Origin of the sequence: Hyphomicrobium sp. (assembly GCF_041674905.1) — a bacterium.
GTDB lineage: Bacteria > Pseudomonadota > Alphaproteobacteria > Rhizobiales > Hyphomicrobiaceae > Hyphomicrobium_B.
In genome coordinates this window covers 1-49,699 of sequence record NZ_JBAYUV010000027.1, presented here as the reverse complement: position 1 = coordinate 49,699, position 49,699 = coordinate 1, and the positions used below count along the sequence as shown (strand labels likewise).

Here is a 49,699-nt window from a genome sequence, read left to right as displayed (position 1 = left end):
GAAATATCGAAATCCGATGTGCTGACGCGAACGGCCACGAACTTCAGCCTCCGGTGACAGGCGGAAAGAACGCGATCTCGCGCGCTCCGGCGATCGGCGCTGCGGGCTTCGCGTGGGCGTGGTCGAGCGCGACGCGAATAGCCTCCGGTTTCGCGAAGGCAAGATCGAACGGGTGTCCGCGCGTCGGCTGCCAGCTCAAGAGATCGGCGACCGTCACGATCTCGGGCGGCAGCGTCAGACGCTCCTCGTTGAGGCCGGTTTTCTCGCGCAACCAAGCGAAATAGCGCAAAACAATGGTCTGATCGTGCACGGCAGCCATGGCGTCCTATCCGCCTATCGCGTGGCGAATACCGGCTTTGAGATAATCATAGCCGGTCACCAATGTCAGCAGCGCCGCGATCCAGAGAAGCGTAACGCCGGCGGTTGTCGTTCCCGGAATGAGATCTTCCGCCGCCGGTCCGGCAAGCAGCAACGCCAAGGCAATGAACTGAACGGCGGTTTTCCATTTTGCGAGTTGCGTTACGTGGATCTTCACGTTCAGCTCGGCGAGAAATTCGCGCAGGCCGGAGACGAGGATTTCGCGCGACAGGATGATGAGCGCCGCCCAGATCGACCAGCCGCCGATCGTATCGGTATAGACGAGCATCAGCAGCGTCGCGCCGACGAGCAGTTTATCGGCTATCGGATCGAGCATGCGCCCGAGCGTCGATTGCTGCTCCCACATGCGCGCCAGATAGCCGTCGAGCCAGTCCGTCACGCAGGCGGCGACGAAGATCGAGAATGCCACCCATCGCGATGCGTCGCTCATTCCAAAGAACAAGACGCCCGCGAGAACCGGTACCGCCGCGATGCGGCCGTACGTCAGAATGTTGGGCAGGCTCGTAGGCAGCGAGCGTTGCGCGATATGATCCATGGTTTGGGGTAGCCGCAGGGGCAAGGTTGCGTCAATGGGGTACTCTCGAAGTGCAGCAAAGTCGCAGTCACGAAGCCTCCGATACGGCCGGATGCGCTGCAAAGCCTTGCGAGCCACCGATGTGCGCGCGCCGCAAGGCCTCATAAATGGCGACTCTGAGGTCCGACTGGACCCTGAGCGAATGGGTGATGTCGGGCAGCAGGACGCGCAGCGAGAAGTCCGTAGTCGTCGGCGAATAGCCCTCGAACACGGCGACCGGAGCGGGTTCCCGCATCACATTCGGATGCCGGTTCGCGCATTCGGACAGAACCGCCAGGACAAGGCGCGGATCGGTGTCGGGTCCGGAGCTAAATTTCATGACGATGCGCCCCAAGGCATTGCGATGTGTCCAGTTCAGAACCCGGCCCGTGACGAGTTCCGAATTGGGTACGATGAGGCTGGCGCGGTCGGACGTCTCGATTTCCGTCGAACGCACCGAGATGCGCTTGACCACGCCTTGCTCGCCGCCGACGACGACCAGATCCCCGACCTTGATCGGGCGCTCGATGAGCAGGATCAGGCCGGATACGAAATTGTTGACGATCGATTGCAGACCGAAGCCGATGCCGACCGACAGCGCGCCCGCGACGATCGCGAGATTGGTGATGTCGAAGCCCGCGTAGGAAATCGCGGCAATGGCGCCGAGCCCCGTTCCCGCGTAACCGACGGCCGTGTCGATGGAGTTCGCGATGCCGGGGTCCATGCGCGGCGCGACGAGGACGTTCTCGCGCAGACGCCGCTGGACGAGGCGCGTGATGAACACGAACGCCACGAAGATCGCGATGCCGATGAGGATGCGGACGAGCGAGATGCGGAACTGTCCGATCTCGAATCCGAACAGCAGGCGTTTCGACCAGTCGCGGATATCCGGCCCCGAAAAGCCCCATTGCAGCATCAGCACCGGAATGGTCGCGAGAATGACGCCGAGCGTCAGCAGGCTTTCGGTCAGCCATCCGAGCTGCTTGCGGCGCGTTTCGTCGAAGCCCATCCGCTCCTCGAGGAGAACGCTGATGTGGCCGCGCGATGTGGTATTGCCGCGCGTGAAGGCGCGTATCGCAAGGTAGAGCAGCGTCGCGATCATGCCCACGACGCCCGTCATGACGAGCTGTTGCGCCAGGAAGCGTCCGAGCGCGACGTAGCCGACGAGGCAGCATCCGATGATCGCGAAGGCGGCGATCCAAAGCGGCAGCTTGAGCCACAGCGGCCGGTGCCGTCCAACGGGCTTCAGTCCCCCTGCTTCGCTCGCTTCGAACGGCGTGAGCAGCAGCCCGACGAGCACGAATGCAAATGCGAGGCTGGTGACGAGCGATTGCACGACGCTCAGCGCCAGCGGGAAATAGAAGACCTGCGCGAAGGATGAGAGAAACAGATCGACGCAATAGATCAGAGCCAGAAATCTGATCAGCCTTGAAATGCGCCGTGCGCTGCGGCTCGACAGCAGCACGAGGCGGCGCTCGGGCTGACCCGGCGCAAACACCGCCGAGATCAGCGCCGAAACGCCGACGAAAATCAGTGCGCTATTGAAGAGAGCTGCTCCGACAGGCGCGGCCGTCGGCTCGTACAGAAGTCCGAAATAGTTGAGGCCACCGAACAGCAGGAACGTTGCCGCCACGCCCGGAATGGCGCGGACCGGCGCGATCCAGGATGCGGACGCGGCACGCTCGAAAAACGTCGGAGGCGTCGCGTTCTCGTTGGGCCGGTAACGCGTGATCGCAAGCGCCAGGCCTTTGAGGAACACGTAGAGCCCGATGACCGCGGCGATCAGTATCGCCACGTTGGTTTTTTGTTTATCGACCGAGGACATCCAGTCGTTGACGTTATATCTGAGCCGCCATTCGACGTTCGGCGCAACGCGCGCGAGATCGGTCCAGAACTGCGGAAACAGCGGACTGGTGATGCGCTCCGTCAGGTTTTTCACGAAAAACGACAGCCGGAGATTGGTGATCTTGTCGATCGCCTGACGCGCCCGCCACCACGTGACACGCAGCGTCTTGGTAGCTTCATCCAGCTCCGTCGATTGCTGCGCGAGACGCGTGCGTTCGGCCGCGACGGTGGCGGATTCGGCAGGCGCGTCCTTGGCCGGTGGCGGACCGAGCTTGCTCAGCTGGCGATCGATATCGTCTTGTCTCGGCCGGATCGAGTCGGCGGTTTTCGTCGCCTGCGCGATGACGCTGTCGATCTGGTCGCGCAGTTCCGAGAGCGTATCGTTGGCGGCGCTGATGCCTGACAGCCGCTTCTCGGCGCTGTCCATCGAATCGACCATGACCGTGATGGCATCGTTGACCTCGGGAGAGAGCACAGGCGCTGGTTTTGGCGGCGGCGGAGCAGGTGGGGCTTCAGCGGCCGCAGGCTCGCCGGAAGCCGGCTGGCCAGTCGCCGCGTCCGGGCTGGCTGCAGGCGCCGCATCGGCTGGAGCCGCGGCTGGCTGAGGAGCCGCCGCAGGTTGCGCCTTTGCGGGTTGAGGTGCAGGCGCGGGCGGCGTCGTAGCGGGTGCCGCTGGCGCGGCTTGGTTCGGGGCCGGCGCAGGGGCTGCGGCTGCGGCTGCGGGCTGCGCTTGAGCGGTGGCCGGGGTCGTCGTCGGACTCCAGGTTGGCGTGCCCGGTTTTGCTTCAGCGAAAGGGGCCGCCAGGGCAAGCGCGACGACAGCCGCAAAGACATGTCTCAGCATCGGCGAAATGCGAACTCCCTGACGGTCCGGATTGAGGGTAAGCGCTTGGCGCTCAAGTGCCGCGAAATTAGGGCAACACCCGTGTGGCTGGCCAGTGGCTTTTGCCCGCACGCAGCCGCGCTAGACGGATCGATCGTGGAAAAAGTCGTAGATTTTCCGTGCCATATCGGCGGAAATTCCCTCGACCCCTTTCAAATCCTCGATCCCCGCGCGCGAAACGGCTTTGGCCGAGCCGAAATACGTGAGCAGCGCCCGTTTGCGTGTTGGCCCGATACCGTCGATCTCGTCGAGCGGATTGACGCCGAGGGCCTTCGCACGCTTGGCACGATGTGTCCCGATCGCGAAGCGGTGGGCTTCGTCGCGCAGCCGCTGCACGAAATAGAGGACCGGGTCGCGGGCTTCGAGCATGATCGACTGATCGCGGCCGGGAATGTGGAAATGCTCGCGCCCGGCGTCGCGATCCGGGCCTTTGGCGACGCCGATCAATTGAATGTCGTGCAGCCCGAAGCCTGCCAGGACCTCGCGCGCCACGGAAAGTTGACCCAGGCCGCCGTCGATCAGGACGAGGTCGGGTCGATCCGGAAACGCCCGTTCGTCTTCGGCATCTTCGCCCGGTGCGGCCATCGGAACGCTTTCCAGCACCGTATCGGCGACGAGTTCAGCGGCCTCGGTTTCGATCTCTTCCAGAACTTCGGCATCGGCGATGCGCTTGAAGCGACGGGTCAAAACTTCGCGCATCATTGCGTAGTCATCGCCCGGCGTCACATCAGGCGACTTGATATTGAACTTGCGATACTGGCCTTTGACGAACCCTTCCGGCCCCGCGACGATCATCGCGCCGACGGCGTTCGTGCCCGCGATATGGCTGTTGTCGAAGACTTCGATGCGGCGGGGAGGGGCCGCCAGACTGAACCGCTCCGCGACGCCTTCGAGCAGGCGCGCCTGCGTCGAGCTTTCGGCGAGCTTGCGCCCCAACGCCTCGCGCGCATTCGTCAGCGCATGTTCGACGAGGCTAGACTTCGTGCCGCGCGCGGGAACGCGAATTTCGACTTTGCGCTGGGCTTTGCTGGTCAAGGCTTCGGCGAGAAGCGCTCGGTTCGGAACGTCGTGCGAAATGAGGATCAGGCGCGGCACCGGCTTGTCGTCGTAGAACTGCGCGATGAAGCTATCGAGCACCTCGGGCGCATCGAGTGAGCGGTCGGCCTTTGGATAATAGGCGCGATTGCCCCAGTTCTGCCCGGTGCGGAAGAAGAAAACCTGGATGCACGTTTGCCCGCCGTCCTGGTAGGCGGCGAAAACGTCGGCTTCCTCGACGCCGTCCGGGTTGATCGATTGATCCGCCGTGACGTGCGCTAGCGCCCAGAGGCGGTTGCGGTATTTCGCGGCCGTTTCGAATTCGAGCGCGTCGGCCGCTTCCTGCATCAGGCGTTGATACATCGCCCGCACGCTCTGGCTCTCGCCTTTGAGGAAGCGTTCGGCTTCGACGACGAGCTCGTTATAATCCTCGAGCGCGATTTCGCCCGTGCACGGCGCCGAGCAGCGCTTGATCTGATAGAGCAGGCAAGGGCGCGTGCGGCTTTCATAAACGCTGTCGGAACAGGAGCGCAGCAGAAACGCGCGCTGCAGCATGTTGACGGTGCGATCGACTGCTCCTGCCGATGCGAAGGGTCCGAAGTATTCCCCCTTCCGGTTGCGCGCGCCGCGATGCTTCATCACCGCAGGGGCGGCATGATCGCGCGCGATGAGAATATACGGAAACGACTTGTCGTCGCGCATCAGCACGTTGAAGCGCGGCCGGAAACGCTTGATCAGGTTGGCTTCGAGAAGCAGCGCCTCGGCTTCGGTCGCAACCGTCACGAATTCCATCGACGCCGTCGCGAGGATCATGCGCGCGATGCGGTTCGTATGGCCGTTGAGCCGCGCATAGTTCGAGACACGCGATTTGAGCTGCCGTGCCTTGCCGACATAGATGACTTCGCCCGCCGTATCGAGCATGCGATAGACGCCGGGAGATTGCGGCAGAGTTTTCAGGTATCCCGCTATGACGTCGGCGCCGGTTTTGTGCGGCGCCTCAGGGGCGGCTTCCTGGCCCGCCGGTATCTGGTCTTCAGTCATCGCATACCTAGAATTCGGCGCACCTAAGGTCGATCTGCGGCAGAGGTCAAGAAAGCCCGGGCGTGGTGCGCCACAAAATCACCATGTCCGAGGGATGGTCTGACGCCCTCAGCACATCGGGAGAGAGCAGGATTTTGTGGGGGGTACCATGCGCTCTATTTTTGCCATTCTGGGCTTCGCGCTGATCCTGTCGCTACCCGGAGTTCTACTCGCAAAACCGGTCCGGGAGAAGGCTCAAGAGGCCTCATTCCGGAGCAACGAGGATGTGCTGCGGTGGATCAACGGTTACCGTCATAAACCCGAGCCGCAACGGGTGCCCGACTCAGTCAAGGCGATGTCGGCATTCGGCCTGACGAAAGATTCCGATCAATCCGGCATTTATATCGGCTTCGTTGCGGGCGTCATCGGATCGAACCCGGCAAGCGCGGAAGATCTCGTCTCGAAGATGTTTCCGCTGCCGCCCGAGGATCAGGTCGTCATCATCAAGGGCATCGCCTATTCGGGCCTTCCCGGCTGGCGGCCGCTGCTCAAGACGTTCATCGAACGCATGCCGGCGCGCAAGGACCTGATCGAAAAATTTCTTTACGGTGACAAACCCGTGTTGACGGCGCTCTCGATCAAGGAAGACGCCACCGTAATCGACCTGAACTGGGGATATTATTTTGCGACCGGTTGGGAAGCTCCGATCCGGCGCATCGTGTCGTCTCTCTCGTACTCGCTCGACAAGGACAAGGTCGACACGCTGACGATCGGAGCGATGGCCAAGTGGACGCTGGCGCAGAACGCCTCGCGCGACAACGATCTCCTGATGATGCTGAAGAAGATATCGAGCGACAGCGACCCCAAGATCAAGAAGCCGCTGGGCGAAGTCATCGACGCATCGGAAACGCTGGAGCTTTCGAAAATCCGCAAGGACGCGCTCGCGTCCATCGACGAATTGAAGGCGAAGGGCTCGGAGAAACTCCGCAACTACACCTGGTGGGGCCAAGCCGGACAGACGGTCCTGGCGCTGGGTTGCGTCGCGGCCGGAGCGCTTGGGCAAGTCGAGTTCGGCATCCCGTGCGTGCTCGGCGGCGCCGCTTCGACGGCCGCGCTCAACTACTTCAAGCCATCCGATTGATTTGATCCGTCATCCTCAGCCGAGTGAACGGTCTCGCAGGCTCCCCATTCGAGGATGACGATTGTTCGCTTGGTAAGCGCCTGATCAAACCGTTCAGCTGTCAGCCGCTATCCTTGGGATCGGCGACACGTTGCGGCGAAAATGGTCCGCCAAGCCCGGACGGCTGTGGCGCGAGATCCTGCCAGCCGCGCGCCGGTCGAGGAGGAGGCGGCAATGTCTCCTGTGCGGCGTGCGTCTCGCCGGAGCAATATTGCTCTTGATATTGCCCCGCGATGAAGTCGATCGACTTGCCGTACTGGTGATCGGCCGCCCACCGGCGCGCTAGATCGGCGAACGTCACAGCCCTGCCGAGGCGGTTCGATTTCGCGATGATGTCATTTTGATTTTCGCGCGTCCGCTTCGCGATCGGCTGCACCAGGCGTTCGCCCGAATAGGCGACGAGATGTTGAATTTGTGCGTGCACGCCGGTTGCGACGTCGGCGAAGCGCTCGCCTGGTACGCCGTTGCCGGTCGCGCCGATACCGGCAAAATTGTTCTGTGTCTCGCGGACGTCGCCGCGCCGTCCATCGCCGCGCCTGAATTTCAGGAAGTTGGTTTCGATCGCCATCTGGAAGAAGGCGAAGTCCCAACGCACATGCCAGCCTTCGCCGTAGAGCTTGTAGAATCTGGCGATGTTCTGAAAGCGTGCATCCACTCGGGAATTGCGTTGCGCCAGGAAAGCCATCAGGCGGTCCGGCGTCACGCATGCCGGAACCTGGTTCGTCGTGCCCGTGCGAATGGCTGGCGCCGCGCCGGCTGCATTTGCAGCGAGCGCAAGCGCGGCCGCCGAAGCAAACGTCGCCATCCGGCGTTTGCGAAGTGATGATGGGTATGCCATGCGAGGGCGGCCCTTCAATGCGAGCCGCACTCAACCATCCGGGCAGAGTTCGAAGGCCTTATCGAGCGCCGTCGACGGATTGGTGAATTCACCGACCGTCTCGCCGCCTTTGGCGTAGGCTGCGATATAAGCCGCCGCTTCGCGCTTCTCGGAACCTTCGTTGACGTCGAGGACGGTGTAGTTGTCCTGCCGGTCGGCGCGCGCCTTGATGATGATGGAGTGACCGCCGCCGTAGCTTGCCGTCCACACCTTGCACGTCGGCCGTGCGGAAGGAGAAAGCGTCGGCGTCGATTTCGACGTGATGCCCGGAAGCACGGACGACTTCGTACCGGAGCCAAGGGCGGCCGTCTGGATTTTCTTGCCCGTGCTCTTTTTGGTCGGCTCGACGGGCGCGGAATCGGCAGGGCCGCGCGTTCCGAGGTCCGTGGATGCGTTCGGCGCGACATCTGCGGGCGGCGCTGCGGCGTTGATGATTTTGATGGCCTGCGGCTTTTCCTGCTGCGCCGGCTCGCCAACCGCAACGGTTTGAGCTTCGGCGACCGGCGGCACGAGTTCTTCCGCCCCTAGGCCCGAGCGGACAAATGAGCCGGACTTGCGGGCTTCTTCGACGGCGCGGCGCGCGAGTTCAGCACCCGACGGCTTGCTCGCAGATGCACCGGCGGCGTCCGACGCGCTCGTGTCGGCCATCGCCACTTTCGGATCAGAGGCGGCGGGCGTCTGGTTCGGCGTGGCGCCGGGATGAGCGAGCGCCAGCAGCTCAGGATTGGGATCAGGAGCCCTGCATGGGCTGCCATAGAAGCTCTCGGCGATATTGGAGATGTCGCGCGCATAGCGGCGCGATGTCGGCGCCCACTGCTTCGAAACCTGTTCGTAATTGATCGGGCCTTTGAGCGTCTTCTGCCAATCCGTCAGCACACCCCATTCCTGGACTTTGCGGGTCCGTTCGGCGACTGGGCTATCGAGATGTTCACCGGCATAGAGAAGAAGATGCTGAAGGTGCGCCTTCACACCCGTCGCGACGTCCGGGAAACTTTCGCCGGGCACGTGCTTTCCGGTCGCGCCGAGACCGGCGAAATTGTTCTGGTTCGATTTGACGTCGCCCTTGAACGTCAGGTTGCCCGTTTCGAGCAGCATCTGGAAGAAGGCGATGTCCCAGCGGATTTTCAGCTCGTCGCCGATGCGCATATAATCTGCGGCGATCGTCGAGAAATGATCATCCACACCGCCGTTGCGGCTCGTGAGGAACGCCATCAAGCGGCCAGGCGTGGCGCACGCCGGAACCGTGTTTGTCTTGGTTGTTTTGACTTGCGGAAGATCTGCCGCCGAGGCCGGCAAAGGCGCTACAACCAAAGGCATGGCTGCAGCGAAGACGAACGCCAACGGCGTCCGAACGCGGCTTATCATGGATACACCCATAATGACGCGGCACCCCTCGAAGAGCGCCATACAAAACCAATTAAGGTTCGTAAGCGCTTAACGTTAAAAAAGAGTTGAGACCCCCCGTGAGTCATCGCGAGGATCGCCGAGCAATTGGGCGGTATTTAGGGCGTGCGGGGGTCAGATTGAGGCGGAAACGGCCAACGGTGCGATTCATAAATCGCGCTTAGCGTTTCACTTTGGAGCGGATCAGGTCAGATGCTGGCCGCCGTCGAGCGCGATCATCTGACCCGTCAGCGACGGCGTCGCGAGAATGAAACGGACGGCCGTCGCGATTTCCTGCGCCGACGGTCCGCGCTTCAATAGAGTCGATTGCTTCTCCTGCTCGAAGTCGGCGTCCGTCTGGTGAATGCTTCTAAGCACCGGGCCGGGCCCGATGGCGTTGACGCGAATGCGCGGGGCAAGCGCTTGCGCCAGCGTTCGCGTCGCCGTCCAGAGGCCGGCCTTCGAGATCGTGTAGGAGAAAAACTCAGCCGTCAGGTTCCACACGCGCTGGTCGAGGATGTTGATGATGTTGCCTTCCGCGTTCTCCGGCAGCTGCTTGGCCATCGCCTCGGACAGAAAGACGGGAGCCTTGAGATTGATGCAAAGGTGCAGATCCCAAGTCTTCTCATCGAGGTTGCCGATGCTGTCGGGAAGAAACTCGGACGCATTGTTGATCAAGGTCGTGAGCGGCCCAAGCTCGCGCCCGATGATTGCAACCAGGTTTTCGAGGGCCTGACGATCGGCTAGGTCCGCTTGGAATATGCCCGCCCGCCCGCCGCCGTCGCGGATCTGCCGCGCCAGGGCTTCGGCTTCGGCGCCTGAATTCCGGTAGTGAATGGCGACGGCCCAGCCGGCCTCGGCCAAGTCGAGGGCAATCGCGCGTCCGATGCGGCGGGCCGCGCCTGTAATCAATACGGTTCGGGCGGGGGCCGAGGTTTGGTTCATGGCTGCGGATTAGCAGAATCGGTTTGGAGAATCACGCCGAGTTGGCCCGGGAGGAAGCTGCGCAGGTGTTCGGGCGGTGAATAACGTTCGAATCAGTGCCCGGTTTTTCCTCGCTCCGCCACTGTGGCTGGCAAGCGGCAAGGCGAGGGATGCATATTTTCAAGGCAAATCCGGTTTATCGAGACCAGCTATTGCGGCATCGTTGCCACAATGTGACAGAGGCCCAGGGAAGTCTGTGTTTCCTGTGCCTAAACACTTGTGCCGACCCGCCGAAGACGTTTCTCTCACTCCAGCGCGGTGTGAATCGAGGGGTCCGCAAGTGCGGCGACTGCGAACCGCTGATTTAGGACGGGGGTTGTCTAAATGGCAAATTTGAAAAGTTTCTTGGGTGCGACCGGGGTGGCGGCGCTCGCGTCGTTGGCGATGTCGACGGCAGTACTCGCAGACGATAGCGAAGATCGGAAATTCGGGTATTCGATCACGCTGACGGGTGTCAGCGACTACCTGTTCCGCGGCGTCTCGCTCACGGATAATAAGCCGGCTTTCCAGCCGTTCATCGAATTCACGTACGGAATTGGCTACCTCAACTTCTGGGGTTCTAACGTCGATAACGGCGTTGGCGACCCATTCGAAATGGACATCAGCGCAGGCATTCGTCCCGTCACGGGACCGGTGAGCTGGGATATCGGCGTCCTCTATTATACCAACCCGGCCAACAAAAACGGTTGGAGCGCAACGGATTACGTCGAGTTCAAGGTTGGCGCATCGATTTCGCCGATCAAGAACCTCACATTGGGCGTCACGGGCTACATTACGCCTGACCAGGCAAACTACGTGCAGACAGAAACCATCGAAGGTTCGGCCAGCTACGAGTTGCCTCAGTTCGCGATCTTCACGCCCACGCTTAGCGGCGGCGTTGGGTATACGACTGCTGATGATGCACCGGGATTCTTCGGCGCTGGCAGCGACAGCTATACCTACTGGAACGTTGGTCTTAAGCTCTCCGTCGATAAGTATTTCATGGACTTCCGCTATTGGGATACGGATCTTGGCAATGTCACTAGCTCGAATGGGGGAGCTCACCTAGCCGATTCCCGCTTCCTCTTCTCGGCTGGCGTCAACCTGCCATAAGCTCTCTCTTCTAGACCTCCCGACTTAGTCGAACCGGGGCCTTCGTTGGCCCCGGTTTTTTTGCTGCATACGTTGGTCGTAGCTCTTGCGCAGTCGCGCAACTCACGACAGAAAAGTCGTTCGGGCTTTTTCGGCGGGCGACAACAATCGTGCTTCCGGCAGTCGTTATCCTGGTCGTTCTGACGATCGCAACTGCGGCAGCGGTCCTGGCTCCGCGGCTTTTACCGCGACGCGTCAGAATGGATGTTGCGCCCGACAGGCCGCGCGCGTTCGGAAGCGAGATGGCGTGGCTCGCGGTCGAGACCGACGACGCCGGGCGCCTGGCGAACGCTCTTGGCCTTGAAGACTTAAGCGTTGCGAACTGGAATTCGGGGATCGGGGCGATCTACGATCTCAAGCTTTCCGATTCCTTCGTCTTCATTTCGCCGCCTATCGAGGGCTGGACGTTCGTCGCCGGCGTATCTTTGCCGATGCCGCAGGGCGGCGGCTTCGTCGACAAGGCGGCGCCGCTTCTGGCACGCGTTGCGCGTGAATTCTCCAACGTCCAATATTTCGCGGCCTTTCCGATCATCGACTTTTACGCCTGGGCGCGCTTCGAGAACGGCCAGCCGAGGCGGGCTGCCGCTTTCGGCGAGGCGGGCGTACTCTGGGATGCCGGCCGGCCGACGGCAGCGGAGCGCGAGCTTGGTCTGTCGATGCTGGAACTCCGGGGTATCCTCAATCGTCAGGGCGATATCGGCGGCGCGCTGCAGCTTCATCCGACAGAGGCGCATGTGCTGGGCATTGCCGAACGATGGAGCCTCAACCCTATGGCGATCGAGGCATCCGGCGGCCAGAAACGCGAGAACGGCGTCGGCTGGATTGCGCGCGCGCCGCACGCATGGCGCGCGCAACGTGTACGTTCGGCGGCCTGAGATTTGGCGGCCTCGGAACAGATCAGACTGCGACCGCAGTTTTTATTGTGTGGCGACCTACCGGGCCTGCTGCCCGTAATCGTAATCCATGCGCGGACCCGGCAGCGGTGATTGCCGTGGCAAGTCCCGAGGCGCGGTGTCGGCGGAAGCGCCACCCGACGTGTTGCGTTGAGCTGCCGAATCCGGCCCGCCGGTCGATCGCGCGGGCGGAATAAAGACGCGGTCGCTCGAGCAGAGCTTCCTCGGATTTTCATTCTGGCCGCACGAGCGCGGTTGCCCGTCTTTCGAAAGGCAGAGACGAACTTCCCTCAGTCCCTTCGCCCCGCAGACGACGGCAATCATGTCGGGTTTGAAATTGGGGTTAGCCTGCGCGAAATCGCGCCGGATATCGGCAGGTGAGGCAACCTGCGTGTCGGACGGGTTGCGAAAACGCTGCGGAATGGTGATGCCGTCGAACAGGCGATGCGCCGTCGCGAAGTAGCTCGCCGGATCGAGCCCCGAGCACGTGCCGTGCGCCCGGTATTCGTGAATGATCAGCCCGCGGCTCGGCATGATATCGAGCATGCTCGAGATGACGTTGTCAGGCACGAAAGGCCGTCGCGGCAAACGGCACTCCGACGGATAGCCGTAATCGTATTGCGGCCAAAGCCCGTGCAGGATGAACGAATAGCGGCGGCCGTCGCGCCGATTGCACTGCGCGTCGTCGTTCTGGCCCTTTTCCGCGCAGTACGTCGGGCTCCACGAAAGTACGAGCGCGTAATAGTCGAATTGTCCGGGCACGTCGCGTTCGCCGCTGTTGCCGTAGCTGTTCCTGCCCCGGTTGTTCCTGTCTCGATAGCCGTCGCCGCTACCATAGCCGTTGCCGCTTTCATCCGGGCGAGTGTCGGCGGTCTCCGTGCGATGAGCTGAACCGCTTTGCGGGCCGGTCGCCACTGAGACGTTGTTCTGCCGCGCCATATGGATGGCGAACCCGGCTATCAGCAGAAGCACGAGAGCGGTCAGGAGCAGATGCGGTTTCAGCATGTCATGGTCTCAAGCGAGCACGGGACGGGATGGGTGGGCAAATGATCTCTTACGCGGCGGCCGGAGCCAGCGCCGCCAGGATGCGCGCCCAGCTTCGCGCGCCTTTTTCGAAGCTCCGTATATTGTATTTTTCATTCGGTGAATGAATACGGTCGTCGTCGAGTCCGAAGCCGATCAGCAGGCTGTCCATGCCGAGCGCGTCACGGAACGACGTGACGATCGGGATGGACGCGCCGCTGCCCATCAGCACGGCCGGCTTTCCCCATTCATCTTCAAGTGCTTTCGCGGCGGCCTGCATCGAAGGATCGGCGGTATCGAAACTGACCGCGCCGGAGCCGTGATGCCCGAGCCATGTCGCCGTGCAATCGGCGGGCAGCACACTGTCAACATAGCGGTGCAGCGCCGTCATCACCTTGTCCGGGTCCTGGCCCGCGACGAGGCGGCAGGTGATCTTCACCGATGCTTTCGCGGGAATGACCGTCTTCGAGCCGACGCCCTGGTATCCGCCCGTCACGCCGTTGAATTCGAGCGTTGGCCGCGACCAGAGCTGCTCGATGACCGAACGGCCCTTTTCTCCCGCCGGCGTTTTGAGACCGACCGAGCCGAGGAAAGCTTGGCCGGTCAAGCCCAGAGATTTCCATTGCGCGAGGTGTTCCGGCGCCGGCTCATTCACGCCGTCATAAAATCCCGGAACGGCGATGCGGCCCTCGTTGTCGTGCAGCGCGGCCATGACTTTCGCCAGCGCGCGGATCGGGTTTGTCACCGGGCCGCCGTAGATGCCGGAATGAAGATCGCGCGTCGGTCCGCTGATGACGAGTTCGTCTCCGACGAGGCCGCGAAGCATCGTCGTGATGGCAGGCGTATCCTTATCCCATTGTCCGGTATCGCAGACGAGCACAAGGTCGGCTTTCAACTCATCGCCGTGCTTGGCGAGAAACTCAGGCAGCGATGGCGAGCCGCATTCTTCCTCGCCCTCGATCAGCACCGACACCGCGATCGGAAGCTTTCCCGCAACCTTCATCCAGGCGCGCGCGGCCTCGAAAAAGGTCATCAACTGGCCTTTGTTGTCCTCGGCGCCGCGGGCGACGATCACCTCGCCGTTATGCGCTTCGCTCGTGACGCGCGGCTCGAAAGGCGGCGTCTGCCACAGGTCGAGAGGGTCGGGCGGCTGCACGTCGTAGTGGCCGTAGAAAAGCACGTGCGGGATGCCCGGTTCGCGGGTCGTACGATCGTGCGCGACGACCATCGGATGGCCGCTTGTTGACACAACCTTGGCTTCCGCGAAGCCGATGTCCTTGAGGGTCGCGGCGCACCACTCGGCGGCCTTGCGGCAACTTGCCTTGAACGCTGGATCGGTCGAAACGCTGTCGATGCGCAATAGCTCGAACAACCGGCCAAGCCCGGCAGCCTTTGATTGACCAAGTGTGTCGAGAACAGTTTCCAGCGCGGTCATCTTGGTAGACTTTCCAAAAGGCGAAAGAAGCAGCGACGGCTTCAGCTAGGAATATGGAACTCCATTTGCTATGGCACGTCTCCTGACGCGGATCATGGCAGCATGAAGACCGCACCGGAGGTCTGATGGCACAGCCGGACACGGACGGCAAAAAGAAATGGGTTTATGCCTTTGCGCCCGGCCGGGCCGAGGGTGGCGCGGATATGTCGGAACTCCTGGGCGGCAAGGGCGCCAATCTCGCCGAAATGGCGACGCTCGGCTTGCCCGTACCGCCAGGCTTCACGATCACGACGGAAGTCTGTGACGCTTTTTTCGCGGCGGGCAACAGGCTCCCCGAGGCGTTGAAGGCCGATGTCACGAAGGCGCTCGACAATGTCGGCACCACGGTCAACGCGCACTTTGGCAACGACAAGCGGCCGCTGCTGGTCTCCGTGCGTTCCGGTTCCCGCGCGTCGATGCCGGGCATGATGGACACGATCCTGAACCTCGGCCTCAACGATAAAACGGTCGAAGGCTTGGCCGCGTTGACAGGCGATTCACGGTTCGCCTTCGACAGCTACCGGCGCTTCATTCAGATGTATGGCGACGTCGTGCTCGGCGTCGATCACGGCGCGTTCGAGGACATTCTCGAGAACTTCAAGAACCTCAACGGATTTGCTGCCGATACCGATCTCGACGAAGAATCCTGGCGCGAGATCATTGCCGAGTACAAGGCCGCCATCGAGCGCGAGTATGGGAAGCCCTTTCCGCAGGATACCGGAGAACAGCTCTGGGGCGCCATCGCCGCCGTCTTCAATTCCTGGCACAATCCGCGGGCGGCAACCTATCGCAGGCTGCACGACATCCCCGACGACTGGGGCACCGCCGTCACGGTCCAGGCGATGGTGTTCGGCAACCTCGGAGATAACTCGGCAACGGGCGTCGCCTTCACGCGCAATCCGTCGACGGGTGAGCGCGAAATCTTCGGCGAATATCTACCGAATGCCCAAGGCGAAGATGTCGTCGCGGGCATTCGCACGCCGCAGCCGCTGACAAGGAAAGGCACGCGCGAAGCTCCCGGAACGGCGCTCGAGTCGGCGATGCCCGGGGCATTCAACGAGCTCACGCGGATTTTCGATCAGCTTGAGCGCCACTATCACGACATGCAGGACGTGGAATTCACGGTCCAACTCGGCACGCTGTGGATCTTGCAGACGCGATCCGGCAAGCGCACCACGGAAGCAGCGCTGAAAATTGCCGTCGATCTCTCGGCCGAAGGCTTGATCAGCCAGGACGAAGCCATTCTACGCATCGAGCCTTCGCAGCTCGATCAGCTTCTGCATCCGGCGATCGATCAGTCGGCCGAGCACGATCTGATCGCCAAGGGGCTGCCCGCCTCGCCCGGCGCGGCATCGGGAGAAATCGTCTTTCATTCCGAAATGGCCGAAGCGCTGAAAGCCAAGGGTCGCGACGTCATTCTCGTGCGTTCCGAGACGAGCCCCGAGGATGTGCAGGGCATGCACGCAGCCGTCGGCATCTTGACGGCGCGCGGCGGCATGACGAGCCACGCCGCCGTCGTCGCGCGCGGTATGGGCCGCCCGTGCGTCTCCGGCGCCGGTACGCTGCGCATCGATACCAATGCCGGTACGATGCGGGCCGGGGCGCGCATTTTCAAATCCGGCGACATCGTCTCGATCGACGGCAGCACGGGGCGCGTCTACGCGGGCAAGACGAAGATGCTGCCGCCGCAGCTTTCCGGCACGTTCGCGACCGTTATGAAATGGGCGGACGGCGCGCGCCGCATGAAGGTTCGCACGAATGCCGATACGCCGCGCGATGCGCGCCAGGCGCGCGAGTTCGGCGCCGAGGGCATCGGCCTGTGTCGGACCGAGCACATGTTTTTCGAAGAAGGACGCATCCTCGCCGTGCGCGAAATGATCTGCGCCGAAGACGAGGAAGGCCGCCAGCAGGCGCTCGATAAGCTGCTCCCTGTGCAGCGCGCCGACTTCGAGGAGCTGTTCGAGATCATGGCGGGGTTGCCGATCACGATCCGGCTACTCGATCCGCCGTTGCATGAATTTCTTCCGCATGAGGATCGCGAGGCGGCGCAGGTCGCGGCGGCGCTGGGCATGGACCTGATGCGCCTCAAGGCGCGCGTCGCCGAGCTTGAAGAATTCAATCCGATGCTCGGCTTTCGCGGCTGCCGTCTCGGCATCAAGTATCCCCAGATCACGCGCATGCAGGTTCGCGCCATCTTCGAGGCGGCGATCAACGCCCAGAAAAAGACGGGTCAGGCCGTGCGGCCGGAAGTGATGGTTCCGTTCGTAGCGTACCGCCGCGAGTTCGACGTCCTGCGCCACGTCATTACCGAGACCGCCGAGACGGTGCAGCGCGAGACGGGCGTTACAATTCCTTACGACGTCGGCACGATGATCGAGCTGCCGCGCGCCGCGCTAAGAGCCGCCGACATTGCGCGCGATCCGGCAGGCGCCGATTTCTTTTCGTTCGGCACGAACGATCTGACACAAACCGCACTCGGTCTCTCGCGCGATGACGCCGCGCCGATCCTCTCGAACTACCTTGAGCATGAAGTGATCTCGACGGACCCCTTCGTGACGATCGATCAGGGCGGCGTCGGCGAGCTGTTGAAAATCGGCGCCGAACGCGGGCGCGCCGTAAAACCCGATTTGAAGACCGGTATCTGCGGCGAGCATGGCGGCGATCCGAAGTCGATCGCATTTTTCGAGAGCGTCGGCCTCGATTACATATCGTGTTCGCCGTATCGCGTTCCCATTGCGCGTCTCGCCGCCGCCCAGGCTGCAATCCGGCGTCGAAACGCCGACAAATCGCAGGCTTCACCCGAGCAGGAATAGCGCGAACGAAAGCTCGCTGGATTATGGCCGTTCGATTACATGGGGCCGTTTTGGTGGCGATCGATGTCGTCGAGGCTTGGTTGGCGCGGGCGCGGACCTTTGTTTTTTGGCAGGAACAGCAGCCAGATCACGACCGGCGGCACGAAGAAGCTCCATGCCATCCAATAGGAATAGTCGCGGTTTTTAATGCCTGCGAGGATGGCGGCAAGAAAAGAGGCCGTGATGGCAACCAAACCCCAGCCCACGATCCACTGCATCGCCATCGATCCTCGCTTCGAACTCCGCCATCGCCGCCAGTCGCTGACATCACATCTGGCGCATTAGCCAGTTGGGCATCGACTATGGCGAATTCATGCTTCAATAGCCGTCTGCTTCGGCCGCGCGATGAAATCCAGTCCAAGATCGAGGACGGATACCGAATGCGTCAGCGCGCCAACCGAAATCAGGTCGACGCCGGTTTGCGCGACTTCCTTCACCGTTTCAAGATTAACGCCGCCTGAGGCTTCGGTGAGGCAGCAGCCACCGACGATGGCCACGGCTTTGGCGAGGTCTGCGGGCGTCATGTTATCGAGCAGGACGCAGTCGACGTTTTCCCGCATGACGACTTCGAGCTGCGCCAGCGTGTCGACCTCGACCTCGATCTTGGTCATGTGCCCGGCAGCCGACTTGGCCGCTCGGATGGCGCTCGCGACGCCGCCCGCCGCGACGATGTGGTTGTCCTTGATGAGCACGGCATCGAACAATCCGACGCGGTGATTGAAGCCGCCGCCGCAGCGCACCGCGTATTTCTCGAAGGCACGGAGGCCCGGCGTCGTCTTGCGCGTATCGACGATTTTCGCGTGCGTGCCTGCAACTCGATCGACGTACTGGCGCGTCAGCGTCGCGATGCCCGACAAGCGGCCGAGAAAATTCAGAGCCACACGCTCGGCCGTCAGCAGCGCGCGCGCGTTCCCGGAAATGCGTGCGATCACCGCGCCGGGCTTCACCGCTTCGCCGTCGCCAGTTTCGATCGTGAAATCGGTTTCCGGCCCGACCGCGCGGAAGGCCGCTTCGGCGAGCGCAAGACCTGCGACGATGCCCGGCTTGCGCGCGGCGATGACGGCGTTGGCCGTTGCGTTCGCGGAAACCGTCGCATTCGTCGTGATGTCGCCGGCAAGTCCGAGATCTTCGTCAAGCGCATCGCGAATGGCCGCGTCGACGAGGTTCTGCGGCAGTGCCGGCAGGTGGCGTGCGATCATGACCTGCACGCCATCGCGGATACGCTGCGCGTCGCGCGTGGAGTCGGTTCGAGTGCGCTTTCGAGCGCGCTCAAGTCATCGACCGTGATGAAGGTGCGCTGGGCGAATGCCGGATCGGCGGCGGGATAATCGGTGCGATAATGACCGCCGCGGCTTTCCTTGCGCGCCAGCGCCGCCGCCGCAATCAGCCGTGCGGTCAGGATCATATTTGAAAGAACGGTATTGTCGGCCGCTGACGCGTCGAGGTCCTTCAACGCGGCGAGCGCCGCCTTCAATCCTTGCGCGGACCGCTGCACGCCGAGGTATTTCGTCATGATCGCGCGCAGACGATCAATCGCTTCATGCCGTTGATCGGGCGCGGATGCGCGATTGCCCGACACGCGGCGCGGATGGACGAAATGCCCAACGCGATCGGGCGGCAGGTATGCGCGAATATCGGCGGCGGCACGCGCGCCGAACACGACGGCTTCGAGCAGCGAGTTCGACGCGAGGCGGTTGGCCCCGTGCAATCCGGTCGACGCGACTTCGCCGACGGCCCAGAGCCCGGCGAGGTTCGTGCGGCCACGGAGATCGGTCGCGATCCCGCCCATGTGATAGTGCTCCGCCGGCGCCACGGGAATGAGATCCTTGGCGGGATCGATTCCAGCGCGCTGACAATGACTCCAGACGGTCGGGAATTCCTTTTCGAAATGCGCGCCGATCGCCTCGTGGCAATCGAGGAACACGCCGCGCCCCGCACTGAGCTCGTTGAAGACGCCGCGCGCCACCACATCGCGGGGAGCGAGCTCGCCGCGCGGATCGATCGCCAGCATGAAGCGTTCGCCGAGCGAATTGACGAGCGTTGCGCCTTCGCCGCGCAGGGCTTCCGTCGCGAGCGGCGCGGGATCGATACCGGCGTCGATGGCGGTCGGATGAAACTGCACGAACTCCGGATCGGCAATGATCGCACCGGCGCGCGCCGCCATCGCGATGGCTTCGCCTTTTGCGTACGAGGGATTGGTGGTCAGCGCGAACAGGGCGCCGACGCCGCCGGTCGCGAGAACGATCGCGGAGGCCGGCACGAATACGTAGCTGCCCGAGCCGTGCGATCGCGATCTGATGAGGCGAATGCCTTCGATCCGGTCATTGTTCGCGATGAGGCCGTCGGCTTCATAGCCTTCGAGCACGCGGATCGACGGTGTGTTGCGTACGGCCGCGATAAGCGCCTGCATGATCGCGGCCCCGGCGCGGTCGCCTGAAACGCGCACGACGCGCTTTTCCGAATGCGCGGCTTCCTTCGAAAGAACGTAGTGGCCTTCGAGGTCGCGATCGAAAGGAACGCCGTAGCTCAGGAGATCGCGAATCCGGTCCGGGCCTTCATTGGCGACGACATGCGCGACTTCAGTATCGACGATGCCGCCGCCCGCTTCGATCGTGTCGGCGGCGTGTTTCGCCGTGCTGTCGCCTTCGCCGACCGCAGCCGCGATGCCGCCTTGCGCCCACATGCTCGACGCGCCTTCGCCGAGCGGCGCCGCCGCGATGACGGTGACGGGCAGCGGCGCGAGTTTGAGCGCGGTGAAAAGCCCGGCCAGTCCGGCCCCGATAATGACGACGTCGCCAGGAGCGGGCTCACCTGCGAAAGGGACGAAGGATCGTGCCTCGCGGTGTTTTTGTGCAGCCATTGCATCGCCTCCCCGTGAGCCGTCGCTCAACACGCTAGTTGGTCAGATTGACCATGCGCTCGACAGCGCGACGGGCTCGTTGAGCGACATCCGGATCGACGGTCACCTCGTAACGCAGGTTGACGAGACTGTCGTAGATGTTCTCGAGGCTGATCCGCTTCATGTGCGGGCAAAGATTGCACGGCCGGATGAACTCGACGTCCGGCACCTCGACGGCGACGTTGGACGCCATTGAGCATTCGGTGACGAGCATGACTTTCGGCGGCCGCTTGTCCTTCACCCATTGGATCATTCCCGACGTCGATCCGGTGAAGTCGGCGACGGCGATGACGTCCGGCGGGCATTCGGGGTGCGCGATGATCTTGAGGCCGGGTTCAGCCTCGCGCATCGTTTGCAGTTCTTCGCCCGTGAAGCGCTCGTGGACTTCGCACGCGCCCTTCCAGGTGATGACCTCGACCTTGGTCTGCGTCTGCACCCACTTCGCCAGATATTGGTCTGGTATGCACAGAACGCGGGGCGCGCCGAGGCTTTCCACAACTTTCACGGCGTTCGACGATGTGCAGGTGATGTCACATTCGGCTTTCACGGCTGCCGACGTGTTCACATAGGTGACGATCGGCACGCCCGGATAGGCTTCGCGCAGCATGCGAACGTCTTCCGGCGTGATGGACGACGCGAGCGAACATCCGGCGCGCATGTCCGGGATGAGCACGGTTTTGTCTGGCGACAGCAGCTTCGACGTTTCCGCCATGAAGTGCACGCCCGCCTGCACGATGATCTTCGCGTCGACGCGTGCGGCTTCCTTCGCCAGTTGCAGGGAGTCGCCGCGGAAATCCGCCACGCAGTGGAAGATCTCCGGCGTCATGTAGTTGTGCGCCAGGATAACGGCGTTGCGCTGCCGCTTCAGCTCGTTGATCGACTTGATCAGTGGCGCGTAATGCGGCCACTCCATCGGCGTCACGACGTGCTGGACGCGCGCGTAAAGCGGCGCCATCTCCGCCTCGAGAGACTTGGACCAGGAATAGGGGGGCACGGCCTTGGCGGCCGGGTGCGGACCAGTGGCAGGTTTTGCCAATCTCTCAAGGGTGGAAACCATTGACCCGTCTCCCGTCAGATAGTATATGCTCTTAGTGAGTATAAACTGCGTAAAAGCAACGTCGGCCAAGCTAGCCGCTTGTCAGACGCTAGAAATGCTCTCGCAGAGCATTCCTAATTGACATTAACATAGTGCAGATGGAAACAGATTTCCAGGGCGACGGTTCCGTCAACCCTGGATTTGTCATGACAGCGTCGTGCGCATTAGTTTCGCACTGGCGGCGCCGAAACTCTGACGCCGGGAGCCGGGCGCTCCAATAGAACTTCGCGGCGAAAGCGGAACAGCTTTGCCGGCCGGCCGCCCGTTCTGGTTTTCACGTCGCCCGTTGGTTCGACGAGGCCCGCGCCTTCGACAAGCCTGCGGAAGTTCTGCTTATGCAGGTGCGGACCGAGAATGGCTTCGACGGTCTTCTGCAGTTCGTACAGTGTGAACTCGTCCGGCATCAATTCGAAGACGACCGGGCGATATTTGATTTTCGATCGCGTCCGGCTGATCGCGGTTGCGAGGATGCGGCGGTGATCCGACTGCATCGGAAGCCCGAGCTTCGGACGGTCGGTCCATTCCCGTGCCGCGCTTCGTCCGTCGCGCAGCGCTTCATCCACAAGCCCGGCCTCGTAGAGCATCTCGAAGCGTTCGAGCACCTTTTCTTCGTCCCACGCCATGCCGTCGAGGCCGAAGCAAATGCGAACGCGGTCGGCTCGCGGAATGGGCGATAACCCTGCTTTGGGCGAACTTGGTTTCTCCGCCCAGGCCTTGATGCGGGGCTCGATTTCGTGCGCGATAACCTCGGGCCGGCCGCGACGCCAGTCTTCCCAGGGAAAGTACTGATACCAGCTCCGCCAGACGCCGTTCGTCAGGCCGTGATGGCCGACAGCCTGCGTCAGGGCGAGATAGCCGATGGAAACGACGTGAGGCGAGGCATCGTCCGGCTCGGCATGGCGTCCACGGTCAGCGAACGTGTAGAGCTGCTCGGCGTAGCCAAGATCGAGCCCGGTCTGGTTGTGGACCCAAGCTCTCAGTCCGCTTTCCAGAGTACGATGTTCAATTGGATCGAATGGACCGAACGGCAGGATGTCGGTCGCGCCAATGCGGTCCGGTTCGCCGCGCACCACAAGCGCGACGGGCTCATTGTCGGCGACGGCTACGATCGCCGCGTTAAGACCGATGCCGACCGACGGAGAAAGCTCCGTATCGGCATCTGGAGTCCGATGAGATGTCTCGGGCGTCGGTTTTCTCCGGCCAGAAAGTTCCATGTTCATCTTGTCTTCCCCGTGCTCCCCATGAGGCGAGCTAGTGGGCGATCGTGGCGATTTTCAGATATCCTGCACAAGTAAAAAACTGCGGTTTTGCCGCAAATTGGCCCGATTGTCAGAGGCTGCAAAGTGCTTTGAATTCGCCGAGAAATCGGGTTTGCGCATCAGTAGTAGAATGCGGCGTAAGCCCCCTAAGTTCCCTGTCGATGACATCGGGCAGATCAGGGCGGCCAAAAAAGCGTTCGGCTTCCTCGGGAGCGAAGCCCGCCAGCGTCGTCGCTTCGTAGTACGCGGCCATGGTATCGGCGCGCTTGATGACCGAAACGACGTAGGCGTCCATTCGGCCCAAGCCGAAACGATCGTGGATTGCGGCGAGGAGCTTCTGCTCGAAAGCCTTGTAGTCAAAACCGATGGCGGCTTTGAACGGGCTGATTAAATCCCCGATGACATATTCCGGCGCGTCGTGAAGCAGTGCGGCGCAAAGCTCGCGCGCTCCAAACCGAGGTTCGATGGTCCGGACGATATCGGTGACGACGAGGCTATGCTGGGCGACGGAAAAAGCGTGGTCGCCGACCGTCTGCCCATTCCAGCGTGCGACGCGCGCAAGCCCGTGCGCGATATCCTCGATTTCGATATCGTCCGCCTGCGGATCAAGGAGATCGAGGCGGCGGCCCGACAGCATCCGCTGCCATGCCCGCTTCGGAGACGTGTCTTCGGCGCTCATAAGCCTTCGATCTTGAGTTTCTTCTGGAGTTTCGCGCACGGCGCATGGCGAAAGCAGGTCACGATATGGTCGTTGACCATGCCCGTCGACTGCATAAACGCGTAGAGAGTCGTTGCGCCGACGAAGCGAAATCCCGCGGTTTTCAGGGCTTTACTCAAGCGTTTCGAGGTGTCCGTCTCGGTCGGCGCATCCTTGAAGTTCTGCAGGTTATTGATGACCGGCCGTCCGTCGATCAGCCCCCAGAGGAAGCGCGAGAAGGGCATTGCCTCGCTGAGCGCGAGGTAGGCCTTGGCGTTCGAGATCGTCGCTTCGATCTTGGCACGGTTGCGAATGATGCCTTCGTCGGCCATCAGGCGCGCGATGTCGCGCTCGCCGAAACGCGCGATGCGCGCCGCATCGAAACCATGAAACGCCTTGCGGAAGTTCTCGCGCTTTCGAAGGATCGTGATCCACGACAGGCCGGCTTGAAATCCTTCGAGCGTCAATTTTTCGAACAGCGCGCGATCGTCCGTCATCGGAACGCCCCACTCGTCGTCGTGGTAGAGCGCATAGTCCGTGCCCGTCGCTCCTGCCCAGGGGCAGCGTTCTCGCTCCGCTCGAGCAGTCATGACGGCAACGTCACGGACGGCCGCGCCGCCGCCGATGTCCGGTAACGGGAGAGCGCCTCGGGATCGAGGTCGATCGCCGTGCCGCCAGCTTTCAACTGCTGATTTTTATCTTGCGCGCCGACGGCGCGATCGAGACGAACCATCGCAAGGCCATGCAGCCCGTCGACGGTGCCGACCCGGCCGATGGCAATCTCGCCGAGACGGATGTCGGCGCCGGAGGTCAAAGGCGCGGCAGCGGAGATCTTCAGGACGCGCTTGCGCACGATCGTCTTGTTCTGCATCCGCGCGACGATTTCCTGGCCGACATAGCAGCCCTTCGTAAATGACACGCCATGGAACAGATCGAAATCCGCTTCATGCGGATAGGCGTCGCCGAACTCGAAATCCTTGCCGCCTTCCGGAACGCCGAGCCGGACGCGCAGCGCGTCGTAATCGAGATGCGCAAGCTCGACGACCTGCGCGTCGGGCGGCGGCGGCGATTGCACCAGCCACCGGATGCCCATCGCCGGATGACGCGGATCGTTGAAATGGATGCACGTTCGCGTCGCCGTCAGCGTGGTGGCGCCATCGCCCCAAACCGCGTACACCGCAAAACTTGGCGACACGTCGGTGATCGCGACGTCGGCGCGGAGCTTGTACATCGTCAGCCGCTTGACGAGATCGGCCGTCTTGGCGGTGGCGACGTCGAGCAGATATCCCGTCTCCGTGCGCACGATGAAGAAATCGAACAATATCTTGCCTTGCGGCGACAAGAGGCCCGCAAAGCGCGCTTCGCCGGCGTCCAAGCCTTCGATTTCGTTGGTGACGAGGCTCTGTAATAATTTTTCGCCGTCGGCGCCATCGATGCGAACGACGCCGCGATCGGTCAGTCGCGCGATATTTACGCTGGACATAAGCGTTCGCCTCGATTGCAAACGGGGTGAGAGTTACGTATGCGGGGTTCAAGCCGAAGGCAAGTGTGAGGAGCGCCGGCAAAAATGGCCGATACATTCGATGTCTTGATCCGTGGCGCGACCGTCGTCAACCATGACGGGGAGGGCGTCCGCGATATCGCGATTTTGGGCGGCCGGATTGCGGATATCGGCAACCTCGGCGCGGCCGGCGCGGCGGAAATCATCGACGCGGCGGGTCTGCACATCCTGCCGGGCGTCATCGACACCCAGGTGCATTTCCGCGAGCCGGGCCTCGAGCACAAAGAGGATCTCGAAACGGGGAGCCGCGCTGCGGTCGCCGGCGGCGTGACGGCAGTTTTCGAGATGCCGAACACGAAGCCGTTGACGACAAGCGCGGAAACGCTTGCCGACAAGGTCCGCCGAGCCCGCCATCGCATGTTCTGCGATTTTGCATTTTTCGTCGGCGGCACGCGCGACAACATCGCCGACATCCCAATCCTCGAAAAGCTCGAAGCCGCCGCCGGCATCAAGGTGTTCATGGGCTCGTCGACTGGCGACCTTCTCGTCGACGAAGAAGACGCGCTCGACCGGATCATCGCCAGGATTTCCCGGCGGGCTTCGTTTCATGCCGAGGACGAGGCGCGGCTCAAGGCGCGGATGCATCTGCGCCGCAAGGGCGATCCGTCTTCGCACCCGGAATGGCGCGATCCCGAAGCGGCGCTCATCGCCACGAAGCGGCTCGTCGGTCTCGCCGAGAAGCACGGCAAGCGCGTGCATGTCCTGCACGTCTCGACGGCGGAGGAAATGGAGTTCCTGCGCGACCACAAATCCTACGCCACTGTCGAAGTCACGCCACATCATCTGACGCTGCAGGCGCCGGAATGCTACGAGCGCCTCGGTGCCTACGCGCAAATGAACCCGCCCGTCCGCGATGCGCGTCACAGGGCAGCCATATGGGACGCGCTGCAATCCGGCGTGGTCGATGTTCTAGGCTCCGATCACGCGCCGCACACGCGGGAAGAAAAAGAACACACCTATCCCGACACGCATTCGGGCATGACGGGTGTGCAGACGTTGGTGCCGACCATGCTCGATCATGTGAACGCCGGGCGGCTGTCGCTGCAACGTCTGGTCGATTTGACGAGTCACGGCCCGCAGCGCCTGTTCGGTATCAGGAACAAGGGCCGCATCGCCGTCGGCTATGACGCTGATCTCACCGTCGTCGATCTGAAGCGGCGAGTGCGAATTTCGAACGACTGGATCGAAAGCCGCTGCGCCTGGACGCCTTACGATGGTGCTACGGTGACGGGATGGCCAGTCGGCACGTTCGTTCGCGGCCACAAGGCAATGTGGGAGGGCGAAATCAACGGGCCCGCCCGTGGCGAGCCCGTGCAGTTTCTCGAGGGCTTCGTCCGCTGAGGTCAGCGCGAAGCCGGCCGCATCAGCCTTCGTTATCGGCCTTCGCAACGCGTGCGATGCCGGCCGGCAGACGCTTCAGCACGTGCACGGTCGTTCCGACGCCTGCGATGGAGGCAAGATGCGTGACGTTGCCGTTCGTCATGCGGATGCAGCCCGACGATGTCGCCGTGCCGATCGAGTTGACGTCGTTCGTCCCGTGAATGCGATAAAGCGTGCTGCCGAGGTAGAGCGCCATCGCGCCGAGCGGATTGCGGACGCCGCCCTCCATGTGAACCGGAAGCCCGGGCTTGCGCGCGCGCATCTCAGCCGGTGGGTACCAGTCGGGCCAGGCGACCTTGCGCGAAATCTTCTCGACGCCCGACCACGCGAAGCCCTGCTTGCCGACCGCGATCGGATAGCGATATGCGGTCGTCGATGACAGGACGTAATAGAGGCGGCGGCCGGCGGTATCGATGACGATCGCCCCCGCGCCGTAGCTATTCGGGAACGACACCTTGGGCGGAGCGGCGGCCGAGATATGCGGTCTGCCGCCGCCGGTCAGCGTTCCTTGGGCGCTGGTCGATGAACGCTCGTCGTCATCGTCGTCTTGCCCGCTGTTTTGCGGGCGTCCCCAATCCCAGCCCATACCAAACAGCGGTTCCGGCGCCCGTTCGACGCGCTGGCTGCTGCTGCGTTTCTGTTTTTTGGGGGGAACATATCCGTAATTTTGCTGGAAGGGATGGAAGGCTTGCGCCGGTGCGGCGATGGCGCAGCTCAAAATAGCGGCTGCAAGAATACTCATACGCTTCATCAAACTCATCCTTGCTTGTCGTCTCGCTTGTAGCGGGACGCAATAAAGCAAAAGCCGATGCGGTGGCCACCCCTCTGCGGCAATTCGCAGTCAATCGGAAATTGCAGTTTGTTTTGAGCGCACCGTCATTCGATGCGCTTGAACATCAGCCAATTGCCGTCGGCGGCGATGACGACGCACCACCACATCCAGCGCTTTTTCTCATGCATCTCAGCGGCTTTGGCAGGGCTGACGAGGCGGTAGAGGTCGACCTCCTCAGCTGGCGTCAGCTTATCGAGCGGGCGCTCTGCCAGATACGGCCAGATATAGAGCAGGTTGTTCTCGATGTCGCTGCCGAAGGGCTTCGCGGCGGGCGGCATGTTCAAAAGCTCGATCAGATTGGCAAGAATTTCCTGGCCCTTGCCGTCCGCCGATTGCGTCTTCAGCGCCGCGATCGGATCGGCAGCGCCGGGTGCGCCGATGTCTGGCGCCCTGCCGCTCATTTCGAAGACCGACTTCAACTCGTCGATGTTGCCCGAGCGTGCTGCCGTAAGTATGGCTTCGCGAAGATCGGAGACGTGCTCCGGAAGCTTCGGAGCTTGTGCGCTTTCCGCCGCCGCGACTTGCAAGCCGTGGACAAGAGCAATGGGCGTCACTACGAGTAGAATCAGCAGCACCCGTCCGATCAGGGTGTTCAGGCGCGGCCGGGACGGTTTCGCTTGCAAGGAGAGTTTACTTGATGAGCGTTCCAGCATAGTCACCGAACCATCACTTCCACCTGAGGCTGAAAAAACGCGCAGTCTGATTTCGGTCCGCGCAAATTCCACTCCCGGACGCGAGCACGCCCGCCTTGATGGACTATATCCCCAATCCGCTCATCATCCCTATCGGCATCATCGTTGGGATTCTCATTGCTGCGCCCGTGGGCCCCGTCAATGTCCTCTGTATTCAGCGCGCTATCGAGCGCGGATTCTGGGGTGGCATCGCAGCCGGCATCGGATCGGTGATGGGCGACGGCCTGATCGCGCTCTGCGCGGGATTGGGCGTCGGAACGATATCAGGCGCAGTTGAAACGCATCGCGCGATCATCCAGGTGCTGGGCGGGCTGGCGTTGATCGCCTTCGGCACGCGGCTTTATTTCACCGCTCCGCGACTGCGCATCGTGTCCGAGGCGGAATCTTCTTCCGAGAGCCTCAAGGATTTCGTCTGGGACATTCCCCAGACGTTCTTCCTCACGATTACCAACCCCGGCGCCGTGCTGGGGCTCTTCGCCGTCTTCGGCGGCGTCAGCACGTTCGTCGAAGTGCATTCGACGATCGACGTTCTGCTGATGGTCGCCGCGATCGTCGGTGGCAGCATGCTGTGGTGGATCGCGCTGTCGCACATCATCAGCCGCTACCGCCATCAGATCGACTTGCGCACGCTGGCGCTCGTCAACCGGATCGCTGGACTGCTGCTTGGCAGCTTCGGCGCGATTCTCATCGCTGAGGTGATCTGGAAGGGCGGCAGTTTCTGACTGCCGTCTTCGCCAGGAATTCGCCAGGACTTCGAGCGATTACTGGTCGCGGCGCGTGAGCGTGAACTCGCCTTCGACGACGCGTTTCTCGAGACCGCGCGTCAGATGGATGACGGCGTCTTCCCCGTAAATGGCGACCAGATCGGTGAGCGCCGTGAACAACGCGGCGTAGGCCATTTGCTGCGGCTCGACCCCCGTGTCGACGCCCTCATCCCAAGCGGCCAAAATCAGATCGAGCGCCTTCAGCGTCGGGTTTTTGGTGTCGATGTCTTCGAAGCACTGCATACAGAATCCAGCCCGTTGTCCGCCCGTTGCGGGCGGCTCCCCTAACGGAGAGTGTGGACTAGCATGAGCTTCAGCGGAAGTTCTTAGCGGCCACAATTCACAGTAAACCGGCTATTGAGGAACATTGGTCGCGCTGCAATGCACCAACACTCACGGAAAGGCTTTGAGCAAGCCTTCCGAGAGAGACGATCCCTCCGACAGAAAGCGCGTGATCGCGGTCTGTGCCGACGGGCTGCACGTATTATACGTGCGGCTGTAGCTACGATAACCTTGATTGAAGGCGCGCGTGAGCTTGGCGCGTCGAAGCGCGCTTGATCCTTCCGCGTCCATCAGCTCACGCATGCGGTCACGCCAATACTGACCTTCGTTCGCGCTGCAAAGCTCGCGCAGATAGTGAATGGCGCCGAGAATCTCCGAGAGCCGCAGCAGGCGGTCGTCGTATGGCTTGACGTCGGGCGCGGCCATCGCGGCATTTGCCGACAACCCTAGCGTGCCCACGGCGAAGAGAAACGCCAGAACGGCGTTCCGGCATCTGCCGCAGGACGAAGCTTTTCTGACTGACCGTTGCATCGCGATTGCGCTTAAATCAGATTCTGGGCCGGCGGACGGCGGCATTCATATAAAATATTGCGATGAGACGCGAAGGACTTTGCGATGTGCTCCCGCTACAGTCTGATTTGCTCGCCGGAGGCGCTCTGCCGGGAGTTCGGGAGCTATCAGGTCGACGACTTCCCCCCACGCTACAACATCGCGCCGTCGCAGCCCGTCCTCATTCTCCGCGCAAGCGCCAGAGGAGGGCGGGAATTCCAACTGGTACGCTGGGGGCTCATCCCGTCCTGGACGAAAGACCCGGGCCAATTGCGCATGCTCGTCAACGCCAGGGCCGAGACGGCGGCCGAGAAACCCTCGTTTCGTGGTTCAATGCGCCATCGCCGGTGTCTGATACCGACGACCGGATATTACGAATGGACCGGCGGTCGCGGCTCCCGCCAGCCGCATCTCATCCGGGTCGGCGACCGCCCCGTTTTCGCGATGGCCGGGCTTTGGGAGGCTTGGCTCAGAGCCGATGGCAGTGAAATCGAGACGATGGCGATCCTGACCACCGCGGCGAACGCCGACGTGGCCTCCATTCACGAGCGCATGCCCGTGATGATCACGCCGGAGCATTACGATCGCTGGCTCGATTGCAGCGCGGGCAGCGAAAAGGAGGTCCTGGACCTCCTCGGGCCGCTACCCAGAGGGCGCATGACCGTCATGGCCATCAACCCGAAGCTGAATGACCCGCGCGCCGAAGGGGCGGACCTGCATCAGCCGTCCAACCCGACGCTTTTTTAGAATTTCACTGGGACGGGGCGTCGTGCCGTACAGGGGCGACTTTCGGCCAGTCTGGTAACCATGTCGACTCGCGGTGCCACGCATTCGCGGCTAATCTCTGTAGGTCAAGAGCTTGACGATATCCGCTCGTATCAACGGCGCGGTCGAGGGTGATGTTGGTGCGTTGAGAGCGCGCGCGTGATGGGAGACGACCTAATGGCGTACAGGGGCGAAGATCTTGATCTCAGGACTCCGCAGACCTGGACCGGCACACCGGCGGAACTCGTAACGCCTGCCGAGATCCAGGCCGCGCAGAACGGAAAGCGCGGTGTCTATCGCTCCGGTCCGATCCTCGTCGACGAGACGGTGCTCGCCTGCTGCAATCTTGCCTACGATGTTGCCGTGGCCCATCGCGCAGGTGAAGTCCGCATCGAGCATCTCCTCAATGCGATGACGCGCATCGATGCGTCGATTGCGTCGCTCGAAGCGCGCGGCATTCGTGTGCCGTCGCTGCGTCGCGAGACGGCGGCGATTGTCGCGGGAGACATCCCGCCTGCAGGCGGCAACGGCTCGGTGTCGCCGCGCCGCTCGGATGAGTTCGCTGATCTGCTCCGGCTTGCCGCCGCCGCCGCCAGCCGCCGCAATGCGGCGGCCGATGTCGACGATCTGCTCCAGATTCTGCTTGATCATCGCTCCGACCTGCCGGGCTCCGATATCGTCTTGCGCTTCGCCGCGCGTGCGCCGCTTCGCGACGTCAGCGAGCCTTTGCCGCCGTTGACCCGCTCTAATGCCGATCTGCGCTACACCGCATCGAGCAGCGGCCGCTACGTTTCGGATCAGACGCGGTCTTATCGCGGCGAGATCACGGGAAGCCCCACCGACGCGCTGCAGAATTCGCGCATCGAGGCGCTCGAGCAGATCGTTCGCGCTCTGAGCCAGGATTTTTCCAACGAGCGGCACATCATTTCGGGGCTCGTTCGCGATTTGGGTCGCGATGCCCAAGCGCATCAGGGAGACCAGGATCACCGGCAAGACGTTCTACTTGATCGTATCGGAACGCTGGAGCAATCCGTGCTCGAAGCGCGCGGAGCGCCCGCGCCGTCCGACCAGTCGCTCGTGGCGAAGCTCGAGGATATCGAGGCCGGGCTTGAACTCCGCCTGCAGGAGATGTCACAATCGTGGAGCGTGCTCTCGCAACGCTTGCAGGATCTCGAAGGCTCCATTCGCGAGCGCGCATCCGCGAGCGGCGCAACGGTGGAGGACTTACGAAATGCCGTCGATCTGAAACCGATTTCGAGCCGCCTCGACATCATCGAGGAAGCCCTTCTCGGCGACCAGCGACGCGGCGACGGCAACGGCGAACTCGGTGAGCGGTTCGATAAGCTTCATGGCGACGTGCGGCAGGCGCTTGCGACGACGAACGACGGCGGCCGGATCGCGACGCTGGTTGCCGGTCTCGAACACATCAATGGTCTTGCCAGCAAGCTCGATGAGCAGCATCACTTGGTATCTCAGGTCACGGCCAATCTTGCCGAACGCGTCGGCGGCGTCGAGCGCGCGCTGACGGGCGAGATCGAAACCGCCGCCGCCAAATATCAGGCGTACGCGAACGATCTCTCCGAACTGCATGATGCGCTGATGAAGCTTAACCAGAACCAGCACACCCTTGCGGGCTCTATGGATCAATGGCGAACCGACGCCGCGACCGATGTCGCCAATATTCTGAACCGCATCGCTGAGGTTGATCGCGACTCCGCGCTGCCGGTCGAGACGCTCAATCAGATCAACGCCCACATGGACACGATGAACCGCTTCGTCGTCGCGCGTTACCAGCGTCGCCACGGCTTCTGGTACTGGCTGTTCGGGACGGACGATTGGATGGGTGCGAGCTGGCCTTCCAAGAAGGATTCGGACACGCAGGCTTGACCGGATGGAGCGGTGACGCGTGATGCTGCGAAGCGTTAACCTGCGTTAACCGAATTGGCATGGGGCGTGCGTCACGGCGAGCTGACAGTTTCAATCCAGCACGCCCAGGCAGCAATGAACTTTCGCGCACACCTCGCCACCTCGCCACGCCTCGCTGACATTCTTTCTCCGGACCGGAACAGCTTCGGCCTTCTGCGCTTCGCGATGGCGACGCTGGTGCTTGTTTCGCACAGCTATCTCTACGCGGCCGGCACGTCGGCGGCTGAGCCGCTGCAACCATGGCTCGGGCGCTCGCTCGGCGAATGCGCGGTGCGCGTCTTCTTCATTCTGAGTGGCGTGATGGTCGCGCAAAGCTTCGATCGCAGCCGCAGCCTCGTCGATTTCACCGTGGCACGCGTGCTCCGGATTTTTCCGGCGCTGATCGTCTGCGTGCTTGTCGTTGCGTTCGTGCTCGGCCCCATCGTTTCGGCCCTGCCGGTCGCGGAGTATTTTAAAAGCCCGGAACTCTATAGCTACGCCGTCAAAACGCTGACGCTCGCAACCGGCTCAGCGCCGTTACCGGGCGTGTTCGAGACGAACGCCTATGCCGGCTACGTCAATTCATCGTTGTGGACGCTGAAGTACGAGGTCGCCTGCTATGTCGGGCTTGGTGCTCTGGGCGCCGCAGGTCTTTTCGATCGAAAATTGCGCTGGTTTGCTGCGGCCGGCCTCGCAATCATCGTTGCGACCATCTCTCTGACGCTCCCGGCCAATCCCGACGACTACGGCTTTACGCAGAATCTCCGCTACTTCGTCGTCTATTTCTATGGCGGCGTGCTGGCTTATCTGCTGCGCGATTATCTGATGATCACCGGCGCACTGCTGCTGCCGTTGTTTCTGCTGTTCGTTGCCTCCGTGCAGACGCCCTTCGCGGAAGTCGGCGCCATGCTCTTTCTCGGCTACGGCGCGCTGTGGGCCGCGACGAAAATGAGGGGACCTCTGCGCGGGCTCTGCAATCGCACCGACGCGTCCTTCGGCATCTATATCTTCGCAGGTCCCGTGCAGCAGACGCTTCTCTGGCTCTTTCCGGCGATATCGCCCGTCGTGCTAACGTTGGCCGCCTTCGCGATTGTGCTGCCGCTGGCGATCGCCTCGTGGAGGTTTGTCGAGAAGCCGTCGCTGCAACTCAGGTCCATCATCACGAACTGGCTGAGGTCGAACGGTCGTCGAGCCGAGACTGTCTCCGGCTAAGCACGCTCGCGCGGCACGTCCTGCACGCGTTCACCAAATTTCGATGCCGTCCCGAAATCGGATCGAAACGGGGTTGTGCCGGACCGCTCGTCCGTGTTTTGATTAAGGAAGTGTTAACGGGCGTCATGAGGCCAAGATGTTGCGTCGGTATCTGATCGTGAACGGCACCATGACCGTTCTGCTCTACGGCGCCGTGTGGGCCTTCGCGCCGTCGGTTCCCCACCTCGTCGAGTCCGCGCAAGCAACGTTCAAGACGTTCGCAATCGATAGCCCGCTGCTGCGTCCGGTCGTTGATCGCATCATCGTTGGTCGTTGAGCTTCCGTGATTTTCAATCGCGTGGCGCGGCGGCTCGCGCCAGCCGGTCGTTGATGGCTTCCCCGAGGCCGTGAGCGGGAATGGGCGTCACCGCGATGGTTTCGGCGCCGCTGCCATCAAGCCTGCGAAGCGCTGCGAACAAATTCGCCGCCGCTTCGATGAGATCGCCCGAGGGGCTGATGTTGATGATCGCCTTTGCGGGGCGCTCAGCAATCGGGCCGAATGCGAGCACCGCTTCGTGTGGCTCCCAGATTTCCGCATTGAGTCGGAGCTTGCTGTCCGGCGCGTAATGGCTACGCAGCTGACCGGGCGACGTTAGGTGCTTGCCGCTCTCGCTGGCGCGCACGATTTTTTCTCCGAGAATGTCCTCGATCGCCTCAGACGAGATCGCTCCCGGCCGAAGCAGGACAGGTGCCGCGCCGGTAAGACTGAGCACCGTCGATTCCAGCCCGCGCGGCGTTTGTCCAGCATCTAGGATGACTGCAGCATTGTCGCCCAGATCCGCCGCGACGTGCTCGGCGCGCGTCGCGCTGACGTGCCCTGAGCGATTGGCGGACGGAGCGGCGATCGGCCGTTGCGCGGATTTGAGCAACTCGCGCGCGACGGCATGCTCGGGAGAGCGGAGGGCGACCGTCGGCAAGCCTGCCGAGACAAGCTCGCTGACCTCCGTCGTCTCGATTCGCGGTACGACGAGCGTCAATGGGCCTGGCCAGAAAGCGTCCGCCAAACGCCGTGCCGTCGCCGAGAACGAACCGATGATGACGGCCTGTTCGAGCCCAAGCACGTGCACGATCAGCGGATTGAACGACGGCCGACCCTTGGCGGCAAAAACGCGCGCCACGGCTTCCCCGTTGGTCGCGTCGGCGCCGAGGCCGTAAACCGTTTCCGTTGGAAACGCCACGAGCGCGCCGGAACGGATCAGGTGACCGGCTTCCTCTATCCATTCCGCGTTCGCAGGCACGATCCTGCCTTGCATTCGTCAATCACCCGATTTGCTACAGCTTCGCATCAAGCATAGTGTTCCGCAAACGCGCAGAGGCCCAGACACCATCCATGACACCATCCATGACTTATCAGGCTCCAGTAGACGACATCGTTTTTGCTCTCAAGACGGCAGCGGGTCTCGACGATCTTCTTCGGCGCGGGCTTTATGCGGGGCTCGACGCCGAGACGATCGGCGCCGTCATCGAGGAAGCCGGAAAGTTTGGCGCCGAAGTCTTAGCACCGCTCAATGCGTCCGGCGACAAGGCAGGGTCGAAATTTTCGGACGGTTCCGTAACAACGCCGCTGGGCTTTCGTGACGCATACCGGCAATTCGCGGATGGTGGCTGGAGTTCCTTGCCATGCGCCGAGACGTTCGGCGGGCAGGGGTTGCCGGAGATCGTCTCGGCCGCTGTGGGCGAGATTTGGAACGCGTCGAACGTATCGTTCGGGCTTTGTCCGCTGCTGACGCAGGGCGCGATTCACGCCATCGAGGCGGGCGGCAGCGGCACCATCAAAGCCAAGTATCTGCCGAAAATGGTTTCGGGCGCGTGGACCGGAACGATGAATTTGACCGAACCCCATGCGGGCTCGGACCTCGGACCATTGTCGACGCGCGCCGTTCCGCAGGATGATGGAACATATCGCATCACCGGCACCAAAATTTTCATTACCTACGGCGAACACGACATGGCGGAGAATATCATCCACCTCGTGCTCGCGCGCCTTCCGGATGCGCCTGCAGGAACGCGCGGAATCTCGTTGTTCCTCGTGCCTAAGTTTCTCGTCAACGATGACGGATCGCAGGGCGAGCGCAACGATGTCGTCTGCGCCGGGATCGAGCACAAGCTCGGCATCATGGCGAGCCCGACGTGCGTGATGAAATTCGGCGAGAAGGGCGGGGCTACCGGCTATCTGATCGGCGAGGAAAATCGCGGTCTCGCGACGATGTTCGTCATGATGAATGCCGCGCGGTTGGGCGTCGGCCTGCAGGGCGTGGGCGTCGCCGAGCGCGCGACGCAGCACGCAATCGCCTATGCGAAGGAGCGACGCCAGGGCAAAAGCTTCGCGGCGAACGGATCGCCGGGCATGAGCCCGATTATCGAGCACGCCGACATCCGGCGCATGCTGCTGACGATGAAGGCGATGACGCAGGCGGCCCGCATGATCTGTTTCGCGACCGCGCGCGAGCACGACATCGCGCATCTGTCGAAAGACCAATCGGAGCGCAAGGCCGCGCTCGACAAGGCGGCGCTGCTGACTCCGCTCGCCAAGGCGTTCTCGACCGATATCGCCAACGAGGTGGCGTCCCTTGGCATTCAAGTGCACGGCGGCATGGGCTTCGTCGAAGAGACGGGCGCCGCGCAGTATTTTCGCGATGCGCGCATTCTGCCGATCTACGAAGGCACCAACGGCATTCAGGCGATTGATCTTGTCACGCGCAAGCTGCCGCTTGAAAACGGCGGCGTGGTGAGTGCGTATCTCGCCGAGCTTGCTGAGATCATCGCGTCGGTTCGCGCGTCCAACCGGCCCGAATTCGGGCGCACGGCCCAAAGGCTGACGGAAGCCCTCACCGGGCTGCAAACCGCGACGCTGTGGATGGGGCTAATGCTGAAAAGCGAGCCCGAGGCGGCGCTGACGTCGGCAACGCCGTATCTGCGCCTGATGAGCCTGACGGCCGGCGGAGCCTATCTCGCAAAGGGTGCGCTTTCCGAGGACGCATCCTCGCCGCGCGTCGCGCTCGCGCGCTTCTTTGCGGAAAATCTCCTGACCGAAGCCTTAGCACTTTCCGAAATCGTGCAAGGCGGAGCCCACTCCGTGCTCGTCGACGCGCATGGGCCGCTTTTCGCATGACGTCCGATGTTGAAATTTCGCTCAATGACGGCGTGCAGGTTCTTCGCCTGACGCGGCCACAAAAAAAGAACGCGCTGACCAGCGCCATGTACGGAGAGTTGTGCGAAGCCTTCGATCGCGGCGATAACGATCCCGCGATTGCCGTCCATCTGATCACGGGCTCCGGCGGAGTATTTACGGCGGGGAACGATCTCGGCGATTTTCTCGCGACTGCGCAAGGAACCGGCGACCTCGGAACCAACGTGCGGCGCTTCGTTTATCTGCTGCCGATGATCCGCAAGCCGGTGATTGCGGCGGTCGACGGCGTTGCGATCGGCGTCGGGACGACCATGCTGTTTCACTGCGATCTGGTTTACGCCTCGCCCGCTTCGACATTCGCAACGCCATTTCTGAATCTCGGACTTATTCCGGAAGCGGGTTCGAGCCTCCTGATGCCGCGCCGCATAGGTTACGCGCGCGCTTTCGAAATGCTGGCGCTGGGTGAAACGTTCTCGGCCGAGCAGGCCGTGCAGGCGGGCTTCGTCAACAAGGTCGTCGCGTCCGGACGCCTCGAACATGCGGCTTTGGAAGCGGCTCGCCGCCTTGCAAGCTTGCCGCCCGAAGCGTTGGCCGTGACGCGGGCTCTCATGCGCGGAAGTCCGGTCGAGATTTTGCAGCATATCGACAAGGAAGTTATTGCATTCCGTGAGCGATTAGCCTCGCCGGAAGCCCTTGAGGCATTTACCGCGTTCTTCGAAAAACGATCCCCCAATTTCCGCAAACCTGTGTAGCGCGCTCTTACGCCGGAGCTTGCGGCGGAGTAGCATGGGCGCTCACGATCGCGCTTCAATAAGAGAGAAAAACAATGGCGTCGTTCACGGGCAAAACCCTTTTCGTCACGGGCGCGAGCCGCGGCATCGGGTTGGCAATCGCCAGGCGCGCGGCGCGCGACGGCGCCAACATCGCGATCGTCGCCAAGACGTCCGATCCAAACCCCAAGCTCGAAGGCACGATCCATACGGCGGCGAAGGAAATCGAAGATGCGGGCGGCAAGGCATTGGCCATCGCCTGCGATATTCGCCACGAGGAAGAGGTTCAGCGCGCCGTCGACGAGACCGTTGCGGCCTTCGGCGGCATCGATATCTGCGTCAACAACGCCAGCGCGATCGCCCTGACGCCGATCGAGCAGACGGACATCAAGCGTTTTGATCTGATGTTTGCCGTCAACACGCGCGGAACGTTTCTTGTTTCGCAAACATGTCTGCCGCATCTGAGAAAAGCGAAAAATCCGCACATTCTGATGCTTTCTCCGCCTCTCGACATGAAGCCGCAGTGGTTCTCAGGCCATGTCGCCTATTCGATCGCGAAGTACGGCATGAGCCTCTGCGTGCTCGGTCTCGCCGACGAATTGAAAAAAGACGACATCGCCGTCAACGCGCTCTGGCCGCGCACCGCGATCGCGACGGCCGCCGTTCGCAACATTCTCGGCGGCGATAAGATGATGCACATGAGCCGTTCGCCCGAAATCGTCGCCGACGCCGCGCATCTCGTTTTTCAGCAACCGGCGACGTCATTCAGCGGTAACTTTCTAATCGACGATACGTTTCTTCATTCCGTCGGCGGCATCACCGATTTCGAAAAATACCGGGTCGATCCATCGCTGCCGCTGGCGCCCGACTTTTTCGTGCCTGCCGACAGCCGCCCGCCGCCGGGCGTGACGATTGCACGTGTTTCGGAGTTGGGCTGATTGCAAACAAAAAATAATCGGAGCATGCAGCGCGCGCGATGACGACTCTCCTCATCACCCATCCGGCGTTCGTTCATCACGAGACAGGCGAGGGGCATCCCGAACGTCCCGATCGGATGCGTGCGATCGACAGAGTTTTGCAGGATGCCCGATTTTCCGAACTGGCACGTCGAGAGGCTTCTCTGCGTCCGGACGATCTGGACTTCGTTGCTCTAGCGCACCGGAAGGACTACGTGCAGGGGCTCAGCCGGCTGGCCGAACAAATCAAGGACGGACACCAGCATATCGATGACGATACGGTCGTCTCGCCGGGGAGCTGGGAAGCCGCTCGGCGCGGCGTCAGTGCCGGGCTCGACGCCGTCGACCAAGTGGTTCGCGGGGACGTGTCGAACGCATTCTGCCAGGTGCGGCCGCCCGGACACCATGCCGAGAGCAATCGCGCATTAGGTTTCTGTCTCTTCAATAACATCGCGATCGCCGCCCATTATGCCCGCGCCAAGCACGGCCTCGAACGGCTTGCTGTCGTCGATTTCGACGTGCATCACGGCAACGGTACGCAGCAAATTTTCTGGTCGGACAAAAATTTGTTCTATGGATCGACGCACCAGATGCCGCTATTTCCCGGAACCGGCGCATTGCAGGAGACAGGGGTTGGAAATATCTTCAATGCACCGCTCAGGGCCGGTGACGGGCGCGATAATTTCGAGGAAGCGTTTCGAGATCGGATTCTCGGGCCGCTTCACAACTTCTCGCCGGACATGGTTATGATCTCGGCGGGGTTCGATGGGCATCATCGCGATCCGCTCGGCGGTCTTGAACTCGTCGAGGATGATTTTAGATGGGCGACCGAGGCCTTGGCGGACGTCGCGCGCCGCCATGCCAACGGACGAATGGTATCGATGCTTGAGGGCGGATATGATCTGCAGGGCCTCGCGCGATCGGTCGCAGCACACGTCTCGGTATTGATGCAGACGGGCGCCTGAGTAAAAGACCCTATTGCCAACACGATATAGCCGCAGGGCAGAATTTATGACCGCAGTAAAAGCACCGGCAAAAACGTTCGACGATATCAAGGATATGGCGTTCGAGCGCGCCCTGAAGGAACTTGAAGCCATCGTCGGCCGGCTCGAACGCGGCGACGTCGACCTCGAGGAAAGCATTGCGATTTACGAGCGCGGCGAAGCGCTTCGCGATCATTGCGACCGGCTGCTGAAGGCGGCTGAAGCAAAAGTCGAAAAATTGACGCTCGCGGCCGACGGAACTCCGAAGGGAACCACGCCGCTCGACAAGGACAATGGCGCGCCGTTTTAAGCGCCGCGGCGCAAAACGCAGGCTCGGGCACCGAGAATTTTACACCTTCACTGCGGCAAGCCCGCGCACTATTCATCTCAAGGCTGTGGCCCGTTGGGGAGCACGGTGATAAGCGCTATGAACGCCAGGGCCATACCGTCCACTTTTTCGGCGCCTCAAAATTGCGATGATTGGCAGACCTTCCGCTAAATTAGGGTAATTCCGTGAGCAAGACACCATTACTCGATCGCATCGGAACGCCTCACGAACTCCGCAAGCTTGCCGAAGATCAGCTTCCGCAGGTGGCGGACGAACTGCGCGCGGAAATGATCGACGCGGTTTCGGTCACGGGTGGGCACTTGGGCGCCGGGCTTGGCGTCATCGAGCTGACGGTCGCGCTGCACTGGATTTTCAACACGCCCGACGACCGTCTGATCTGGGACGTCGGACATCAGGCGTATCCGCACAAGATCTTGACGGGCCGGCGCGATCGCATTCGCACGCTGCGCCAGCCGGCTGGCCTCTCGGGCTTCACGAAGCGCGATGAAAGCCCTTATGATCCGTTCGGCGCCGCGCATTCCTCGACATCGATTTCGGCGGCGCTCGGGATGGCGGTGGCGCGCGACCTCAGCGGCGGCAGCAACAATGTCATCGCGGTGATCGGCGATGGCGCGATGAGCGCCGGCATGGCCTACGAGGCGATGAACAACGCCGGTGCGCGCAACGAACGCTTGATCGTCATTCTGAACGACAACGATATGTCGATCGCGCCGCCGACAGGTGCGCTCTCGGCATATCTCGCGCGCGCCACGTCCAGCGGCACATATCTGCATCTTCGCGACTACGCCAAGCAGCTGGCGAAGATGCTGCCGAAGCAATGGGAGCGGCGCGCCGCGCGCGTTGAAGAATATACACGCCACATCTGGCAGGGCGGCGCGTGGTTCGAGGAGCTGGGCTTCTACTACGTCGGCCCGATCGACGGACACGATTTCAATCAGCTTCTTCCGGTTTTGAAGAATGTCCGCGACGCCGAGCAGGCGCCGATTCTCGTTCACGTCGTGACCAAGAAGGGCAAGGGGTATGCGCCAGCCGAAGCCGCCGACGACAAGTATCACGGCGTCAACAAGTTCAACGTCGTCACGGGTGCGCAGGTCAAGCCGAAGCCCAACGCCCCGAGCTATACGAAAGTTTTTGCCGACAGCCTGATCGCCGAAGCGCGAAAGGACGATCGCATCGTCGCGATTTCGGCCGCCATGCCGTCCGGCACGGGACTCGATTATTTCGGCAAGGAATTCCCCGATCGCACATTCGACGTCGGCATCGCGGAACAGCACGCGGTGACCTTCGCGGCCGGATTGGCGACCGAGGGCTACAAGCCCTTCGCGGCGATCTATTCGACGTTCCTGCAGCGCGCTTACGATCAGGTCGTGCACGACGTCGCGATCCAGAAGCTGCCGGTGCGCTTTGCGCTCGATCGCGCCGGGCTTGTCGGTGCCGATGGTGCGACGCATGCCGGCTCGTTCGACATTGCTTATCTCGGATGCCTGCCGAACTTCGTCATCATGGCGGCAGCCGATGAAGCCGAACTCGTTCACATGGTCGCGACGCAAGTTGCAATCGACGACCAGCCGAGCGCGTTGCGCTATCCGCGCGGTGAGGGCGTCGGCGTGGAGCTGCCGCAAGCGGGCGTGCCGCTCGAGATCGGCAAGGGGCGCATCGTTCGCGAAGGCTCCAAGGTGGCGCTGCTCTCGCTTGGAACACGTCTCGCGGAATGCCTGAAGGCAGCCGATCAGCTGCAATCGTTCGGACTATCGACGACGGTTGCCGACGCGCGTTTCGCCAAACCGTTGGATACGCGCTTGATCCGCGACCTCGCGCTCAATCACGAAGTGCTCGTGACGGTCGAGGAAGGTTCGGTCGGCGGCTTTGGCAGTTATGTTCTGCAATTCCTGTCGGATGAAGGATTGCTCGATAGGGGGCTGCGCGTTCGCACGAAGGTTCTACCCGACGTCTTCATCGACCACGGCAAGCCGGAAGCGATGTACGAAGATGCAGGGTTGAACGCGTCGGGCATCGTGAAGACGGTCTTTGCCGCGCTCGGACGAGCCGACGTCGTCGGCGAGCGTGCGTAGATCGTTTCGTTTTCAGGAAATCAACGGATGGACGAAGCCCGGCCGACCGGGCTTCGCTGCAAATTTACTGTACGGTGATGGTGACGACCGGCGACTCGACCGGCGGATCGGTCGGGATGTGGTTTTTGTCGCCGAGCAGAAGCTGCAGCGTATGTTTGCCGGGCTTGAGCTCAACGGTCGCGTCCGTTTGTCCCTTGCCGTAATGGACGTGATGCTCGTCCTTAGGGATAGCGGAATTCAGGTCGGGAACCGGAGTATCGATGAGCAGATGATGATGCCCGCTGTTCGCGGTATCGGTTCCGGCCGGTACGATCTCGACGCCCTCGGCGCCGAATTTAACGGTGACGGGGCTGGTAACGGTCGCGCCGTCTGTCGGTTCGATGATAAACACCTTGGCCCCCGCGGGCGCCGGCGTGCGTTCGCCGTCTGCTAACGCACTTATAGGAAATGCCAATGCAAGAATTGCGCTGGCGAATGCGAGTCTCATGATTTCCCTCCAGTTTCAGAAACAGCTAAGTGGAAAGCACTGCAGCTATAATCAATGATGCAAGAACCGGCAAATTCATGCGCCTTGACCTGGCACTCGTAGCGCGCGGACTGGCGCCGTCGCGAGCGCGCGCGCAGGATTTGATCAGGCGCGGTTTTGTCCGTGTTGGAGGGCAACCGTGCAGCAAGCCCGCGTCCGACGTTGCCCCGTCGGAGGCCGTCGAACTCGCGGATGAAGCACCAGCCTACGTCTCGCGTGGAGCCGAAAAGCTCGTGGCCGCGCTCGATCGTTTCGGATTTGCTGCGGCAGGCGGCGTGGCGCTCGATGTTGGCGCGTCGACCGGCGGCTTTACGCAGGTTTTGCTTGAACGCGGCGCGGCGCAGGTGTTTGCCGTCGACGTCGGCACCGCACAACTACATGACGACTTGAAATCCGATCGCCGCGTCGTGTCGCTTGAAAATTGCGACGCCCGCACGCTGACCCGCGATCACGTGCCCGTGCCGGTCGAAGCGATTGTCACTGATGTCAGTTTCATTTCCGTGACGAAAGTTTTGGGATGCGTTCTGCCGCTCGCAGCCGTTGGTGCTTGGCTCGTCGTGCTGGTGAAGCCGCAGTTCGAGGTCGGGCGTGAGCGGATCGGCAGCGGCGGCATCGTTCGTGACGAGGCAGCGCGCCGAGATGCGGTCGACGCGGTGCGCACGTGGCTCGAACAGCAAACGGGCTGGCGCGTCGTCGGAGAGATGGAGTCTCCGATCTCGGGCGGCTCCGGCAACATCGAATATCTGATTGGAGCACGGCGTGATGTCTGATGAGCGCGAGCTTCTGATCAGGGATGTCGGAGCACAGGGCGACGGCGTTGCGGAGAGCACAGGCGCGCCTGTCTTTGTGCCGTTCGCTATGTCCGGCGAGCGTGTGGTCGCCAATGTCGACGGTTCGCGCGGGCGCTTGCTGCGCGTGCTGCAGCCGAGTCCAGACCGCATCGAACCGATCTGCCGGCACTTCGCAACATGCGGCGGCTGCGTCGTGCAGCATATGGCGTCGGACGCTTATCGGGTGTGGAAGCGCGATCTCGTCCTATCCGCATTTGCAGCGCGCGGGTTGAACGTGAACGTCGGCGATCTCGTCGAGCCGGGCGGAAAACGGCGGCGCGCGGTGTTGTCCGCAGAGCGCCGGGACGGCGGCGTCGCGATCGGATTTCATGAAGCCCAATCGCATGTGCTCGTTGCAATCGCGGAGTGCCCGGTCCTCGAGCCGAAGATCGTTGCAGCGATCCCGGCGCTCAGCGGGCTGATCGCGCCGCTGATGTCCAAGCTCGGGGCGCGGCTCACTGTGACGGCGACAAAATCCGGACTCGACGTGCTCATCGACGGTATCGAGCGCAAGTTGACGCCCGACGTTCGCAGTCGGCTAGCTTTGGGAGCAAGTGAGCTGAAGTTGGCGCGTCTCGCCGTCGGTAACGATGTCGTTGTCGAGACGTTGCCGCCGTTTCTGTCATTCGCATCAACCGACGTCGTCTTGTCGCCCGGATGTTTCGTGCAGGCCGTCGCCGAAGCAGAGGCCGAGATGGTGAGCCGAATTCTAGCCGCCGTCGGCAAGGTGAAGATGGTTGCGGACTTATTCTGCGGTGTTGGCGCCTTCACGTTTCCGCTCGCCGCGCGCACGAAAGTCTTGGCATTCGACGGCGACAAGCTGGCAATCGAGGCGCTGAATGCGGCAACGAGAAAAGCGACCGGGTTGAAGCCGATCACCGCGTGCGTGCGCGATCTCTTTCGCGATCCGCTGTCACCGCTCGAACTCAACGAGCACGACGCCGTCGTTTTCGATCCGCCGCGCGCCGGGGCGGAAGCGCAAGCGCAGCGGCTTGCGAGATCGAAGGTCAAGACCGTCGTTGCCGCCTCGTGCAATCCTGCGACGCTGGCGCGCGATGCGCGGCACCTTGTCGATGGCGGCTACAAAATCGAATCCGTGACGCCCATCGATCAGTTCGTCTATTCCGCGCACGTCGAAGTGGTCGCTGTGTTCCGGCGCTAGGGCCTTTTTGTTTTGCCGTGTTTCTTAGCGGAAAACCGGTTCCCGCTTTTCCGGAAACATTCTAGCCGCCGGTCTGACCGCGATGGCGCAGGAGGTGGTCGGCAAGCACGATCGCCATCATCGCTTCGCCGACCGGAACGGCGCGGATGCCGACGCACGGATCGTGTCGGCCTTTTGTAATGATTTCGGTTTCGCGGCCTTGCTTGTCGATGGTTTTTCGCGGCGCCAGGATCGACGACGTCGGCTTGACGGCGAAGCGGCAGACGATCGGCTGTCCCGTCGAGATGCCGCCGAGAATTCCGCCTGCATGGTTCGAAAGAAAATCCGGTTTGCCGTCGTTGCCGATGCGGATTTCGTCGGCGTTCTCTTCGCCGGTCAATTCAGCGGCCGACATGCCCGCGCCGATCTCGACGCCCTTGACCGCGTTGATTGACATCATCGCGCTGGCGAGATCCTGATCGAGCTTGCCATAGAGCGGTGCGCCCCATCCCGCAGGCACGCCTTCGGCAACGACTTCGATGACCGCACCGACGGATGAACCGGCCTTGCGGATTTTGTCGAGGTACTCGGTCCAAAGCTCCGCGGCCTTCCGATCCGGAGAAAAGAACGGATTGCCAGCGACCTCGTCCCAATTCCAGTTCGCGCGGTCGACTTTGTGCGGACCGATCTGAACCAGCGCGCCGCGTATCGTCATGCCGCCGAGAACCTTGCGCGCAACCGCCCCGGCAGCGACGCGCGATGTCGTCTCGCGCGCCGATGAGCGCCCGCCGCCGCGATAATCGCGAATGCCGTATTTAGCGTCGTAGGTGAAGTCGGCGTGCCCCGGGCGATACTTGTCTTTGATATCGCCGTAGTCCTTCGAGCGCTGATCCGTGTTCTGGATTTCAAGAGCGATCGGTGTGCCGGTGGTGACCTGCTTGCCGGAAGCATCGTTGAAGACGCCGGACAGGATTTTCACGACGTCGGCTTCCTGGCGCTGCGTTGTGAAGCGCGACTGCCCCGGCCGCCTGCGGTCGAGATGAACCTGGATATCGCCTTCGTCGAGGGCAATGCCGGGCGGGCAGCCGTCGACGACCGCGCCGATGGCGGGGCCGTGGCTTTCGCCCCACGTCGTTACGCGAAAGAGGTGCCCGAAGGTATTGTGAGACATCGCCTGATCATTCGCTCGGATGGTGAGCCCGGCCGCGCATCGACCACGATGGCGCTGCAACAATTGTGTTGCCGGGTTGCGTCACAGTCTTTCTTAGGAGCGACGGCGAAAGGCAGCAAGCCCGCATCGCCGGTAAAGCGCGTGACAAGTCTCCGCGACGCAGATTAACTCCGCCGCAGTGCGCGTTCGTCGGCCTTTTTCACTTAGCGAAAAAAGGCTGACGGCAGCCGTAACTTTGTATCCGCTTTGATCTGCAACCCGGCCGAGCACGTGATAGCCGCCTGAATGCGGCCCGCGTCGCATCGATGGATCGGACGTTTCAGACGTTGCGGAATTTGCCCTTTTCACGAAGAGGGCGCACGCGCGTAGCGCGTTTAAAAGACCGTTCCTCCCGGACTTGAGCATCCGTGGTCGAGGGGTCTTTCATCATGCATCCGTCAACGGATGACGAAGAGCCGGAGAGCCGCTTCTCCGGCTCTTTTGATTTCAAGGCTCAGTCTAAAGCCAAGTCATCGCGCCATCGCGCAGGATCAGAATTCTGTCCTGCGGCACGTCGAGGAACGGCACGAGGCCGGGCTCGATTCCGAGAATGGCGCCGCGAGCGACGCGGCTGACGCCGCCGTGCGTGACGGCAACCGTGTCACGCTCGAGCCCTTCGAGCCACACCGCAATGCGCCGCTGCAGGTCCGCATAGCTTTCGCCGCCAATGGGCTGCCAGCCGAACGGGTCGGAGGATTTTGCGGTAACGCCCTCCGGATCTTTCTCTGAAAGGTCCGACGCGAGTTCGCCTTCCCAATGGCCGTAGCTCAATTCGCGGATGGTCGCGTCGATGCGGTATCCATTGCCGTCCAGGCCGAGCGCTGCGCGCACGAGCTGCATCGTCTCGATGGCGCGTCCGAGCGGGCTTGAAACGAAATCGGCGGCCGCAATGCCCGGCATGCGGCGTTTCAGTATGTCGCCCTGGCGCCGGCCCTGGTCGCGGCCGGTCTCGTTCAGCGGAATATCGCGCTGGCCCTGGTAGCGGGCGTCCCTGTTCCAGTCGGTCTGGCCGTGGCGGATGAGATAGAGCGTCAGCCCGGGCTTCAAACGAGCCGTCGCAGCGCGCTCGCTCAAGTCTCGTCGCTCTTCACAACCGAGATGTCGGGAGCGTCCTCGTTCTTCATGCCCTGGATATGATAGCCGCTGTCGACGTGATGGACTTCGCCCGTCACGCCGCGCGACATGTCGGAAAGAAGATAGAGACCGGCGCCTCCGACATCCTCGATCGAGACATTGCGGCGCAACGCCGAGTTATATTCGTTCCAGCGCAGGATGTAGCGGAAGTCGGCGATGCCGGCGGCGGCAAGCGTCTTGATCGGCCCAGCCGAAATCGCATTGACGCGAATGTTGTTGCGTCCGAGGTCAGCCGCGAGATAGCGCACGCTCGCTTCGAGCGCGGCCTTGGCGACGCCCATGACGTTATAATGCGGCATCACTTTTTCGGCGCCGTAGTAGGTGAGCGTCAGCAGCGAGCCGCCATCCGGCATCAGCTTCTCGGCGCGCTGGGCAAGCGCCGTAAAGGAGAAGCAAGAGATCAGCATGCTCTGCGTGAAATTTTTCTCGGTTGTGTCGACGTAGCGGCCGTCAAGTTCGTTCTTGTCGGAGAAAGCGATGGCGTGCACCAGGAAGTCGAGACGGCCCCATTCCTTTTTCAGCGTCTCGAAGACGGCATCGATCGACGACGCGTCGGTGACATCGCAGGGCAGAACTAACTTAGTTCCAAGGTCGGCTGCGAGAGGCTCGACCCGCTTCTTCAGCGCGTCGCCCTGATACGTCAGCGCGATTTCGGCGCCTTGCGAGGCGCAGGCCTTGGCGATGCCCCAGGCGATCGACCGATTGTTGGCGACGCCCATGACTAAACCGCGTTTTCCGGCCATCAATTGGCCCGCGGCTGCGGACGTGTTCGCCTGTGACCCCGCCATGGGTTCAATTTCCTTGAATAATTTCTGATGGGTTTGGGCTGGCGCGCATCCTACACAAATGCGTTTGCCGGTCCAGATGGCGGGGCGGCACAGATGCGCGGCCATTGGCCCGGGTCAGAAGATGCCGGAAGCGCCCCATGGAACCGGATAAGTATCTGAAGTAACAAATATTTTTCAGTGTGCCTGAGCCTGGACCTCGTTGCCGGAAAGCTTCGGACGCTCCGAACCGGCAATTCGGCCATCGTCGATCGTAATGATGCGGTCGGCATATTGCAGCGTCCGGTGGTCGTGGGTGACCGCTAGGACGGCGCGTCGCGTGTCCTGTGCAACTTTTGCCAGCAGCTCCATGACGGCCATGCCGTTCTTGGCGTCGAGCGCCGCAGTCGGCTCGTCGGCGAGAATGACGGAGGGCGATCCGGCGAGCGCGCGGGCGATCGACACGCGTTGCTTTTCCCCGCCCGACATTTTCGACGGCATGGCGTTGATGCGATGGCCGAGGCCAACCGCTTCGAGGGCGTCCGCTGCCTGATCGTAAGCGTCCGGACCCTTGAGATCGCGCAGGTCGAGCGCCAGCATCACGTTCTCGACCGCCGTCAGCGTCGGCACCAAATTGTACGACTGGAACACGAAGCCGACGTGCTTGCGTCTGAGGTTGGCAAGTTCTTCCGTGTTCATATTATGCGTTTGAAAGCCTGCGACTTCGAGCTTGCCTTGCGTCGGCGTCAGGATGCAGCCGAGGATCGACAAGAGCGTCGTCTTACCCGAACCCGACGGACCCATGAGCAGAGTGAGTTCGCCGGTGTGGAGCTGAAGGTCGATGCCCTTCAGAACCTTGGCCTCGTTCGGAGGCGTGCCGAGCACTTTCACGATGCCCTGGGCTTCGAGAATGACCTTGCTGTTCATGGGCGTGGACATTGTTGCTCTCCGGACTTAGCGGCTGAAGACGACGGCCGGGTCGATCCGGACGACTTTGATGATGGCGCTGATGGCAGCGAATATGCACATTCCAACGGTGACGACGAACAATCCGCTTGCGAGTTCCGGCGTCATGATGACGGTCAGCTTGGTATCCTGGGCCCCGCGGATCGCCAGCAGCGCCAGGACCATGCCGAGCCCATAGCCGATCAGACCCGACAACACAGCCTGCATCAAGATCACCTTTACGATATAGCCTCGACCGGCGCCAAGGGCCCGCAGCGTTGCGAACTCGTTGATGTGATCCTTCGTGCTCGAATAAAGGGTCTGGGCGACGATCACGATACCGACGATGAGCCCAAGAAGCGCTCCGGCGATCAGCGCCGCACCGGCGCCGGTCTGGAACAGCCAGTAATTCTGGCTGCGCTTGCGGAATTCGTCCTGGGTCAGAACTTCCGTATCGGGAAGACGCCGCTCGATGGCTGAACGCACTGTCTCAATATCGGCGCCCGACGTCAGCATCACGCGCTGGTAGGAGGCCTGGTCCTGATCGGCGCCCGACAGGCGGCGCGCTTCTTCGATCGAGGTGAAGACGAACGGCAGCGTCGTGAACGAACGGATGCGTTTCGTGATCGCGACAAGCTCGACCGAGGCGCCGTTGATTTCCGCGTGCTGGCCGAGAGCGTTGACGCCGAGGTCGGGGAAATAGCTCTGGTCGATCGCGACCGTGCCGGGCGCTTCAAGCGCGGCGCGGCTGCCCTGCACGATATTCCACGGCAGCGCCTTCGGACTGTCGCCTGCGGTACCGATCAGGAGGATCGTGTTGCGGCCGCCTTGCGGCTTGCGCCAGCTCGAGAAGGAAACGACCATGTCTTCGGAGCTTTCGACGCCCGGCGTCGCGAGAACCATGTGCCGTTCGCGGCCGGAAAGGAACGACGGATCGTCGTAGCTTTTCGTGCCGAGCGGGATCACCCACAGATCGGCCGGCGCCGCATCGATGATCGCCGAAATCTTTTTCTGCGAGCCGAGATAGATGCCAGACTGCACGGCGACGAGAACGACGGAAAAGACGATGCCGATGATGGTGACGAAGAAGCTCATGCGATCATGGAAGAGATTGCGATAGGCGAGCTTCATGACCATCGGCATCGGGCGGCGGCGCGAGCGCGGGCGTTTCGAAGCCGTGCGCTGAGCGCTTGCGTCGGCTGGCATGTTGACTGCGAGGTCCATGACCTGTCCTCCTCCTTGAGGGCGTTGGCCGAATATCAGGGCTGTTTCTGTTTGTTTGAACGGGGCGGGAAGCAGGTGTGATGTCCGCTTCCGGTTTCGTCATTCGTTGCAGGGGACGTCGACCAGACCGGCGATCGCTGCGGAGTAGCGGCGGCAGATCTGCTTTTCCGGAGCGGCCTTGGTCGCATCCGACTTTTCCTCAGTCTGCGTCTTATCGACGGT

The 49,699-nt window shown here is 62.2% G+C and carries 46 protein-coding genes; 18 read left to right on the top strand and 28 right to left on the bottom strand.

All coding sequences use genetic code 11. The features are described 5' to 3' along the window. Positions 1-43 precede the first annotated feature (43 nt). From moaD to uvrC, 4 genes are all read right to left on the bottom strand, one after another. Entirely contained in the window at positions 44-319 is a 276-nt protein-coding gene (gene moaD / locus WC026_RS11740) for a molybdopterin converting factor subunit 1 (RefSeq protein WP_372711155.1), read from the bottom strand. 6 nt (positions 320-325) lie between these two features. Beyond that, positions 326-913 carry a CDP-diacylglycerol--glycerol-3-phosphate 3-phosphatidyltransferase gene (gene pgsA / locus WC026_RS11735; protein WP_372711154.1) on the bottom strand — a complete coding sequence of 196 codons (588 nt, stop codon included), beginning with the start codon at positions 911-913 and terminating at the stop codon, positions 326-328. 67 nt (positions 914-980) lie between these two features. After that, entirely contained in the window at positions 981-3,620 is a 2,640-nt protein-coding gene (locus WC026_RS11730; protein ID WP_372711153.1) for a DUF3772 domain-containing protein, read from the bottom strand. A gap of 120 nt (positions 3,621-3,740) precedes the next feature. Beyond that, entirely contained in the window at positions 3,741-5,735 is a 1,995-nt protein-coding gene (gene uvrC / locus WC026_RS11725) for an excinuclease ABC subunit UvrC (RefSeq protein WP_372711152.1), read from the bottom strand. Positions 5,736-5,883: 148 nt separating this feature from the next. On the opposite strand from uvrC, the gene WC026_RS11720 reads away from it, so the two are divergent. After that, positions 5,884-6,855: a hypothetical protein gene (locus WC026_RS11720; RefSeq protein WP_372711150.1), complete on the top strand. Its 972-nt coding sequence runs from the start codon at positions 5,884-5,886 to the stop codon at positions 6,853-6,855. A 100-nt stretch (positions 6,856-6,955) separates the two neighbouring features. Here WC026_RS11720 and WC026_RS11715 read toward each other — a convergent pair whose 3' ends face one another. The 3 genes from WC026_RS11715 to WC026_RS11705 all read right to left on the bottom strand — a co-directional run bounded on the left by WC026_RS11715 (position 6,956) and on the right by WC026_RS11705 (position 10,099). Continuing rightward, on the bottom strand, positions 6,956-7,732 hold the full coding sequence (locus tag WC026_RS11715; RefSeq protein ID WP_372711149.1) for an N-acetylmuramoyl-L-alanine amidase: 777 nt from the start codon (positions 7,730-7,732) through the stop codon (positions 6,956-6,958). A gap of 30 nt (positions 7,733-7,762) precedes the next feature. Continuing rightward, positions 7,763-9,136, bottom strand: a complete 1,374-nt coding sequence (locus WC026_RS11710; protein WP_372711147.1) for a glucosaminidase domain-containing protein — start codon at positions 9,134-9,136, stop codon at positions 7,763-7,765. A 222-nt stretch (positions 9,137-9,358) separates the two neighbouring features. Beyond that, on the bottom strand, positions 9,359-10,099 hold the full coding sequence (locus WC026_RS11705) for an SDR family oxidoreductase (RefSeq protein WP_372711146.1): 741 nt from the start codon (positions 10,097-10,099) through the stop codon (positions 9,359-9,361). 363 nt (positions 10,100-10,462) lie between these two features. On the opposite strand from WC026_RS11705, the gene WC026_RS11700 reads away from it, so the two are divergent. Continuing rightward, on the top strand, positions 10,463-11,230 hold the full coding sequence (locus WC026_RS11700; protein ID WP_372711145.1) for a TorF family putative porin: 768 nt from the start codon (positions 10,463-10,465) through the stop codon (positions 11,228-11,230). A 149-nt stretch (positions 11,231-11,379) separates the two neighbouring features. Next, positions 11,380-12,144, top strand: coding sequence for a hypothetical protein (locus tag WC026_RS11695; RefSeq protein WP_372711144.1), 765 nt, complete (start codon positions 11,380-11,382; stop codon positions 12,142-12,144). A gap of 57 nt (positions 12,145-12,201) precedes the next feature. On the opposite strand, the gene WC026_RS11690 is transcribed toward WC026_RS11695, so the two are convergent. After that, positions 12,202-13,167, bottom strand: coding sequence for a ribonuclease T (locus tag WC026_RS11690; RefSeq protein ID WP_372711143.1), 966 nt, complete (start codon positions 13,165-13,167; stop codon positions 12,202-12,204). A gap of 49 nt (positions 13,168-13,216) precedes the next feature. Beyond that, positions 13,217-14,620 carry a dipeptidase gene (locus WC026_RS11685; protein ID WP_372711142.1) on the bottom strand — a complete coding sequence of 468 codons (1,404 nt, stop codon included), beginning with the start codon at positions 14,618-14,620 and terminating at the stop codon, positions 13,217-13,219. 125 nt (positions 14,621-14,745) lie between these two features. Here WC026_RS11685 and ppdK point away from each other — a divergent pair, with 125 nt between their 5' ends. Next, on the top strand, positions 14,746-17,472 hold the full coding sequence (gene ppdK, locus WC026_RS11680) for a pyruvate, phosphate dikinase (protein WP_372711141.1): 2,727 nt from the start codon (positions 14,746-14,748) through the stop codon (positions 17,470-17,472). Positions 17,473-17,507: 35 nt separating this feature from the next. On the opposite strand, the gene WC026_RS11675 is transcribed toward ppdK, so the two are convergent. The 8 genes from WC026_RS11675 to WC026_RS11640 all read right to left on the bottom strand — a co-directional run bounded on the left by WC026_RS11675 (position 17,508) and on the right by WC026_RS11640 (position 24,945). Continuing rightward, positions 17,508-17,735, bottom strand: a complete 228-nt coding sequence (locus tag WC026_RS11675; RefSeq protein ID WP_372711140.1) for a hypothetical protein — start codon at positions 17,733-17,735, stop codon at positions 17,508-17,510. Positions 17,736-17,822: 87 nt separating this feature from the next. Then, on the bottom strand, positions 17,823-18,710 hold the full coding sequence (nadC, locus tag WC026_RS11670; protein WP_372711139.1) for a carboxylating nicotinate-nucleotide diphosphorylase: 888 nt from the start codon (positions 18,708-18,710) through the stop codon (positions 17,823-17,825). Next, entirely contained in the window at positions 18,707-20,371 is a 1,665-nt protein-coding gene (locus tag WC026_RS11665; protein ID WP_372711137.1) for an L-aspartate oxidase, read from the bottom strand. Before WC026_RS11665 ends, nadC begins: the two co-directional genes overlap by 4 nt. 34 nt (positions 20,372-20,405) lie before the next feature. Beyond that, positions 20,406-21,467: a quinolinate synthase NadA gene (gene nadA / locus WC026_RS11660; RefSeq protein WP_372711136.1), complete on the bottom strand. Its 1,062-nt coding sequence runs from the start codon at positions 21,465-21,467 to the stop codon at positions 20,406-20,408. 203 nt (positions 21,468-21,670) lie between these two features. Next, positions 21,671-22,726, bottom strand: a complete 1,056-nt coding sequence (locus tag WC026_RS11655) for an NAD regulator (protein ID WP_372711135.1) — start codon at positions 22,724-22,726, stop codon at positions 21,671-21,673. Positions 22,727-22,835: 109 nt separating this feature from the next. Continuing rightward, positions 22,836-23,444 (bottom strand): hydrolase, encoded by a 609-nt coding sequence (locus WC026_RS11650; RefSeq protein WP_372711134.1) that lies wholly within the window; start codon positions 23,442-23,444, stop codon positions 22,836-22,838. After that, positions 23,441-24,052 (bottom strand): DNA-3-methyladenine glycosylase I, encoded by a 612-nt coding sequence (locus WC026_RS11645; protein ID WP_372711133.1) that lies wholly within the window; start codon positions 24,050-24,052, stop codon positions 23,441-23,443. Before WC026_RS11645 ends, WC026_RS11650 begins: the two co-directional genes overlap by 4 nt. Beyond that, entirely contained in the window at positions 24,049-24,945 is an 897-nt protein-coding gene (locus WC026_RS11640; RefSeq protein ID WP_372711132.1) for a folate-binding protein YgfZ, read from the bottom strand. Before WC026_RS11640 ends, WC026_RS11645 begins: the two co-directional genes overlap by 4 nt. An 84-nt stretch (positions 24,946-25,029) precedes the next feature. Here WC026_RS11640 and WC026_RS11635 point away from each other — a divergent pair, with 84 nt between their 5' ends. Then, a complete protein-coding gene (locus tag WC026_RS11635; protein WP_372711131.1) occupies positions 25,030-26,364 on the top strand; it encodes a dihydroorotase in 1,335 nt (444 codons plus the stop codon). Between the two features lie 22 nt (positions 26,365-26,386). On the opposite strand, the gene WC026_RS11630 is transcribed toward WC026_RS11635, so the two are convergent. Continuing rightward, positions 26,387-27,154, bottom strand: a complete 768-nt coding sequence (locus WC026_RS11630) for a L,D-transpeptidase (RefSeq protein WP_372711130.1) — start codon at positions 27,152-27,154, stop codon at positions 26,387-26,389. A 125-nt stretch (positions 27,155-27,279) separates the two neighbouring features. Further along, the gene (locus WC026_RS11625) at positions 27,280-27,858 is read right to left on the bottom strand and encodes a hypothetical protein (protein ID WP_372711129.1); all 579 of its coding nucleotides are present in this window, start codon (positions 27,856-27,858) and stop codon (positions 27,280-27,282) included. Positions 27,859-27,986: 128 nt separating this feature from the next. Here WC026_RS11625 and WC026_RS11620 point away from each other — a divergent pair, with 128 nt between their 5' ends. Beyond that, positions 27,987-28,649 (top strand): LysE family translocator, encoded by a 663-nt coding sequence (locus WC026_RS11620; protein WP_372711159.1) that lies wholly within the window; start codon positions 27,987-27,989, stop codon positions 28,647-28,649. Between the two features lie 39 nt (positions 28,650-28,688). Here the strand turns inward: WC026_RS11620 and WC026_RS11615 are convergent, their stop codons facing one another. Together WC026_RS11615 and WC026_RS11610 are read right to left on the bottom strand one after the other, a co-directional pair. Further along, a complete protein-coding gene (locus WC026_RS11615; protein ID WP_013215949.1) occupies positions 28,689-28,934 on the bottom strand; it encodes a hypothetical protein in 246 nt (81 codons plus the stop codon). Positions 28,935-29,084: 150 nt separating this feature from the next. Further along, positions 29,085-29,504, bottom strand: a complete 420-nt coding sequence (locus tag WC026_RS11610) for a TIGR02301 family protein (RefSeq protein WP_372711128.1) — start codon at positions 29,502-29,504, stop codon at positions 29,085-29,087. 84 nt (positions 29,505-29,588) lie between these two features. Here WC026_RS11610 and WC026_RS11605 point away from each other — a divergent pair, with 84 nt between their 5' ends. The 4 genes from WC026_RS11605 to WC026_RS11590 all read left to right on the top strand — a co-directional run bounded on the left by WC026_RS11605 (position 29,589) and on the right by WC026_RS11590 (position 33,720). Continuing rightward, positions 29,589-30,269 (top strand): SOS response-associated peptidase, encoded by a 681-nt coding sequence (locus tag WC026_RS11605; RefSeq protein ID WP_372711126.1) that lies wholly within the window; start codon positions 29,589-29,591, stop codon positions 30,267-30,269. Between the two features lie 195 nt (positions 30,270-30,464). Continuing rightward, positions 30,465-32,174 (top strand): Clp protease, encoded by a 1,710-nt coding sequence (locus tag WC026_RS11600; protein WP_372711125.1) that lies wholly within the window; start codon positions 30,465-30,467, stop codon positions 32,172-32,174. A gap of 114 nt (positions 32,175-32,288) precedes the next feature. After that, positions 32,289-33,404: an acyltransferase family protein gene (locus WC026_RS11595; RefSeq protein ID WP_372711124.1), complete on the top strand. Its 1,116-nt coding sequence runs from the start codon at positions 32,289-32,291 to the stop codon at positions 33,402-33,404. Between the two features lie 136 nt (positions 33,405-33,540). Continuing rightward, positions 33,541-33,720, top strand: coding sequence for a hypothetical protein (locus WC026_RS11590; RefSeq protein WP_372711123.1), 180 nt, complete (start codon positions 33,541-33,543; stop codon positions 33,718-33,720). A gap of 13 nt (positions 33,721-33,733) precedes the next feature. On the opposite strand, the gene WC026_RS11585 is transcribed toward WC026_RS11590, so the two are convergent. Then, positions 33,734-34,696, bottom strand: a complete 963-nt coding sequence (locus WC026_RS11585) for an L-threonylcarbamoyladenylate synthase (protein WP_372711122.1) — start codon at positions 34,694-34,696, stop codon at positions 33,734-33,736. A gap of 89 nt (positions 34,697-34,785) precedes the next feature. On the opposite strand from WC026_RS11585, the gene WC026_RS11580 reads away from it, so the two are divergent. From WC026_RS11580 to dxs, 6 genes are all read left to right on the top strand, one after another. Beyond that, a complete protein-coding gene (locus WC026_RS11580; RefSeq protein WP_372711158.1) occupies positions 34,786-36,555 on the top strand; it encodes an acyl-CoA dehydrogenase in 1,770 nt (589 codons plus the stop codon). Then, a complete protein-coding gene (locus WC026_RS11575) occupies positions 36,552-37,325 on the top strand; it encodes a crotonase/enoyl-CoA hydratase family protein (protein ID WP_372711120.1) in 774 nt (257 codons plus the stop codon). The genes WC026_RS11580 and WC026_RS11575 overlap by 4 nt, the downstream gene beginning before the upstream one ends. A gap of 74 nt (positions 37,326-37,399) precedes the next feature. Then, a complete protein-coding gene (locus tag WC026_RS11570) occupies positions 37,400-38,281 on the top strand; it encodes an SDR family oxidoreductase (RefSeq protein WP_372711118.1) in 882 nt (293 codons plus the stop codon). 38 nt (positions 38,282-38,319) lie between these two features. Further along, positions 38,320-39,264: a histone deacetylase family protein gene (locus WC026_RS11565; protein WP_372711116.1), complete on the top strand. Its 945-nt coding sequence runs from the start codon at positions 38,320-38,322 to the stop codon at positions 39,262-39,264. A gap of 46 nt (positions 39,265-39,310) precedes the next feature. Beyond that, positions 39,311-39,592 carry an exodeoxyribonuclease VII small subunit gene (locus WC026_RS11560; RefSeq protein ID WP_372711115.1) on the top strand — a complete coding sequence of 94 codons (282 nt, stop codon included), beginning with the start codon at positions 39,311-39,313 and terminating at the stop codon, positions 39,590-39,592. Between the two features lie 203 nt (positions 39,593-39,795). Next, a complete protein-coding gene (gene dxs / locus WC026_RS11555) occupies positions 39,796-41,703 on the top strand; it encodes a 1-deoxy-D-xylulose-5-phosphate synthase (protein WP_372711114.1) in 1,908 nt (635 codons plus the stop codon). 64 nt (positions 41,704-41,767) lie between these two features. Here dxs and WC026_RS11550 read toward each other — a convergent pair whose 3' ends face one another. Continuing rightward, on the bottom strand, positions 41,768-42,190 hold the full coding sequence (locus tag WC026_RS11550) for a DUF4399 domain-containing protein (protein WP_372711113.1): 423 nt from the start codon (positions 42,188-42,190) through the stop codon (positions 41,768-41,770). A gap of 50 nt (positions 42,191-42,240) precedes the next feature. Between WC026_RS11550 and WC026_RS11545 the strand changes: the two genes are divergently transcribed. Then, positions 42,241-42,999: a TlyA family RNA methyltransferase gene (locus WC026_RS11545; protein WP_372711157.1), complete on the top strand. Its 759-nt coding sequence runs from the start codon at positions 42,241-42,243 to the stop codon at positions 42,997-42,999. Beyond that, positions 42,992-44,221: a class I SAM-dependent RNA methyltransferase gene (locus tag WC026_RS11540; protein WP_372711111.1), complete on the top strand. Its 1,230-nt coding sequence runs from the start codon at positions 42,992-42,994 to the stop codon at positions 44,219-44,221. The genes WC026_RS11545 and WC026_RS11540 overlap by 8 nt, the downstream gene beginning before the upstream one ends. Positions 44,222-44,282: 61 nt before the next feature. Here the strand turns inward: WC026_RS11540 and aroC are convergent, their stop codons facing one another. The 5 genes from aroC to WC026_RS11515 all read right to left on the bottom strand — a co-directional run bounded on the left by aroC (position 44,283) and on the right by WC026_RS11515 (position 49,396). Continuing rightward, entirely contained in the window at positions 44,283-45,371 is a 1,089-nt protein-coding gene (gene aroC, locus WC026_RS11535; protein ID WP_372711109.1) for a chorismate synthase, read from the bottom strand. A gap of 498 nt (positions 45,372-45,869) precedes the next feature. Continuing rightward, positions 45,870-46,484, bottom strand: a complete 615-nt coding sequence (locus WC026_RS11530; protein ID WP_372711108.1) for a histidine phosphatase family protein — start codon at positions 46,482-46,484, stop codon at positions 45,870-45,872. Further along, entirely contained in the window at positions 46,481-47,332 is an 852-nt protein-coding gene (gene fabI / locus WC026_RS11525) for an enoyl-ACP reductase FabI (protein WP_372711106.1), read from the bottom strand. The genes WC026_RS11530 and fabI overlap by 4 nt, the downstream gene beginning before the upstream one ends. 174 nt (positions 47,333-47,506) lie before the next feature. After that, complete coding sequence (locus WC026_RS11520; RefSeq protein ID WP_372711105.1) at positions 47,507-48,247, bottom strand: ABC transporter ATP-binding protein; 741 nt, start codon at positions 48,245-48,247, stop codon at positions 47,507-47,509. Between the two features lie 15 nt (positions 48,248-48,262). After that, positions 48,263-49,396 carry an ABC transporter permease gene (locus tag WC026_RS11515; protein ID WP_372711156.1) on the bottom strand — a complete coding sequence of 378 codons (1,134 nt, stop codon included), beginning with the start codon at positions 49,394-49,396 and terminating at the stop codon, positions 48,263-48,265. Positions 49,397-49,699: the final 303 nt, after the last annotated feature.

Bases quoted from the DNA above. Each gene is read 5' to 3' on its own strand.
- WC026_RS11685 (WP_372711142.1), bottom strand. From the start codon at position 14,620: ATGACCGCGCTGGAAACTGTTCTCGACACACTTGGTCAATCAAAGGCT.
- WC026_RS11515 (WP_372711156.1), bottom strand. From the start codon at position 49,396: ATGCCGATGGTCATGAAGCTCGCCTATCGCAATCTCTTCCATGATCGC.
- WC026_RS11550 (WP_372711113.1), bottom strand. From the start codon at position 42,190: ATGAGACTCGCATTCGCCAGCGCAATTCTTGCATTGGCATTTCCTATA.
- fabI (WP_372711106.1), bottom strand. From the start codon at position 47,332: ATGGCGGGGTCACAGGCGAACACGTCCGCAGCCGCGGGCCAATTGATG.
- WC026_RS11715 (WP_372711149.1), bottom strand. From the start codon at position 7,732: ATGGCATACCCATCATCACTTCGCAAACGCCGGATGGCGACGTTTGCT.
- WC026_RS11630 (WP_372711130.1), bottom strand. From the start codon at position 27,154: ATGAAGCGTATGAGTATTCTTGCAGCCGCTATTTTGAGCTGCGCCATC.
- nadC (WP_372711139.1), bottom strand. From the start codon at position 18,710: ATGATCGCACGCCACCTGCCGGCACTGCCGCAGAACCTCGTCGACGCG.
- WC026_RS11540 (WP_372711111.1), top strand. From the start codon at position 42,992: ATGTCTGATGAGCGCGAGCTTCTGATCAGGGATGTCGGAGCACAGGGC.
- WC026_RS11560 (WP_372711115.1), top strand. From the start codon at position 39,311: ATGACCGCAGTAAAAGCACCGGCAAAAACGTTCGACGATATCAAGGAT.
- WC026_RS11615 (WP_013215949.1), bottom strand. From the start codon at position 28,934: ATGCAGTGCTTCGAAGACATCGACACCAAAAACCCGACGCTGAAGGCG.
- moaD (WP_372711155.1), bottom strand. From the start codon at position 319: ATGGCTGCCGTGCACGATCAGACCATTGTTTTGCGCTATTTCGCTTGG.
- WC026_RS11565 (WP_372711116.1), top strand. From the start codon at position 38,320: ATGACGACTCTCCTCATCACCCATCCGGCGTTCGTTCATCACGAGACA.
- uvrC (WP_372711152.1), bottom strand. From the start codon at position 5,735: ATGACTGAAGACCAGATACCGGCGGGCCAGGAAGCCGCCCCTGAGGCG.
- WC026_RS11600 (WP_372711125.1), top strand. From the start codon at position 30,465: ATGGCGTACAGGGGCGAAGATCTTGATCTCAGGACTCCGCAGACCTGG.
- WC026_RS11675 (WP_372711140.1), bottom strand. From the start codon at position 17,735: ATGGCGATGCAGTGGATCGTGGGCTGGGGTTTGGTTGCCATCACGGCC.
- WC026_RS11645 (WP_372711133.1), bottom strand. From the start codon at position 24,052: ATGACTGCTCGAGCGGAGCGAGAACGCTGCCCCTGGGCAGGAGCGACG.
- WC026_RS11575 (WP_372711120.1), top strand. From the start codon at position 36,552: ATGACGTCCGATGTTGAAATTTCGCTCAATGACGGCGTGCAGGTTCTT.
- WC026_RS11640 (WP_372711132.1), bottom strand. From the start codon at position 24,945: ATGTCCAGCGTAAATATCGCGCGACTGACCGATCGCGGCGTCGTTCGC.
- nadA (WP_372711136.1), bottom strand. From the start codon at position 21,467: ATGGTTTCCACCCTTGAGAGATTGGCAAAACCTGCCACTGGTCCGCAC.
- WC026_RS11605 (WP_372711126.1), top strand. From the start codon at position 29,589: ATGTGCTCCCGCTACAGTCTGATTTGCTCGCCGGAGGCGCTCTGCCGG.
- WC026_RS11610 (WP_372711128.1), bottom strand. From the start codon at position 29,504: ATGCAACGGTCAGTCAGAAAAGCTTCGTCCTGCGGCAGATGCCGGAAC.
- WC026_RS11700 (WP_372711145.1), top strand. From the start codon at position 10,463: ATGGCAAATTTGAAAAGTTTCTTGGGTGCGACCGGGGTGGCGGCGCTC.
- ppdK (WP_372711141.1), top strand. From the start codon at position 14,746: ATGGCACAGCCGGACACGGACGGCAAAAAGAAATGGGTTTATGCCTTT.
- WC026_RS11580 (WP_372711158.1), top strand. From the start codon at position 34,786: ATGACTTATCAGGCTCCAGTAGACGACATCGTTTTTGCTCTCAAGACG.
- WC026_RS11635 (WP_372711131.1), top strand. From the start codon at position 25,030: ATGGCCGATACATTCGATGTCTTGATCCGTGGCGCGACCGTCGTCAAC.
- pgsA (WP_372711154.1), bottom strand. From the start codon at position 913: ATGGATCATATCGCGCAACGCTCGCTGCCTACGAGCCTGCCCAACATT.
- WC026_RS11655 (WP_372711135.1), bottom strand. From the start codon at position 22,726: ATGAACATGGAACTTTCTGGCCGGAGAAAACCGACGCCCGAGACATCT.
- WC026_RS11620 (WP_372711159.1), top strand. From the start codon at position 27,987: ATGGACTATATCCCCAATCCGCTCATCATCCCTATCGGCATCATCGTT.
- aroC (WP_372711109.1), bottom strand. From the start codon at position 45,371: ATGTCTCACAATACCTTCGGGCACCTCTTTCGCGTAACGACGTGGGGC.
- WC026_RS11690 (WP_372711143.1), bottom strand. From the start codon at position 13,167: ATGCTGAAACCGCATCTGCTCCTGACCGCTCTCGTGCTTCTGCTGATA.
- WC026_RS11705 (WP_372711146.1), bottom strand. From the start codon at position 10,099: ATGAACCAAACCTCGGCCCCCGCCCGAACCGTATTGATTACAGGCGCG.
- WC026_RS11590 (WP_372711123.1), top strand. From the start codon at position 33,541: ATGTTGCGTCGGTATCTGATCGTGAACGGCACCATGACCGTTCTGCTC.
- WC026_RS11570 (WP_372711118.1), top strand. From the start codon at position 37,400: ATGGCGTCGTTCACGGGCAAAACCCTTTTCGTCACGGGCGCGAGCCGC.
- WC026_RS11730 (WP_372711153.1), bottom strand. From the start codon at position 3,620: ATGCTGAGACATGTCTTTGCGGCTGTCGTCGCGCTTGCCCTGGCGGCC.
- WC026_RS11650 (WP_372711134.1), bottom strand. From the start codon at position 23,444: ATGAGCGCCGAAGACACGTCTCCGAAGCGGGCATGGCAGCGGATGCTG.
- WC026_RS11585 (WP_372711122.1), bottom strand. From the start codon at position 34,696: ATGCAAGGCAGGATCGTGCCTGCGAACGCGGAATGGATAGAGGAAGCC.
- WC026_RS11710 (WP_372711147.1), bottom strand. From the start codon at position 9,136: ATGATAAGCCGCGTTCGGACGCCGTTGGCGTTCGTCTTCGCTGCAGCC.
- WC026_RS11520 (WP_372711105.1), bottom strand. From the start codon at position 48,247: ATGTCCACGCCCATGAACAGCAAGGTCATTCTCGAAGCCCAGGGCATC.
- WC026_RS11720 (WP_372711150.1), top strand. From the start codon at position 5,884: ATGCGCTCTATTTTTGCCATTCTGGGCTTCGCGCTGATCCTGTCGCTA.
- WC026_RS11665 (WP_372711137.1), bottom strand. From the start codon at position 20,371: ATGGCTGCACAAAAACACCGCGAGGCACGATCCTTCGTCCCTTTCGCA.
- WC026_RS11595 (WP_372711124.1), top strand. From the start codon at position 32,289: ATGAACTTTCGCGCACACCTCGCCACCTCGCCACGCCTCGCTGACATT.